At 66.3% G+C, this 46,803-nt stretch carries 47 protein-coding genes; 17 read left to right on the top strand and 30 right to left on the bottom strand.

All coding sequences use genetic code 11. From position 1 onward, the window contains the following. Positions 1-238: 238 nt before the first annotated feature. The 6 genes from ZRA01_RS11695 to moaC form a co-directional block, all read right to left on the bottom strand. On the bottom strand, positions 239-790 hold the full coding sequence (locus ZRA01_RS11695; RefSeq protein WP_141352373.1) for a GNAT family N-acetyltransferase: 552 nt from the start codon (positions 788-790) through the stop codon (positions 239-241). Further along, on the bottom strand, positions 787-1,239 hold the full coding sequence (gene sixA / locus ZRA01_RS11690; protein ID WP_141352371.1) for a phosphohistidine phosphatase SixA: 453 nt from the start codon (positions 1,237-1,239) through the stop codon (positions 787-789). Before sixA ends, ZRA01_RS11695 begins: the two co-directional genes overlap by 4 nt. 65 nt (positions 1,240-1,304) lie before the next feature. Beyond that, positions 1,305-2,810, bottom strand: a complete 1,506-nt coding sequence (locus ZRA01_RS11685) for a CYTH and CHAD domain-containing protein (RefSeq protein ID WP_141352369.1) — start codon at positions 2,808-2,810, stop codon at positions 1,305-1,307. A 119-nt stretch (positions 2,811-2,929) separates the two neighbouring features. Beyond that, a complete protein-coding gene (gene soxZ, locus ZRA01_RS11680; RefSeq protein WP_141352367.1) occupies positions 2,930-3,247 on the bottom strand; it encodes a thiosulfate oxidation carrier complex protein SoxZ in 318 nt (105 codons plus the stop codon). An 18-nt stretch (positions 3,248-3,265) separates the two neighbouring features. After that, complete coding sequence (gene soxY, locus ZRA01_RS11675) at positions 3,266-3,733, bottom strand: thiosulfate oxidation carrier protein SoxY (RefSeq protein ID WP_141352364.1); 468 nt, start codon at positions 3,731-3,733, stop codon at positions 3,266-3,268. Positions 3,734-3,742: 9 nt separating this feature from the next. Next, a complete protein-coding gene (gene moaC / locus ZRA01_RS11670; RefSeq protein WP_141352362.1) occupies positions 3,743-4,222 on the bottom strand; it encodes a cyclic pyranopterin monophosphate synthase MoaC in 480 nt (159 codons plus the stop codon). A gap of 57 nt (positions 4,223-4,279) precedes the next feature. Here moaC and ZRA01_RS11665 point away from each other — a divergent pair, with 57 nt between their 5' ends. Further along, positions 4,280-5,719: a beta-barrel assembly-enhancing protease gene (locus ZRA01_RS11665; protein WP_141352360.1), complete on the top strand. Its 1,440-nt coding sequence runs from the start codon at positions 4,280-4,282 to the stop codon at positions 5,717-5,719. A 27-nt stretch (positions 5,720-5,746) separates the two neighbouring features. Here the strand turns inward: ZRA01_RS11665 and ZRA01_RS11660 are convergent, their stop codons facing one another. The 7 genes from ZRA01_RS11660 to ZRA01_RS11630 all read right to left on the bottom strand — a co-directional run bounded on the left by ZRA01_RS11660 (position 5,747) and on the right by ZRA01_RS11630 (position 10,323). Continuing rightward, on the bottom strand, positions 5,747-6,379 hold the full coding sequence (locus tag ZRA01_RS11660; protein ID WP_141352358.1) for a hypothetical protein: 633 nt from the start codon (positions 6,377-6,379) through the stop codon (positions 5,747-5,749). After that, on the bottom strand, positions 6,372-6,932 hold the full coding sequence (locus ZRA01_RS11655) for a GTP-binding protein (RefSeq protein WP_141352356.1): 561 nt from the start codon (positions 6,930-6,932) through the stop codon (positions 6,372-6,374). The genes ZRA01_RS11660 and ZRA01_RS11655 overlap by 8 nt, the downstream gene beginning before the upstream one ends. Further along, positions 6,922-8,166, bottom strand: coding sequence for a hypothetical protein (locus tag ZRA01_RS11650; RefSeq protein WP_141352355.1), 1,245 nt, complete (start codon positions 8,164-8,166; stop codon positions 6,922-6,924). Before ZRA01_RS11650 ends, ZRA01_RS11655 begins: the two co-directional genes overlap by 11 nt. A gap of 93 nt (positions 8,167-8,259) precedes the next feature. Then, entirely contained in the window at positions 8,260-8,736 is a 477-nt protein-coding gene (locus ZRA01_RS11645) for a hypothetical protein (protein ID WP_141352353.1), read from the bottom strand. Continuing rightward, positions 8,733-9,479, bottom strand: coding sequence for a phosphate/phosphite/phosphonate ABC transporter substrate-binding protein (locus ZRA01_RS11640; RefSeq protein ID WP_141352351.1), 747 nt, complete (start codon positions 9,477-9,479; stop codon positions 8,733-8,735). The genes ZRA01_RS11645 and ZRA01_RS11640 overlap by 4 nt, the downstream gene beginning before the upstream one ends. Next, positions 9,476-9,946, bottom strand: a complete 471-nt coding sequence (locus ZRA01_RS11635; RefSeq protein WP_141352377.1) for a PAS domain-containing protein — start codon at positions 9,944-9,946, stop codon at positions 9,476-9,478. The genes ZRA01_RS11640 and ZRA01_RS11635 overlap by 4 nt, the downstream gene beginning before the upstream one ends. Before the next feature lie 23 nt (positions 9,947-9,969). Further along, positions 9,970-10,323, bottom strand: a complete 354-nt coding sequence (locus ZRA01_RS11630) for a roadblock/LC7 domain-containing protein (protein ID WP_218028706.1) — start codon at positions 10,321-10,323, stop codon at positions 9,970-9,972. A gap of 261 nt (positions 10,324-10,584) precedes the next feature. Between ZRA01_RS11630 and ZRA01_RS11625 the strand changes: the two genes are divergently transcribed. Next, the gene (locus tag ZRA01_RS11625) at positions 10,585-10,815 is read left to right on the top strand and encodes a sulfurtransferase TusA family protein (RefSeq protein WP_141352347.1); all 231 of its coding nucleotides are present in this window, start codon (positions 10,585-10,587) and stop codon (positions 10,813-10,815) included. A 67-nt stretch (positions 10,816-10,882) separates the two neighbouring features. Here the strand turns inward: ZRA01_RS11625 and ZRA01_RS11620 are convergent, their stop codons facing one another. The 4 genes from ZRA01_RS11620 to ZRA01_RS11605 all read right to left on the bottom strand — a co-directional run bounded on the left by ZRA01_RS11620 (position 10,883) and on the right by ZRA01_RS11605 (position 16,235). Beyond that, complete coding sequence (locus ZRA01_RS11620) at positions 10,883-13,729, bottom strand: valine--tRNA ligase (RefSeq protein WP_141352345.1); 2,847 nt, start codon at positions 13,727-13,729, stop codon at positions 10,883-10,885. A gap of 82 nt (positions 13,730-13,811) precedes the next feature. Then, on the bottom strand, positions 13,812-14,300 hold the full coding sequence (locus ZRA01_RS11615; protein ID WP_141352343.1) for a hypothetical protein: 489 nt from the start codon (positions 14,298-14,300) through the stop codon (positions 13,812-13,814). Beyond that, positions 14,297-14,728: a DNA polymerase III subunit chi gene (locus ZRA01_RS11610; RefSeq protein WP_141352341.1), complete on the bottom strand. Its 432-nt coding sequence runs from the start codon at positions 14,726-14,728 to the stop codon at positions 14,297-14,299. The genes ZRA01_RS11615 and ZRA01_RS11610 overlap by 4 nt, the downstream gene beginning before the upstream one ends. Before the next feature lie 19 nt (positions 14,729-14,747). Next, positions 14,748-16,235: a leucyl aminopeptidase gene (locus tag ZRA01_RS11605; protein WP_141352339.1), complete on the bottom strand. Its 1,488-nt coding sequence runs from the start codon at positions 16,233-16,235 to the stop codon at positions 14,748-14,750. Positions 16,236-16,339: 104 nt separating this feature from the next. On the opposite strand from ZRA01_RS11605, the gene lptF reads away from it, so the two are divergent. Beyond that, the gene (gene lptF / locus ZRA01_RS11600; protein WP_141352337.1) at positions 16,340-17,416 is read left to right on the top strand and encodes an LPS export ABC transporter permease LptF; all 1,077 of its coding nucleotides are present in this window, start codon (positions 16,340-16,342) and stop codon (positions 17,414-17,416) included. Further along, positions 17,416-18,495, top strand: coding sequence for an LPS export ABC transporter permease LptG (gene lptG / locus ZRA01_RS11595; RefSeq protein WP_141352335.1), 1,080 nt, complete (start codon positions 17,416-17,418; stop codon positions 18,493-18,495). Before lptF ends, lptG begins: the two co-directional genes overlap by 1 nt. Positions 18,496-18,507: 12 nt before the next feature. On the opposite strand, the gene ZRA01_RS11590 is transcribed toward lptG, so the two are convergent. Genes ZRA01_RS11590 through ZRA01_RS11575 form a run of 4 tightly spaced genes read right to left on the bottom strand, consistent with a single transcriptional unit; the run spans position 18,508 to position 20,682 of the window. Next, entirely contained in the window at positions 18,508-18,984 is a 477-nt protein-coding gene (locus ZRA01_RS11590) for an RDD family protein (protein WP_141352333.1), read from the bottom strand. Between the two features lie 8 nt (positions 18,985-18,992). After that, on the bottom strand, positions 18,993-19,718 hold the full coding sequence (locus tag ZRA01_RS11585; RefSeq protein ID WP_141352331.1) for a DUF3106 domain-containing protein: 726 nt from the start codon (positions 19,716-19,718) through the stop codon (positions 18,993-18,995). After that, on the bottom strand, positions 19,691-20,065 hold the full coding sequence (locus ZRA01_RS11580; protein ID WP_170182957.1) for a DUF3619 family protein: 375 nt from the start codon (positions 20,063-20,065) through the stop codon (positions 19,691-19,693). The genes ZRA01_RS11585 and ZRA01_RS11580 overlap by 28 nt, the downstream gene beginning before the upstream one ends. Beyond that, positions 20,062-20,682, bottom strand: coding sequence for an RNA polymerase sigma factor (locus ZRA01_RS11575; RefSeq protein ID WP_246093647.1), 621 nt, complete (start codon positions 20,680-20,682; stop codon positions 20,062-20,064). Before ZRA01_RS11575 ends, ZRA01_RS11580 begins: the two co-directional genes overlap by 4 nt. 88 nt (positions 20,683-20,770) lie before the next feature. Here ZRA01_RS11575 and ZRA01_RS11570 point away from each other — a divergent pair, with 88 nt between their 5' ends. The 5 genes from ZRA01_RS11570 to ZRA01_RS11550 all read left to right on the top strand — a co-directional run bounded on the left by ZRA01_RS11570 (position 20,771) and on the right by ZRA01_RS11550 (position 26,780). Further along, the gene (locus ZRA01_RS11570) at positions 20,771-22,507 is read left to right on the top strand and encodes an acetolactate synthase 3 catalytic subunit (protein ID WP_281279874.1); all 1,737 of its coding nucleotides are present in this window, start codon (positions 20,771-20,773) and stop codon (positions 22,505-22,507) included. Between the two features lie 105 nt (positions 22,508-22,612). Then, positions 22,613-23,104 carry an acetolactate synthase small subunit gene (gene ilvN, locus ZRA01_RS11565; RefSeq protein ID WP_141352325.1) on the top strand — a complete coding sequence of 164 codons (492 nt, stop codon included), beginning with the start codon at positions 22,613-22,615 and terminating at the stop codon, positions 23,102-23,104. Between the two features lie 74 nt (positions 23,105-23,178). After that, positions 23,179-24,195, top strand: coding sequence for a ketol-acid reductoisomerase (gene ilvC, locus ZRA01_RS11560; protein ID WP_141352323.1), 1,017 nt, complete (start codon positions 23,179-23,181; stop codon positions 24,193-24,195). Between the two features lie 115 nt (positions 24,196-24,310). After that, positions 24,311-25,099 carry a CDP-diacylglycerol--serine O-phosphatidyltransferase gene (pssA, locus tag ZRA01_RS11555; protein ID WP_141352321.1) on the top strand — a complete coding sequence of 263 codons (789 nt, stop codon included), beginning with the start codon at positions 24,311-24,313 and terminating at the stop codon, positions 25,097-25,099. A 148-nt stretch (positions 25,100-25,247) separates the two neighbouring features. Next, positions 25,248-26,780, top strand: coding sequence for a 2-isopropylmalate synthase (locus tag ZRA01_RS11550; protein ID WP_141352319.1), 1,533 nt, complete (start codon positions 25,248-25,250; stop codon positions 26,778-26,780). Between the two features lie 31 nt (positions 26,781-26,811). Here ZRA01_RS11550 and ZRA01_RS11545 read toward each other — a convergent pair whose 3' ends face one another. Together ZRA01_RS11545 and wrbA are read right to left on the bottom strand one after the other, a co-directional pair. Further along, positions 26,812-27,180 carry a DUF2069 domain-containing protein gene (locus ZRA01_RS11545; RefSeq protein ID WP_141352317.1) on the bottom strand — a complete coding sequence of 123 codons (369 nt, stop codon included), beginning with the start codon at positions 27,178-27,180 and terminating at the stop codon, positions 26,812-26,814. After that, the gene (wrbA, locus tag ZRA01_RS11540; RefSeq protein ID WP_141352315.1) at positions 27,177-27,773 is read right to left on the bottom strand and encodes an NAD(P)H:quinone oxidoreductase; all 597 of its coding nucleotides are present in this window, start codon (positions 27,771-27,773) and stop codon (positions 27,177-27,179) included. The genes ZRA01_RS11545 and wrbA overlap by 4 nt, the downstream gene beginning before the upstream one ends. Before the next feature lie 36 nt (positions 27,774-27,809). Here wrbA and ZRA01_RS11535 point away from each other — a divergent pair, with 36 nt between their 5' ends. After that, positions 27,810-29,063 (top strand): YihY family inner membrane protein, encoded by a 1,254-nt coding sequence (locus ZRA01_RS11535; RefSeq protein ID WP_141352313.1) that lies wholly within the window; start codon positions 27,810-27,812, stop codon positions 29,061-29,063. On the opposite strand, the gene ZRA01_RS11530 is transcribed toward ZRA01_RS11535, so the two are convergent. Then, the gene (locus ZRA01_RS11530; protein ID WP_141352311.1) at positions 29,058-30,551 is read right to left on the bottom strand and encodes a cyclic-di-GMP receptor FimW-related protein; all 1,494 of its coding nucleotides are present in this window, start codon (positions 30,549-30,551) and stop codon (positions 29,058-29,060) included. The genes ZRA01_RS11535 and ZRA01_RS11530 overlap by 6 nt on opposite strands. A 195-nt stretch (positions 30,552-30,746) precedes the next feature. Between ZRA01_RS11530 and rpsP the strand changes: the two genes are divergently transcribed. The 4 genes from rpsP (at position 30,747) to rplS (ending at position 32,808) form a co-directional block, all read left to right on the top strand. Then, positions 30,747-30,998, top strand: coding sequence for a 30S ribosomal protein S16 (gene rpsP, locus ZRA01_RS11525; RefSeq protein WP_141352309.1), 252 nt, complete (start codon positions 30,747-30,749; stop codon positions 30,996-30,998). Positions 30,999-31,035: 37 nt separating this feature from the next. After that, complete coding sequence (rimM, locus tag ZRA01_RS11520) at positions 31,036-31,539, top strand: ribosome maturation factor RimM (protein ID WP_141352307.1); 504 nt, start codon at positions 31,036-31,038, stop codon at positions 31,537-31,539. Further along, complete coding sequence (gene trmD, locus ZRA01_RS11515; protein WP_141352305.1) at positions 31,521-32,318, top strand: tRNA (guanosine(37)-N1)-methyltransferase TrmD; 798 nt, start codon at positions 31,521-31,523, stop codon at positions 32,316-32,318. Before rimM ends, trmD begins: the two co-directional genes overlap by 19 nt. 88 nt (positions 32,319-32,406) lie before the next feature. Then, complete coding sequence (gene rplS, locus ZRA01_RS11510; protein WP_141352303.1) at positions 32,407-32,808, top strand: 50S ribosomal protein L19; 402 nt, start codon at positions 32,407-32,409, stop codon at positions 32,806-32,808. Positions 32,809-32,920: 112 nt separating this feature from the next. Here the strand turns inward: rplS and folE2 are convergent, their stop codons facing one another. From folE2 to xseB, 4 genes are all read right to left on the bottom strand, one after another. Beyond that, entirely contained in the window at positions 32,921-33,730 is an 810-nt protein-coding gene (folE2, locus tag ZRA01_RS11505; RefSeq protein ID WP_141352301.1) for a GTP cyclohydrolase FolE2, read from the bottom strand. 89 nt (positions 33,731-33,819) lie between these two features. Continuing rightward, positions 33,820-35,718: a 1-deoxy-D-xylulose-5-phosphate synthase gene (gene dxs, locus ZRA01_RS11500; RefSeq protein ID WP_141352299.1), complete on the bottom strand. Its 1,899-nt coding sequence runs from the start codon at positions 35,716-35,718 to the stop codon at positions 33,820-33,822. 54 nt (positions 35,719-35,772) lie between these two features. After that, a complete protein-coding gene (locus ZRA01_RS11495; protein ID WP_141352297.1) occupies positions 35,773-36,663 on the bottom strand; it encodes a polyprenyl synthetase family protein in 891 nt (296 codons plus the stop codon). Then, complete coding sequence (xseB, locus tag ZRA01_RS11490) at positions 36,660-36,887, bottom strand: exodeoxyribonuclease VII small subunit (protein ID WP_141352295.1); 228 nt, start codon at positions 36,885-36,887, stop codon at positions 36,660-36,662. The genes ZRA01_RS11495 and xseB overlap by 4 nt, the downstream gene beginning before the upstream one ends. Positions 36,888-37,016: 129 nt before the next feature. Between xseB and ZRA01_RS11485 the strand changes: the two genes are divergently transcribed. Continuing rightward, the gene (locus tag ZRA01_RS11485; RefSeq protein ID WP_141352293.1) at positions 37,017-38,120 is read left to right on the top strand and encodes an aromatic ring-hydroxylating oxygenase subunit alpha; all 1,104 of its coding nucleotides are present in this window, start codon (positions 37,017-37,019) and stop codon (positions 38,118-38,120) included. An 89-nt stretch (positions 38,121-38,209) separates the two neighbouring features. On the opposite strand, the gene ZRA01_RS11480 is transcribed toward ZRA01_RS11485, so the two are convergent. Next, entirely contained in the window at positions 38,210-40,036 is a 1,827-nt protein-coding gene (locus ZRA01_RS11480) for a TolC family outer membrane protein (protein WP_141352291.1), read from the bottom strand. Between the two features lie 375 nt (positions 40,037-40,411). Here ZRA01_RS11480 and ZRA01_RS11475 point away from each other — a divergent pair, with 375 nt between their 5' ends. Both ZRA01_RS11475 and ZRA01_RS11470 read left to right on the top strand, forming a co-directional pair. Next, positions 40,412-41,056, top strand: a complete 645-nt coding sequence (locus ZRA01_RS11475; RefSeq protein ID WP_246093646.1) for a transglutaminase-like cysteine peptidase — start codon at positions 40,412-40,414, stop codon at positions 41,054-41,056. A 10-nt stretch (positions 41,057-41,066) separates the two neighbouring features. After that, positions 41,067-42,998 (top strand): bifunctional diguanylate cyclase/phosphodiesterase, encoded by a 1,932-nt coding sequence (locus ZRA01_RS11470; RefSeq protein ID WP_141352287.1) that lies wholly within the window; start codon positions 41,067-41,069, stop codon positions 42,996-42,998. 90 nt (positions 42,999-43,088) lie between these two features. Here ZRA01_RS11470 and ZRA01_RS11465 read toward each other — a convergent pair. Continuing rightward, positions 43,089-46,803: cadherin-like domain-containing protein (locus tag ZRA01_RS11465; RefSeq protein WP_141352285.1), on the bottom strand; the 3,715-nt coding region annotated here is incomplete at its 5' end.

Genomic DNA, 46,803 nt, shown 5'->3' with positions numbered 1-46,803 from the left:
CGCAGCGTAACCCGACATCCTCGAGGCGGGTCCGAGCGAGACTGTTCGAACCTTTTGTTGTCCGCTGGTCCCCATCAGCGAACCGCCAATCAACGGAAACCCCATCAGCGCACTGCAAGACATTCGAGCAGACACGCGCGGACACATCTCAGGCTGTCGGGTTACGCTGCGCTATCCCGACCTACCCACTGAAATCCGCGTGGACCTGATCCGAGCCTCGATGGAGACCCGATGGTAGTCAGCTTCGGGAGATTGGGCGGCGCATCACGATGCCGTCCTCGGCATTCGGTTCGGTGGGGCCGAAGAAGCCGGGCAGCCGCGAGATCTCCTCGAACCCGGTCGCGACATAGATCTGGCGGGCGCCCCGCCAGGATTCGTTGACCAGCAACACGATCTCTTCGAGACCGCAGAGGCTGCGGGTCACACGATCCAGGCAGGCCGCGAAGAAGGGTTGCCCAAGCTGCCGGCCGCGGAAGGCCGGGGCCAGCGTCATGGAGCTCACGTAGAGCGTCCGGCCCTGCCGGGGGCGATGGCGCGCCCGGATGTCATGCCCCAGCTGGAAGTGGCTTTCGTCCGGCACGCTGCCCGTCAGCTGCCAGACTTCGGAGAAGAAGCAGCCGGCGATGCACGCATCCCGCTCGGCGATCAGCGAGCCTTCGGGAAAGGCCTCGATCCGCCGCGCGTAAACGTCTGGTGATTCCTGGTGATGGGCGGCAAAGCCCGTGGACTCCATCGCGATGATGGCGTCGAGGTCGGCGAGGGTGGCGGAGCGGAGGGCAAGACCGCTCATGCCAGGTCGGCGGGGATCACCGCCCGCAGCACCGTCTGGGTCTCGTCGTCGCGGACGCGGTTGGTGAACCACCACAGGGCGCCCTTCTTGATCGTCCAGTCGGCCTCCTGGCCGGACAGCAGCAGCGCGGCGAGGCGGCCGAGCTCGGGCTGGTGGCCGACCACCAGCACCGAGCCGCCGGCGTCGGGCCAGCCGCAGGCGCCGAGGATGGAGGAGATGTCGTTGCCCGGGGCGAGGGCCGGGACGATCTCGAAGTTCTGGGTGAAGGCGCTCGCCGTCTGGCGGGTGCGGGTGGTGGGGCTGACCAGCACGCGCAGCTTCTTGGGGCGGCGCTTCTCCAGCCATTCGGCCACCTTGTGGGCTTGCTTGATGCCGCGCTCGGTGAGTTCGCGGGTGCTGTCCGGCAGTCCGTCCACGGCTTCGGCGTGGCGCCACAGCAGCAGGTCCATGGTCTCCTCCTTTTTTATTGAAGGCGCGGAGTCTGGGGCCGGCAGGTTACGGGGTGATGACTTGTTCATCGCCGCCAGGGGGACTTGCCCCACAGCACGGGCTCGAGGGTGGGCAGAATGTTGCGGCGCAGGCGGGCGATCCGGGGGGCGTGCCAGCCGGCCACGAAGGCGGCGCCGCTGCGCAGCTCGGGGTCCTTGCCGGCCCAGGCCTTGAGGCGGCCGCGGGCGACGGCCTCGTCGTTGATGTAGCCGAGGGTGTCCTGGATCTCGGCCAGCTCGTTGGCGTAGCGGACGGTGGCCTTCTCGGGCAGCAGCGGCAGCAGGAACTCGATGGCGTAGCGCAGCCGCTTGAGGGAGACGCGCAGCTCGTGGAGCTTGTCGGGGTGCAGGTCGGCCGCGGCGGCGTAGCGCTTGCGGGCACGCTTGCGCAGCTGGGTGAGCTGCAGGCGGGCGAAGGTGGTGAGGTTGGCCGACTTGACCAGCGCGTCGCTCTCGAGGCCATAAAGATCGGCGGCGAGGGCCAGCATCTGGCGGCCGTGGCTGGCGGCCAGGAGCTGCTCGCGGGCGGCGGTCTTCTCGCGGTCGCGGCGGTCGACGGCCATTGCGATGAGGCGCTGGGTGGCTTCGTCGGCGAGGCCGGATTCGGCCACCGGGCTGAGCACTTCGGCGAGCATCACGTCGAGGTCGCGGGCGGCGCCGAGGCCGTCGGCGGCCTCCTTGAGGCCGTCGGACCAGCGGCTCACGAAGTCGGCCGGCAGGGCCGGGCTGAACAGGCGCAGCGCCGAGCGCAGGCGGCGCAGCGCGACGCGGAGCTGGTGGATGAACTCGGGGTCGTCGCTCTCGCGGGCGCCGGACTCGTTGGCCTGCCACAGGGCCAGGCAGTCGAAGCCGATGATGCGGAAGGCGTCGACCGGCGACTGCTCGGCGGCCAGCCGCGACGGCCGGGCCTTGGCCGGGCGCAGGGCGTGGTTGGAGAACAGGCGGTAGCCGCGCTCGGCCTTGCTGACGTTCTCGGGGGTGAGGGGCAGGGTCTCGGCGAGCTGCTGGGCGAGGGCGTAGAGCTCGGCCGGGTCACCTTCGACGAGCTCGAGCTCGAGTTCGCAGAGGGGCTGGCTGCGTTCGGCGGCCTCGATGTGGCCGTTGTCGATCATGGCCAGCACCTTGACGCCCTCGCGGGGGGTGAGGATGACGGTCTCGCGGCGGAAGTGGGTGGTGAACACCGGCACCAGGCGCGGCTGGAGCTCTTCGAGGCGCTTTCTCACGTCGTCGCGGTCGATGGCCGAGAAGTCGAAGCAGGCGTTGGCGTAGGGCTGCTCCCACTCGGGGCGGGCCGACAGGCCGGCCACCGATTCGGCGGCGCACTTGACGGTCTGCAGCCAGCGGCTGCCGGCCTTGCGGGTGCGCACCGCCATGCGGCGTTCGCGCAGCTCGAGATCAATGGTGTCGAAGTAGGTGTTCTCGAGGGTGCACGCGCGGCCGTCGCGGGGGGCTTCGGCGATCAGCGGGTGGCGGCGCAGGGCGGGCAGGGACTTCTGGGGCAGGGTCAGCTTGAGTTCGATCTCGTGGCTCATGGGGGTGCCATCGCGGGTACGGGGCGCCCCCGGGATGAGGGCGCGCGCGCAATTCTAGACCCGATGGCGGCGCGCTGTCTTGCGCGCCCATGTGACAGTGCGGCTGCTTGGCAGGCCCCTCAGCCGGCGGCGAAAACCGTCTCGGCGTTGCCCCGCTGGCCCTTGTTGTCGAGCCACGCGATGGCCACCTTGTCGCCGGCCTTGACGCCGGCAAACTGGAAGCCGAACAGGGGATTGGCCGACACGGCGGTGCCGAGGCCGCCTTCGATCACCGGCCGGCCGTTGATGCTGAGGGTGACGGAGGTGATGAAGTGGGCCGGTACGGCTTGCCCGCCGGCGTCGCGACGCTGGCCGGATTCCATGGGGTGGGGCAGCAGCACGCGCACTTCGCCGTCGCTGCCCTTGACGGTGGCGCGGATCTTGATGGGGTCGGACATGGGTCTCTCCTGGGGTGCTCAGCCGCAGCCGCCGGCGGTAACCTTGACCTCGCGGAACACCGTGTAGTGCTTGCCACCGGCGCTGGCGACGATGCGCAGGCGGGAGCTTTCGCCCATCTTGAGCCTGGCCTGGAAGCGTGCCACGGCCGGGGGGGCAAAGTTGAACTGCAGGGCGAGGGGGAAGGGGTTCTTGTCGACCAGCACCGACAGGCGCGTGGTGCCGGGGATGTTGCTGATCACCTCGATCGGCACGGCGGCGCCGTTCTCGGCGATCTCGGGGGTTTTGAGGACGATGTCGGCGCTGGTCTCGGCAGCGGTGGCGCCGATGAGGCGCAGGGCGTCGGCGGCGGAGCGGGCGTCGAAGGCGGCGCGGTTGAAGTCCACGGCCAGCGCCTGGCCCGGGCGGAGCAGGCCGCCTCCGACCAGACCGGCGAGAATGCCGGCGCTACCGAAGGCCTGCAGAAAGCTGCGGCGGTGGGGAGCCATCTCCATCGCTCAGGCCTCCGCCTTCCAGTACCCCGACTTGCCGCCCTCTTTTTCGAGCAGGCGGATGCCGTCCATCGTCATGCCCTTGTCCACGGCCTTGCACATGTCGTAGATGGTGAGCAGGCCGACCTGCACCGCGGTGAGGGCTTCCATCTCGACGCCGGTGCGGCCGACGGTTTCGGCGGTGACGGTGCAGCGGATGGTGGTGTCGCCCTCGACGCTGAAGTCGGCCGCCACGCGGGTGAGGAAGATCGGGTGGCACAGGGGGATCAGGTCGGCGGTACGCTTGGCGCCCTGGATGGCGGCGATGCGGGCGATGCCGATCACGTCGCCCTTTTTGTTGTCGCCGGCCAGAATGCGCGCCAGGGTGGCTGGCTGCATCACGATGCAGCCTTCGGCGCGGGCGACGCGCCGGGTTTCCGATTTGGCGGAGACGTCCACCATGTGGGCCTGGCCCTGGGCGTCGAAGTGGGTGAGGGTGTCGGTCATGGAGCCTCGCTGGGTGGGGTCGGGGAACGTCTTGGCGGGGTCGCGTATCATAGCATCGTGAAAAATCGCCTGATCGCCGCGCTGTTGTGCGTGGCCCTTTTGCCGCAAGGCTTCGCTCAGACCCTGCCGGAGCTGGGCGATAGTGCCTCCGCCGACCTGTCACCGCTCGCCGAGCAGCGCCTCGGGGCGCAGATCATGCGCGAGATCCGCTGGCGCGACCCGGCCTACCTGCGCGACCTGGAGGTGGAGGATTATCTCAACCATCTGGGGGGCCGCCTGGTGGCGGTGAGCGACGGGGCCGGGCTGCCCTTCCAGTTCTTCGGGGTCGACGACAGCAGTCTCAACGCCTTTGCGATGCCGGGGGGCAATATCGGGGTGCATACGGGCCTGATCCTGGCGGCCCAGAGCGAATCCGAGCTGGCCGGGGTGATGGCCCACGAGGTGGCCCACGTCACGCAGCGCCACATCGCGCGCATGGTGGGGCGGCAGAGCGAGACCGGGCTGCTGATGCTGGCCTCGCTGCTGGTGGCGGTGCTGGCCGCCAAGTCGAGCCCGCAGATGAGCCAGGCGGCGATCATGGGCGGGCAGGCGGCGAGCATGAGTTCGCAGCTGGCCTACTCGCGGAGCTTCGAGCACGAGGCCGACCGCATCGGCCTGCAGAACCTCACCGCCGCCGGCTTCGATGTGCGAGGCATGTCGGCCTTCTTCGAGCGGCTGCAGAAGAACAGCCGGCTCTACGAGAACAACGCGCCCGCCTACCTGCGCACCCACCCCCTCACCGGCGAGCGTATCTCCGAGATGGAGGGCCGGGTGATGCAGCTGCCTTACCGGCAGGTGCCGGATTCCCTCGACTTCCAGCTGGTGCGGGCGAAGCTGAAGGTGGGCACGGTGGCCTCGCGGGAGGTGCTCGAGGCCTTCGAGCGGGCTGCCGCGGCTGAAGGGGCGAGCACCGCGGCGCAGTACGGCCTCGTGAGGGCCTATCTGAGCACCCAGCGCCTGGGCGATGCGGATCGGGCGATGGCGCAGTTGCGCAAGGGGCAGGCCGTCTCGCCGATGATCGACGGCCTGGCGGCCGAGCTGCGGCTGGCCCACCGCGATCCGCTGGGGGCGGCGAAGGTCTTCCGCGAGGCGCGGGCGCGTTTCCCCCAGGCCCGCCGGCTGCTGCACGGCGAACTGGAGGCGCTGCTGGAGGCGGGCCGGCCGGCCGAGGCCTTCGAGCTGGCCAAGGCCGAGACGCTCACCCGCCCGGCCAGCGCGGGGCTGTGGGAGCTCCGCGCGCGGGCCGAGTCGGCCCTCGGCAAGCGCCTGGCCCAGCACCGATCACTGGCCGAGGTGTATGCGATCCAGGGCAATTACGCGGAGTCGGCCAACCAGCTGGCGCTGGCCCGGGCCGCGGGTGATGGGGATTTCTTCGAGCAGTCGGCGGTGGACTCGCGGCTGCGGGAGGTGCGCGTGCTGCTGGAGGAGCAGCTGCGCGAGACGCGTCAGCAGCGCTGAGCCTGTGGCGCGGCCACCGGGGTTTATCTAGAGACGCCCGTAGCGCACGCAGAGCGCCCACACCAGATCGGCGAAGGCTTGCTGGTTGAAGCGCGGGCGGCCGCTCACGGTGAGGGCCAGCCGGGTGCGGCCGACGTGCATGGGCCAGAAGCTGAGGCCGCTGATGCCGGCGGCGTCGACGTTGCCCCAGCCATCGAGAAGGTGGTCGCCCAGCTTGGCCAGGGCAGCCGACTGGCGCTCGGCCACCGACAGCATGTCGGCGCCGAGGGCGGCCAGGGCTTCGCCGGTCTCGTGGTCGTAGCCGGTCATCGCCAGGCAGAAGCCCATGCTGTCGGCCAGCACCGCCTGCCCGGCGTCGCTGAGCTGGGCCAGGAACTGCGGCAGCGTGGCCTCGAGGGTGCCCAGCGGGGCAGCCCGGGCGCTGGGCCAGGCCTGCAGGCTGGCGTCCTCCTGCAGCCGGAGGAGGGGCGTGAGGGCGGCCTCGGCGTCGCTCTCGCCGGTCCAGAAGCTGGCGGCGGCGAGGGTGAGTTCGGGGCTGGTGGCTTCCCGCAGGATGGCCATCAGGATGCGCCGTTCGGGGCTGTCGTCGGCGCGGGCCACGGCGCGCCAGGCCCCGTAGGGTGTGACCGTAAGGTAGTTGCCGGGAATAATCTCAAGCATCGATCAGTCCGGGATTGAGGGTGTAGAGGAGTGCCTTTACCAGCATCGCCACGTCGTCACGGCTGCGGGCGTCGACCCGGAAGACGGCCGGCGGCGGTTGATGGCCGAGGCTGGCGAGGCGGGTGCGGTAGGCGTCGAGGTCGGGGGCTTCGGCCCGGTCCATGTGCGTCACGCCGATCGTGACGGCTGTTTTGGAGATGAAGTCCTTGAAGGCGTGCAGATAGCCTTGCAGGTCAGCCAGCGGGTCGGGGTTGGCGTTGTTGATCAGCAGCACGAGGCCGATGCCGCCCTCGGAGAGGATCTCCCACATGAAGTTGAAGCGCTCCTGCCCGGGCGTGCCGTAGAGCATGACCTTCTCGCCACCGGGGAGGTTGAGGACGCCGTAGTCCATGGCCACGGTGGTGGTCTTCTTGATCAGGCCGGTCTCGTCGCTGGCGACGGCTTCGGTGGCCACCGGGGGAATGTCGCTGAGGGCGGCGATGGCGGTGCTTTTACCGGCACCGACCGTCCCGGAGAAGATGATCTTGTTATGTCGGGCGCGTTCAGACCGCATTGAGGAGCTTCCTGAGAATTCTGGACAAAATCGACGGACGTTGTTGTGTTTGCTTGGCTTCCGGGGCGGGGGGAGGTGCCTTGTCGGTAGCTGGGGCGGTGGTGACTATCTGAAGGGTGGGGTCTTCGGGGGCGCTGAACTGCCTGGCCGGGGCGGCAGGCACGATCGGCTTGGGAGGAGCGGCGAAGTCGATCAGGCCGGCGAAGCGTGCCGAGGAATACACCGAGAACACGTAGCGCTGGGCGATGCCCAGGCGGGCGGCGATGTCGACGGGGCTGGCCCAGGTGCGCGTCCATAGCGCCGCGATGCGCATGGCGTGGGGCGACATGAAGACCTTGGTGCAGTTGGGCCAGGCGCGCAGGCGCACCGGGCGGTAGGGGTCGGCGCCGGCCGGCAGGCGCCCGCGGGCCGCCCAGGCGGCGACGTTCCAGAGCAGGTCTTCGGAGCTGTGCACGATCTCGTTGCCGGATGTCTGCGGCAGCGTGGAGGCGCTGACGATGCGGGCGGTGGTGAGCGGGAGCTGCGTCATCGACAGCGGGCGCAGCTGGTTGTCGCGGAAATCGGTGATGCAGGCCGGCACCGGAGTCGCACGCACGCCGATCAGGCGCGGCAGGCCGGCCACCAGGTGGGGGCGCCCGGTGTTGGCCGCCTGCTCCACGGCCCGGTGGATGTGGCCGATGATGTATTCGTCAGGGTTGAAGAAGAGCCTGTCGGGGAGCGGCTGGCCGGGCGTGGCGGGGATGTCGTCCATGGCGCCGCAGAGGTCGCGCTCGTCCTCGGTCTGCAGGCCATGCCCGAGGGAGGCCGGGGTTTTTTCTTCCGGGGCGGCGGGCGGCGGCGGGGGCGGGGCAACGAAGCGGGGCGGCGGGGTGGCGATCATGCGGGCCGCGTCGGCGGCGGCCTTGGCGAGAATGGCCGGCAGGGCCTCGAGGTTGAGTGGCTTGCCGAGGATCAGACGGTTGGGGAAGCGCTGAGCGTGATCCTTGGGGTGAAAGGCGTAGTACACGACACCGGTGCGGGGCCGCGATGCGAGCTGTTCGACAGCGGCCTCGATGCCGGGCCGGTCACAGTCGACGAGGACCACCTCTGCCTCGTTCAGTGCGCTCGCCAGCTTCACCTGATGCTTCCAGTGGCGCTCGGTGGAGAGCCCGATCAGGCGCGCGTCCATGCTGCCCACATGGAGCAGGTAGAGGGCCGTGAGGGGCTGGCCCGGAGGATTGGAGTGGCGGATCATGAAAAAATGAGTGGGCGAAGGTCTGCGCAGGAAAGTACCGACTCGGGGGGGGGGCGGGCGAGGTGAAGGCATGGGGCGCTGGGCGGCGACGGGTCAGGGCGCCGTCGCCGACGGCAGGGGGACGGTACGCAGGAAGGCCCGGGCGCCGGCAACCGGCCGGCTGAGGACGGAGCCGGGCAGGGCGATGAGCGGGTCGTGGCGATCGAGGCCCGGCTCCAGGCGCTCGCTCAGGTAGAGGCCGAGATCGAGCTTGTCGAGGGCCGCGTAATGCTGGCGGAGCATGCGCGTGCGGAGTTCTTGCCCCAGGGCGCCGAGGATGATCCACAGGTCGATCACCGCCGCAGCGGTGGCGTCGTCGTCGCCCAGCCCGTGCCAGAGGGAGATGCGCTGGATGTGCAGGTGCAGATTGGCAGGCTTGCGGCCGATCTCGCCGGCAAGCAAGGCGCCGGTCGCGGGCGAACACCAGCGGGAGGCGATGCTGAGCGTGCGCACCGGCAGCCCGAAGACCGCCGGTGGTGCAGGTGTCCGGATGCGTTCCGGGCAGGTCTTGTCGGTGAGGAAGGGCTTCACTGGTCAAGGGTCGAGATGATGTCGATCATGAATTCGACGTCTTCGTGCTGGACCGGCAGCAAGCGCCGGGCCCCCAGGGCTTCGAGGATGCCGCGCCCCTTGTCGCTTTCGTGCATCGACAGCAGCAGCGCCGTGAGCTCGTCGGTGCGCTCGGCCAGGGCCGGCCCCACCAGGAAGACATGGCGGATCACATGGAGCTCACTGGTGACGAGGGCCCGCAGGTCACGCCGGACCAGCGGGGAGAAGCCCTCGAAGGCTTCCACCGGCAGGAAGCCGATGTCGGCCTCGCCGCGCAGCAGCTCCCGCGCGACCTGGATGTAGGTTTCGCGCCGGTGCTCGACGGTGTTGCTGTCGTCGAGGTTGGCGGGCTCGAGGAGGATGCGACCGACGGTGTTCACGCAGGGGTCGTCGCTGCAGGCCAGCCGCGTGCCGGGCTGCAGGTCGCGGATCTCCCGGGCCGGGCTGTCGGTGCCGGTGATGACGACCATCTCGTCGGGCGGGCCCTCGGGGCGGGCGATGGCGCGGAAGCCTTTTTCACGCACCAGCAGCGAGGCGTCGAAGGGGTTGGCGTAGATGAGGTCGACCTTGCCCTCGGCGATGGCGGCCCGCTGGGCACCGAAGCTGTTGTAGAGCTCGAGGTGGATCGGCACGGACAGGGCGCGCTGCAGCCAGGTGTTGAAGATGTACCAGTCGGAAATGCGCTCGTTGGGAAAGCTCGGGCTTACCGTGAAGTTGATGGTCATGATCCGCGCATCTCCTGGTACTGCGCCTCGGCGGCGGCGACCTTCTCGCGGGAGGGTTCGCGCCGGACGGAGGTGAAACCGACGATCTTGCCGTCACGGACGTTGGGGACGACCGTGGCGTACACCCAGTAGTGGCCGCCGTCCTTGCGCAGGTTCTTGACGTAGCCGTGCCATTGGCGGCCGGCCTGGACGGTCTCCCAGAGGTCGCGGAAGGCGGCGGCGGGCATGTCGGGGTGACGCAGGAGGCAGTGGGGCTGGCCGATGAGTTCTGCCTCGCCGTAGCCGGACATGTCTACAAAAGACGGGTTGCACTGGGTCATGATGCCCCGGGTGTCGGTGCGCGAGACGATCAGCTTCCCGTGGGGGTAAGGGGTTTCGATGGGTGTGACATACACCCGGCGGGTGTTTCCGCCGGTGTAGGTGAGCACATGTTCGACTGCTTCGCCGACGATGTCGGCGGGATCCATGTCCTTCAAGATGATGGCTCCTTTCAGCCGAGGATCCTGCCGATGGCGTCGGCGGCGCGACGGACGTCGAGGAACACGAGGCCGAGCTTGGCGTTAGGCTTGGCCATCACGGTGAGCACGGCGTCGGCGCCGGCCTGGACCATCAGGACGTAACCCTTCTCGCCCTTGATCAGGACCTGGTCGAGACTGCCGCGGGCGAGTTCGCGGGCGGTGCGGTCGCCCAGGGACAGCATGGCGGCACTCATGGCGCCGACGCGGTCTTCGTCGACGGTGTTGGGCAGCAGGGCGGCCATCATCAGGCCGTCGGACGAAATGATGGCCGAAGCCTCGATGTCTGCGGAGGTTCCGTTCAAGTCGTTGAGAACCGTTTGGAGCATGTTTGAGCGCATCGTGCAGTACCTCGAAATGTGGGTCAGGGTTGTTTGAAGGCCGTTTTTGACCTCTACCTTGGGGCAAAATGGCCCCCGCAGCAAAGGGTGTCGAACCGTTTATAACATGATTTTCGAGTTGTCATTATTTCACAAAGCCCTGAGCATTTTTTCTTGGAGTGTGTCCCGGCCGTGATCTATGTCGGGTTTTGGGGCTTGACGGAGTAAAATTGCGCCTCGACGGCCCTCATCCCGAACTGGAGCAAAGCAATGGAATTCGACAAGGAAGTGGATGCCCGCGGACTCAACTGTCCGCTGCCCATTTTACGTGCCAAGAAAGCGCTCGCCGAAATGCAGGCGGGCCAGGTCCTGCGGGTGGTCGCGACCGACCCGGGCTCGGTGAAGGATTTCGCCGCCTTTGCCCGGCAGACCGGCAACGAGCTGGCAGCCCAGAACGCGCTGCCCGACGAGTCCCACGAGTTCTTCCTGCGCCGCAAATAAGCGGCGCCCGGCAAAAAAAGAGGCCACGCAGATGCGTGGCCTCCTTGCTCTTGGAGCGTCGCCGTGATCAGGCGGCGGGCAGGCGAGCCAGCTGGGGCTTGAGCTTGTCCAGGGTGGCGCTGAAGCCGGCCAGGCGGTCTTTCTCCTGGGCGACGACGGCGGCCGGGGCGCGGGCCACGAAGCTCTCGTTGGCCAGCTTGGCGTTGGCCTTGACGATCTCGCCCTCGATGCGGGCGATCTCCTTGGTGAGGCGCTCGCGCTCGGCGGCGATGTCGATCTCGACCTTCAGCATCAGGCGCTGTTCGCCGACGATGGCGATCGGGGCGAGCTCTTCGCTGCCGATTTCGTCGACCACCTGCACCTCGGAGAGCTTGGCCAGGCCGGCGATGTAGGGCGCGAACTTGCGCAGCTGCTCCGCGTTGCCGCTGGCGACGAGGGGCATGCGCTGGGCCGGCGAGATGCCCATCTCGCCCCGCAGGTTGCGGCAGGCGTAGATGAGGCCCTTGAGCTCGGCCACCGCGGCTTCGCTCTTCTCGTCGATGCGCGCCATGTCGGCCTGGGGGTAGCGGGCCAGGCACAGGCTGTCGACGTCCTTGCGGCCGGCGAGCGGGGCCACCGTCTGCCACAGCTCTTCGGTGACGAAGGGGATCAGCGGGTGGGCGAGGCGCAGGATGGTCTCGAGGACACGGATCAGCGTGCGGCGGGTGCCCTTCTGCTGGGCTTCGTTGCCGGTGTTGATCTGGACCTTGGCGAGCTCGAGGTACCAGTCGCAGTACTCGTCCCAGATGAACTCGTAGATGGTTTTGGAGACGAGGTCGAAGCGGTACTCGGCAAAGTGCTGCTCGACTTCCTTTTCGACGCGCTGCAGGCGGCTGACGATCCAGCGGTCGGCGAAGGAGAACTCCAGCGGGCCGCTGCCGCCGCAGGCCGGGCCGCCTTGCTGGTGCTCGAGGCCCAGGTCGTGGCCCTGGACGTTCATCAGCACGAAGCGGGTGGCGTTCCACAGCTTGTTGCAGAAGTTGCGATAGCCCTCGCAGCGGCTCATGTCGAACTTGATGTCGCGGCCCGGGCTGGCGAGGCTGGCGAAGGTGAAGCGCAGGGCGTCGGTGCCGAAGGCGGGGATGCCGTCCGGGAACTCCTTGCGGGTCTTCTTCTCGATGCTGGCGGCCTGCTTGGGGTTCATCAGGCCGGTGGTGCGCTTGGCCACCAGGGCGTCGACGCCGATGCCGTCGATGAGGTCGATGGGGTCGAGCACGTTGCCCTTCGACTTGGACATCTTGGCGCCTTCGGCGTCGCGGATGAGGCCGTGCACATAAACGTGCTTGAAGGGGATCTTGCCGGTGATGTGCTTGGTCATCATGACCATGCGCGCCACCCAGAAGAAGATGATGTCGAAGCCGGTGACGAGCACCGTGGACGGCAGGTAAAGATCCAGCGCGTCATTGGACTGGGCCGGGTACTCGGGTGTCCAGTCGAGGGTCGAGAACGGCCACAGGGCGGACGAATACCAGGTGTCGAGGACGTCCGGGTCGCGGGTGAGGGGGCCGGGGTAGCCGGCCTTGTCGGCCAGCGCACGGGCTTCTTCCTCGGAATGGGCGACGAAGCACTCGCCGTCGATGCCATACCAGGCCGGGATCTGGTGGCCCCACCACAGCTGGCGCGAGATGCACCAGTCCTGGATGTTGTTGAGCCACTGGTTATAGGTGTTCACCCAGTTGCCGGGGACGAACTGGATCTCGCCGGAGCTGACGACATCGAGCGCCTTCTGGGTGATGGACTTGCCGTCTTCGCCCGGCTTGGACATGGCGACGAACCATTGGTCGGTGAGCATCGGCTCGATGACCACGCCGGTGCGGTCGCCGCGGGGCACCTGCAGCTTGTGGGGCTTGGTGTCGACCAGCACGCCGGCGGCTTCGAGGTCGGCCACGATGGCCTTGCGGGCGTCGAAGCGGTCGAGGCCCTGGTATTTGGCAGGGGCGTGTTCGTTGATCTTCGCATCCAGCGTGAGGATGCTGATCTGCGCGAGGCCGTGGCGCTGGCCGACGGCGTAGTCGTTGAAGTCGTGGGCCGGGGTGACCTTGACGACGCCGGTGCCGAACTCGCGGTCGACGTAGTCGTCGACGATGATCGGGATGTCGCGCTCGCACAGGGGCAGGCGCACCGTCTTGTCGCTGAGGTGGGCGTAGCGCTCGTCCTCGGGGTGCACCATCACGGCCACGTCGCCGAGCATCGTCTCGGGGCGGGTGGTGGCGACGGTGAGGCCCTGCAGGTCACCGATCGGGCCTTCGCTGAAGGGGTAGAGGATGTGCCACATGAAGCCGTCTTCTTCTTCCTGGACGACTTCGAGGTCGGAGACGGCGGTGTGGAGCTTCGGGTCCCAGTTGACGAGGCGCTTGCCGCGGTAGATCAGGCCTTCGTTGTAGAGGCGCACGAAGGTTTCGGTGACCACCTTGTTGAGCCCGGCGTCCATCGTGAAGCGCTCGCGGCTCCAGTCGGGGCTGGTGCCCATGCGGCGCATCTGGCGGGTGATGGTGCCGCCGGAGTATTCCTTCCACTCCCACACTTTCTCGAGGAACTTCTCGCGGCCGAGGTCGTGGCGGGAGACGCCCTGGGCGTCGAGCTGGCGTTCGACGACGATCTGGGTGGCGATGCCGGCGTGGTCGGTGCCGGGCTGCCACAGGGTGTTCCAGCCGCGCATGCGGTGATAGCGCGTGAGCGCGTCCATGATCGTCTGGTTGAAGCCGTGCCCCATGTGCAGGGTGCCGGTGACGTTGGGCGGCGGCAGCAGGATGCAGAAGGATTGATCAGCGGGCTTGCTGCGGTCGAGGCCGGCGGCGAAGTAGCCGCTCGACTCCCAGTGCTCATACCAGCGGCGTTCGATCTCCGCCGGCTCGAAACTCTTGGCCAGTTCCATGGGGTCTGTCTTTGTTGGCAAAACGCGGATTATAGCGGATGCGCCGGGCCTGCCCGTGGGGCAGGGCCCGGCAACGTGTGTCTCAGGCCTCGGGGCCCTTGTCGAGGGTGTCGGCGATCTCGGTGGAGATGAGCGGCAGCAGGGTGGCGCGCAGGTGCGAGGCGGCGGTGGCCTGCAGGCGCTCGGCGAGGTCGTCGAGCTCAAGGGAGACGAGCTGGGGGAGCTCGGTGGCGACCCACTCCTGGATGTGCCGGCTGATCGCGCTGTCGAGCAGGACGAGGCGCTCGGCGAGCCGGTCGGCTTCGGCCCGGGTGGCGGCGGCCGTGGCTGCAGCGAGATCGGGCAGCGGGGCGTCCGGCTCGGTGGGTTCGGCAGGTTCGGTCGTGGGGGCCGCGTCGAGAGCTGGCGGTGGTGTCTCGACCACGTCGGTGAGGACGGGCAGGTCGTCGAGTTCGGGTTCGATGGCGAAGCTGGCGTGGCGCTGGATGAGGGCGTCGGCCTTTTCGAAGAGCGGGTCGGCGTCTTCGTCTTCGAGGGGGATTTCGAGTTCGGCTTTCGGGGCTTGGGTCATTCGCCACTCCGTTGGGCGAGGTCATGGGCGCGCAGGGCGCAGCCCCGGCCCTGGTAGGCGCGGTAGCGCCCGCGGGCGGCCTGGCGCTCGGGGTCGCTGCGGCCGACGATCTCGATCACCAGGCGGTAACGCTCGAAGCCCGCCGGGAGGTCGTCGCCCAGGTTGATGAGCACGTCGTCGTGGGGCAGGCCTTCGAACTGAGTGCCGATCACGACGGGGGTTTCGGCGGCCAGGGGTGAGGTGGCCGCCACATGGGGGACGAAGGCCAGCGGTGTGAAGGTCCACAGCATCTGGTCGAACTGCCGCGCCATGCCGCCGTCGGGGGCGAACACCACGATCCGCCGCCCGTTGCCGTGGGCCTTGCCGGCGAGCACGCAAGCGACCCGCAGACGGTCGGGGGCGTTGTGGTAGAAGCAGACTTCGGTCATGGGGCGCAGTGGGCCGGGCTCAATGGCCGGCGCGGCCGATCAGGAACTCGGTTAGCAGCGGCACCGGCCGGCCGGTGGCACCCTTTTCGGCGCCGGACTTCCAGGCGGTGCCGGCGATGTCGAGGTGGGCCCACTTGTAGGCTTTGGTGAAGCGGGCCAGGAAGCAGGCGGCGGTGATGGTGCCCGCGCCCTTGCTGCCGATGTTGGGGATGTCGGCGAAGTTGCTCTTCAGCATGTCCTGGTATTCGTCCCACAGGGGCAGCTGCCAGGCCTTGTCGCCGGCCGCCTGGCCGCTGGCGAGGAGTTCGGCGGCGAGGGCGTCGTCGTTGGCGAGGAGGCCGCTGGTGAGGTTGCCCAGGGCGATGATGCAGGCGCCGGTGAGGGTGGCGATGTCGATCACCGCCGCCGGCTCGAAACGCTCGGCGTAGGTGAGGGCGTCACACAGGATGAGGCGGCCTTCGGCGTCGGTGTTGAGGACTTCGATGGTCTGCCCCGACATGGAGGTGACGATGTCGCCGGGCTTGGTGGCCGAGCCGCCGGGCATGTTCTCGGTGGCGGGGATCAGGCCCACCACGTTGATCGGCAACTCCATCCGGGCGATCGCCTTGAAGGTGCCGAGCACGCTGGCCGCGCCGCACATGTCGTACTTCATCTCGTCCATGCCCTCGCCGGGCTTGAGGGAGATGCCGCCGGTGTCGAAGGTGACGCCCTTGCCGACCAGCACGACGGGCTTGTCCTTGGCCTTGCCGCCCTTGTACTGGAGGATGATGAACTTGGGCGGCTCGTGGGAGCCACGGGCGACCGAAAGCAGGGAGCCCATGCCGAGCTTTTCCATGTCGTCCCGGTCGAGCACCTCGACCTTGACCTTGTGGTCCTTGGCCAGCTTGCGTGCCGTGGTGGCGAGATAGCCCGGGGTGCACACGTTGGCGGGCAGGTTGCCGAGGGTCTTGGCGAGGGCCATGCCTTCGGCGACGGCTTCGCCGCGGCGGACGGCATGCTCGAGCTGCTCACCGGCCTTGTTCTTGACGACGAAGACGAGCTTGCGCACGCCCTTTTTGGATTCTTCCTTCTTCGACTTGAGTTCGTCGCAGCGGTAGGTGCTGTCCTTCAGAATCTGGGCGGCCTGGGCGAGGCGCCAGGCCAGGTCGCGCTTGGGGAGCTCGATCTCGGCAAGGCAGAAGGCGGCGTCGGATGCCACCGAGCCGGCGAGCTGCCTGGCGGCGGCGGTGACGGCGTCGCGGTAGGCCTTGTCGGAGAGTTCGTCGCGCTTGCCGAGGCTTACCAGCAGCACGCGGGGCGTGGCAAGGCCGGGCAGGGCGTGGAGCATCAGGGTGGCACCGGCCTTGTCGTCGAGCTCGCCCCGGCCGAGGATGGTGGAGATCGCACCGTCGCAGGCTTCGTCGAGGGCGAGCGCGGCAGCGCTGAGTTCGCCACCGGCCAGCACACCGGCCACCACGCAGCCATTTTTGAGTTTTTCCGGTGATCCGGCCTTTATGGTAAATTCCACCCGCTTCTCCTTCGAAACACGCGTCAATAGGACATCGCGCCATTATGGCCGGCGCCCTGGCCAACGTCAAAAAGCCCTCCTGCTGACGCCAAGACCGTTTCCCCATGATTTTTCTTCGAGCTGCCCAGCGCGAATTCACGCAGAACGCCGTGGCGGTCTTCGTGGCGCTGTTTGCCATCCTCATTTCCACTGTGCTGATCCGCCTGCTTGGCCAGGCGGCGGGCGGGCGCGTGCCGGCGGACGCGGTGCTGGCGCTGATCGGCTTTGGTGCGATCGCCCAGATGCCGGTGGTGCTGTCGCTCACGCTGTTCATCGCGATCCTGATGTCCCTGTCGCGCAGCTACCGGGACTCGGAGATGGTGGTGTGGTTCTCCAGCGGCCTGCCCCTTACGGCCTGGGTGCGTCCGGTGCTGCGCTTTGCGCTGCCGGTGGCGGTGCTGATCGCCGCGCTGTCGCTCTTCGGCGCGCCCTGGGCGCAGAAGAAGAGCGTCGAGTACAAGGAGCAGCTCAGCAACCGCGACGACGTCTCGCGTGTCGCGCCGGGCTTGTTTCGGGAGTCTTCGGGCGGTGAGCGGGTGTTTTTTGTCGAGGCGCTGTCCGGCGAGGAAGGCCGGGTGCGCAATGTGTTTGCCAGCAGCATGCAGAACGGCCGGCTTGGCGTGATGGTCGCTGCCGAAGGGCGGACTGAGGTCGACGCTTCCGGAAACCGCTTCGTGATCCTCGAAAACGGGCGGCGCTACGAAGGCACGCCCGGTACGCCCAGCTACCGCGTGATGGAGTTCGAGCGCTACCAGATCCGGATGGAGTCCAAGGAGGCCGCCAGCGGCCCCCGCCAGCCCAGAACCCTGGCGCTGCCGGCGCTCATCAAGAACCCGGATGACCGCAACCGGGGCGAACTGATGGGGCGCATCAGCACGCCCCTGCTGGCGCTGATGCTGGCGCTGCTGGCGATCCCGCTGTCCTTCGTCAATCCGCGGGCGGGGCGCACCAACAACCTCATCCTGGCGGTGCTGGTTTACCTGATTTACAGCAACGCGGTCAGTGTCTGCCAGTCGTGGATCGGGCAGGGGCGCATGCGTTTCGATGTAGGCCTGCTGGCGCCCCATGTGGTGATGCTGGGTGTCCTGGCGATCTTGTTTTACAGGCGGATCAGCGTGTTTGCGCGCTGGCGGAGACGTTGATGATTCCGGTTTATGTCCGCTACCTGAGCCGCGAGATCTACGCCGCGGTACTGCTGGTGCTGCTGGCCTTTTTGGGGCTGTTCGCGTTCTTCGACCTCGTAAATGAGCTCGATGAGGTCGGCAAGAACGGTTACATGCTTTACCACGCCGCGGTATACGTGGCGATGATCATGCCGGGCCGGGTGTATGAGCTCATGCCGATCGCGGTCCTGATCGGCACCTTGTACGCCCTGACCACCTTTGCCCGGCATTCCGAAATCACCGTGCTGCGGGCTTCGGGCCTGTCAACCACGCGTTTTCTGCTTGCGCTGCTCGGTATCGGCAGCGTCTTTGTCGCGTTGACCTTCATTTTTGGCGAATACCTGGCGCCGCCGGCTGAGCGTGCGGCCCAGCAATGGCGGCTGGCGGCAACCCGTTCGATGGTGTCCCAGGAGCTGCGTACCGGCTTGTGGGTGCGCGACGGCAGGCGGTTTGTGAACGTGCGCAGTGTGTTGCCGGATACGTCGCTCGAGGGCGTTCGCATCTACGAGTTCGACGAGCGGGCTGCGCTGGTTTCGATCAGCGAGGCGAAGACCGGCGTCCATGAGGGCGCGTCGGAAGGCTGGCGCCTGCGCAACGTCGAGCAGACCCGCTTTCTGGGTGACCACACCGATACGCGGGTGCTGCCCGACCTGGTCTGGAAGTCCGAGCTGACGCCCGAGGTGCTGTCGGTGCTGATGGTGGTGCCGGAGCGCATGTCGGTGTCGACCTTGTACTCATACATCCGCCACCTCGAAGAGAACAACCAGCGTACCACCCGCTACGAGATCGCCCTCTGGAAGAAGCTCGCCTATCCGTTTGCGGCGCTGGTCATGATGGGCCTGGCGCTCCCGTTTGGCTACATGCAGACGCGCATGGGCGGGGTGAGCCTGAAGGTTTTCTCCGGGATCATGATCGGGGTGGGTTTCCACCTGCTCAATGGCCTGTTCTCGAACCTCGGGGTGATCAACGGCTGGGTTCCGGCGGTTGCGGCTCTCACGCCGAGCATCGTGTTCCTGATCGCCGCGATGACGATGATGTGGTGGGTCGAGCGCCGCTGACGCCGGGGCTGGTCAGGCCTTGGGGAGACCGGGCAGCAGGATGATCCGCGTGCCCGCCAGGCGATCGTGAAGAAATTGCCTGTCCCGGTCGACGAGTGCCCACAACAGACCGACCCCCCCACAAAGCACCGACGGCCACGCAAGGGCATAACGCAGCCAGCCCTGTTGCAGCGATACCGGATTGCCGTCGGCGGTCACGATGCGCAGTTTCCAGGTCTGCATCGCCAGGGTCTGGCCGCCCCTGCGCCAGTACCACAGAAAGTACGCTCCCAGCACCAGAAACACATGAAGCCAGAGCACGCCGCCGGGCGGGGTGTAGTTCGTTCCAGCTCCCAGGATGAGCAGCGGAACCATGAATGTCAGTGCGAGGACGCCCAGCAGGAGCAGGCATTCGTAAAGCATGCTGGCCAGGCGCCGGCGCAGGCCCGCGAGCTCGACGGCCTGCCTCCCGGGGCCTGCAGGCCCAGGTCGGGTGGATTCTTTGGGCATGGTTGCGGTCAGGGTTTTGCCGGCGTGACGGCAGCCGGCGTTGTCGGGTCGGATGAAGGCTGGCTCGGAGCGGGGGAGGAGAGCGCTGCTGCGGCGGGAGCGGGTGCTGCCACCGGGCTGGCGACTCCGGAGGGCAGCGCGGGCGCGGAGCCAGGGTTGGCCGCCGCGGCGGTGCCTGGTGCAGGCTCAATGACTGCCGGGGCCGGTGGCGGCTTCTGGACGACGATCTTTGGCAGCGCCGGGCGCGGCGGCGGCGGTGCCGTAAGCGGCTTGATCGGCTTGGCGCCTGCCTTGGGTGCGACGGGCTTGACCGGCGGCTTCTTGGCGGCCTCGGTGAAGCGCTCCTTTTCTTCGCTGGGGAGCTCCTTGTAGGCGTTCCACTTCTGCCGCAGCGCCTCGCGTTTCTCTGGCGGAATGCGCTGGAGATTGCGATATTGCTCGCGGGCACGGCTGCGCTCTTCCGGCGTCAGGCTCATCCAGGTCTGCATGCGGCCCTGCAGGCGGTCCTGCTCTTCAGGCGTGTAGGCGGGAAAGCGGTCGGCGATGCCGGCCCACTTGCGCTTGCGCTCGTCGGGAAGATCCTGCCATTCCTTGGCGAGGGGCGCGAGGGTGCGCTGCTGGGCGGGCGTGAGGTCGCGCCAGGCCGGGGCTGTGATGGGCGGCGTGGCCAGCGCCAGGGTCGAGCAGGCGAGGGCAACTCCCCCGATCAATCGGGCGAATTGTTTTGAACCCATGCGTCGAAACCCTGGTCGAGGTAGGCGTCAATCGGAAGATCGTCGGAGAGGAGGGCGCTATCGACCTCCTCGAGTTCAGCCATGCGCTGCATTTCGCCCAGCAGCCCACTGCCGACGACGAGGAGAAGGATCAGCACCATCGCGACCGCCGTCCGCCCCTGGGGCAGGGCGCGCTCGGTGAACGCATGGCTGATCCCGGCCAGGCTGAAGCGGCGCACCGTGACTTTCTGGCGGCCGAGCGCCTTCTGGCGGGCCTCATGGAGGCGGCTCGCCACCGCCGGGGAGACCTGGCGCGCGGAGGTGTTGAGATGCTGCCGCACGCGAAACTGAAAATCGTGCTCATTCATAGTGTTATGCCCTTTGCTGCAAGTGCTGCGGCAAGCGTGTGCGTAGCCCGGGAGCAGTGTGTCTTGACACTGCCTTCCGAGCATCCCATTGCCACAGCCGTTTCGGCGATATCCATTTCTTCCCAGTAACGCATGAGGAAGGCTTCGCGTTGACGGGGAGGCAGTTTTTCGATTTCTTTCTCGATGGCAGTCAGGGTTTGTTGCTGCTCGAACTGGGCGTGCGGCGACTCGCTCTTGTAGTCGCTGTCAGCCGATTCGATAACTTCGAGGGGGTCGTGTTCGTCGTCTTCCGGGCCGGAGAAGGCGGACAGCAGGGTCGTCCACATGCTGCGCACCTTCTGGCGGCGGTAAAAGTCGCGAATCACGTTCTGCAGGATGCGTTGGAAGAGCATCGGGAGCTCTTCCAGTGGCTTGTCGCCGTATTTTTCGGCGAGCTTCATCATCGCGTCCTGCACGATGTCCAGGGCTGACTCTTCGTTGCGGACCGCGAACAAGGCCTGTTTGAAGGCTCGTTTTTCGACGCTGGCGAGGAAATCCGATAGTTCGAGGCGGGAGGGCAGGGGGTGATCCTCAGATGTCTGGCACGCACCGGCGCACGGGCTGGATGACAGTTTCAAAGAATGGGGCAGCCACCCCGGGAGATGGGTGCCTCGTGCGGGGCGCCTTGACCAATTGCCGGCTCGGCGGTAAGGTTCCGCGTTTTACATAGCCGAGACAGCTTCGGGTGCAGCGATGGTATTGACCGGTGCGGAAATTGTAATCAGGTGTCTCCAGGAAGAAAAGGTTGATTATCTTTTCGGCTATCCCGGCGGCTCTGTGCTGTACATCTACGACGAATTGTTCAAGCAGGACAAGGTTCGTCACGTGCTGGTGCGTCATGAGCAGGCGGCGGTGCACGCGGCCGACGGCTATGCGCGGTCCACCGACAAGGTCGGCGTCGCGCTGGTGACCTCCGGCCCGGGGGCGACCAATGCCGTCACTGGCATCGCCACGGCCTACTGCGACTCCATTCCGCTGGTGGTGATCTCCGGCCAGGTGCCGTCCGCGGTGATCGGCCAGGACGCCTTCCAGGAGGTCGACACGGTGGGCATCACCCGCCCGTGCGTGAAGCACAACTTCCTGGTGCGCGACGTGCGTGACATCGCCGACACCATCAAGAAGGCTTTCTACCTGGCCAAGACCGGGCGTCCGGGCCCGGTGCTGGTGGATATCCCCAAGGACATCACCGCCCAGAAGTGCGAGTTCGAGTACCCGCAAACCGTCTCGATGCGCTCCTACAACCCGGTGGTCAAGGGGCATCACGGGCAGATCAAGAAGGCGTTGCAGCTTCTCCTCGGCGCCCGTCGCCCGATGGTCTATATCGGCGGTGGTGTGGTGCTCGGCGATGCGGCCGACAAGCTGACGGCGCTGGTGCGCAAGCTCGGCTTCCCTTGCACCAACACGCTGATGGGCCTCGGCGGCTTTCCGGCCACCGATCGCCAGAACGTGGGCATGCTCGGCATGCACGGCACCTACGAAGCCAACATGGCGATGCATTACAGCGACGTGCTGCTCGCCGTTGGTGCGCGTTTCGACGATCGCGTGATCGGCAGCCCGGCGCACTTTGCATCCGAGCCGCGCAAGATCATCCACATCGACATCGACCCGTCGTCGATCTCCAAGCGCGTCAAGGTGGATGTGCCCATCGTCGGCCACGTCGACGAGGTTCTGGGTGAGCTGCTGTCGCTTCTCGACGCCACCTCCGAGCGCCCCGACCAAGAGTCGCTGGGGGTTTGGTGGAAGCAGATCGAGGAATGGCGTCGCCGCGACTGCCTCAAGTTCAACCAGGGCGAAGAGCTCATCAAGCCGCAGTTCGTCATCCAGAAGCTGTGGGAAGTCACTGGCGGCGACGCCTTCGTGACCTCCGACGTGGGCCAGCACCAGATGTGGGCGGCCCAGTACTACAAGTTCGACAAGCCGCGCCGCTGGATCAACTCCGGCGGCCTGGGTACCATGGGTTTCGGCCTGCCCTCCGCGATGGGCGTCCAGCTCGCCCACCCGGGTTCGCCGGTGGCCTGCGTGACCGGCGAGGCGTCGATCCAGATGAACATCCAGGAGCTCGCCACCTGCCGCCAGTTCCGCCTGCCGATCAAGGTCGTGATGCTCAACAACCGCTACCTGGGCATGGTGCGCCAGTGGCAGGAGATCTTCCACGGCAACCGCTACTCCGAGTCCTACATGGATTCGCTGCCCGATTTTGCCCGTCTGGCCGAGGCTTATGGCCACGTCGGCATCCGCGTGGACAAGCCGGGCGACGTGGAAGGCGCGCTGCGCGAGGCCTTCTCGCGCAAGAGCGATCTGGTCTTCCTCGACTTCCAGGTGGATCAGACCGAGAACGTCTATCCGATGGTCCAGGGCGGCAAGGGGCTCACCGACATGATCCTGTCGGCCGAAGATCTTTGATTGGCCGGAGGGCAGGCCGCGCGCAGCCTGCGGCAGCCCTCTTATCCACCGGCTTGGTCAGCTGCCTTCCAGCGCTGCCCGCCGGTCATCCAGCACGAAACGAACATGAGACACGTCATCTCCCTTGTCCTCGAGAATGAAGCCGGCGCGCTGTCCCGCGTGTCCGGCCTGTTTTCTGCGCGGGGCTACAATATCGAGAGCCTGACGGTTGCGCCCACTGAGGACGCTTCCCTGTCGCGCATGACCATCGTCACCTCCGGCTCCGACGACATCGTCGAGCAGATCACCAAGCAGCTCAACAAGCTGGTGGAGGTCGTGAAGGTGGTGGATCTGTCCGAATCGGCGCACATCGAGCGCGAGCTGATGCTCATCAAGGTGCGCGCCGCCGGCAAGGACCGTGAAGAGATCAAGCGCATGGCGGACATCTTCCGCGGGCGCATCATCGATGTGACCGACACGACCTATGTTATCGAGCTGACCGGCACCCAGGCCAAGCTCGATTCCTTTGTCAGCGCCCTCGACGCCGGCCTGATTCTCGAAACCGTGCGTTCCGGTATTTGCGGCGTCGCTCGCGGCGACCGCGTTTTGAAGGTTTGATGTGGGATGTGGCGTGGGCTGTCCCGGCCCGCGCTTTCCCTTGATTTGCTCCTCTTGTGTCAGAAAGGCATGAAATGAAGGTTTTTTACGATAAAGATGCAGACCTCTCCCTGATCAAGGGCAAGCAGGTCACCATCGTTGGTTACGGTTCCCAGGGCCACGCCCACGCGCAGAACCTCAAGGAATCCGGCGTCAACGTGACCGTCGGCCTGCGCAAGGATGGCGCCTCCTGGAACAAGGCCGTCGCTGCCGGCCACAACGTCCAGGAAGTCGCCGAGGCCGTCAAGGCCGCCGACGTCGTCATGATCCTGCTGCCGGACGAGTCCCAGCCGGATGTCTACAAGAACGATATCGCCCCGAACATCAAGCAAGGCGCCACCCTGGCCTTCGCCCACGGCTTTAACGTGCATTACAACCAGATCGTCCCGCGTGCCGACCTGGACGTGATCATGATCGCCCCGAAGGGCCCCGGCCACACCGTGCGCTCCGAGTACCTGAAGGGCGGCGGCGTGCCGACCCTGATCGCCGTGTACCAGGACAAGTCCGGCAAGGCCCGTGACATCGCCCTGTCCTACGCTGCTGCCAACGGCGGCACCAAGGGTGGCGTGATCGAGACCAACTTCCGCGAAGAAACCGAGACCGACCTCTTCGGCGAGCAGGCCGTGCTGTGCGGCGGCGCCGTCGAGCTGGTCAAGATGGGCTTCGAGACCCTGACCGAAGCCGGCTACGCTCCCGAGATGGCCTACTTCGAGTGCCTGCACGAGCTCAAGCTGATCGTCGACCTGATGTACGAAGGTGGCATCGCCAACATGAACTACTCCATCTCCAACAACGCGGAGTATGGCGAGTACGTGACCGGCCCGGAAGTCATCAACGAAGAGTCCCGCTACGCCATGCGCGAAGCCCTCAAGCGCATCCAGACCGGCGAATACGCCAAGATGTTCATCCTGGAAGGCAAGACCAACTACCCGTCCATGACCGCCCGTCGTCGCCTGAACGCCGCCCACCCGATCGAAGTGGTCGGTGAGCAGCTCCGCGACATGATGCCGTGGATCAAGGCCAACAAGCTGGTCGACCAGTCCAAGAACTGATCGAGTCTGGCTTGATGCAATGCGCGCGGGGGACGAAAGTCCCCCGTGTCGTTTTCAGGGCCCGAAGGCATCTCCTGCGTTACAATCCGGTTCGACTTCACCCATCGTCCCGCCCATGGCCGATCTGCAATCCCGCAAACCCCTGCTGAATCCGGAACGCCGGCGCAAGGGTATTTATATTCTCCCCAACCTGTTCACCACGGCAGCCCTCTTTGCCGGTTTCTACGCCATCGTCCAGGCGATGAACGGGCTTTTCGAGCAGGCCGCGGTGGCGATCTTCATCGCCATGGTGCTTGACGGCCTCGACGGCCGGGTCGCGCGGCTCACGCGCACCCAGAGCGCCTTCGGTGCCGAATACGATTCGCTCTCCGACATGGTGTCGTTTGGCGCGGCGCCCGCGCTCATCGTGTACGAATGGGCCCTGAAGGGCATGGGCAAGCTGGGCTGGATGGCAGCTTTCATCTATTGTGCTGGCGCGGCGCTGCGTCTCGCCCGCTTCAACACCAACATCGACGTGGTGGACAAGCGCTACTTCCAGGGGCTGCCTAGCCCGGCAGCCGCCGCGCTGGTCGCAGGGCTGGTGTGGGTGATGATGGACAACGGCATCGCCGGGCCCGACGTGCGCTGGTATGCCTGCGCGCTGACGATCTTTGCCGGCGTCTCGATGGTCAGCAACGTGCTGTTCTATAGCGGCAAGGAGATCAACCTGCGCCGCAGCGTGCCCTTCATCGTCATCATCGCCTTCGTGCTCGGCTTCCTGCTGGTGTCCAGCTACCCGCCGGGCGTGCTTTTCGGGCTGTTCCTGTGCTACGCCGTGTCCGGCTACGTGCTGGGCCTGTGGAACTGGCTGAAGGGGCGCAAGCGCGTCCCCGCGCCGGCTGGCCCGCCCGAGGGTGACGCCTAGCTTAGCCCGCCGATTGCCCCGATCGTCTCCGTCGGCCTGCTGCCAGCCGGTTGTGGCGGCAGCCATGCGATGCCCCGATGTGTTCCCGCTTTGTTGAACGTCGCGGGCGCTGCCTCATCAAATACTCAGAATCCTGCAGGAGCTCATCATGAACGACCAGTTGATCATCTTCGACACCACCTTGCGCGACGGCGAGCAGAGCCCCGGCGCTTCGATGACCCGTGATGAGAAGCTGCGTATTGCCCGCCAGCTGGAGCGCATGCGCGTCGACGTGATCGAGGCCGGCTTTGCGGCGGCGTCCAACGGCGACTTCGAGGCCGTCAAGGCCGTCGCCGAGGCCATCAAGGACTCCACCGTCTGCTCGCTGGCGCGGGCCAACGAGGCCGACATCCGCCGTGCCGGCGAGGCGGTGCGCCCGGCGGCCTCCAGCCGTATCCACACCTTCATCGCGACCAGCCCGATCCACATGGAGAAGAAGCTGCGCATGAGTCCGGATGAGGTGGTTTCGCAGGCCGTCAAGGCCATCGGCTGGGCGCGCCAATACACCGATCAGGTGGAGTTCTCGGCCGAGGACGCGGGCCGCTCCGAGATCGACTTCCTGTGCCGGATCTTCGAAGAGGTGATCAAGGCCGGCGCGACCACCATCAACGTGCCGGACACCGTCGGCTACAACGTGCCCGAACAGTTCGCGGCCACCATCCGTAGCTTGATCGAACGTGTGCCCAATTCTGACAAGGTGGTCTGGTCGGTGCATTGCCACAACGACCTGGGCCTCGCGGTGGCCAACTCGCTGGCGGCGGTGCGGGCTGGTGCACGCCAGGTCGAGTGCACAATCAACGGCCTCGGTGAGCGGGCCGGCAATGCCTCCCTCGAGGAGATCGTGATGGCCGTTCGGACGCGCCGGGATGTTTACCAGTGCGACACGCGCATCGATACCACCCACATCGTGCCGGCCTCCAAGCTGGTGTCGGGCATCACGGGTTTTGCGGTGCAGCCGAACAAGGCCATCGTCGGTGCGAATGCCTTCGCCCACGAGTCGGGTATTCACCAGGATGGCGTGCTCAAGCACCGCGAAACCTACGAGATCATGCGTGCCGAAGACGTGGGCTGGACGGCCAACAAGCTGGTGATGGGCAAGCACTCCGGCCGCAACGCCTTCCGCTCGCGCCTGCAGGAGCTCGGGGTGGTCATCGAGTCCGAGGAGCAGCTCAATAGCGCCTTCGCCCGTTTCAAGGCGCTGGCCGACAAGAAGCACGAGATCTTCGACGAGGACCTGCAGGCCCTGATGAACGACGACAGCTCGGAGCCGAAGGAGCATTATCGCCTGCTTTCGTCCTCCTTCCACTCCGAAACCGGTGAGCAGCCCAGCGCGCGAGTGACGCTGGCCGTGGATGGTCGCGAGCAGAACGTCGAGTCGTCCGGCTCCGGCCCGGTGGATGCGGCCTTCAAGGCCATCGAGAGCATCGCCGACAGCCGTGCCGAGCTGCTGCTTTACTCGGTGAACGCCATCACCACCGGGACCGACGCCCAGGGCGAGGTTACCGTGCGGCTGGCGCGGGACGGCAAGGTCGTGAATGGCCAGGGTGCCGATACCGACATCATCGTCGCATCGGCCAAGGCCTATCTGAACGCCCTCAACAAGCTCGAGGCGGGCACGGAAAGGTTGAATCCCCAGGTCTGACCTGTCGGGCTGCAGGCCCGGGGGAGGGGGCTCAGGCCTCGTCCCGCGAGGCCTGGGCCAGGCGGGAAGGGGCGGTGTTGCGGGCGTAGAGCACCGTCGCCACGAAGAAGATCACGCTCAAGATGGCCTCCGCCAACGCCAGTGCGTTGCCGGGGGCCGCGTCGTTGGTGCGGACCACGCCTTCGGTGAGGTAGAGCAGGATCATCATGCAGCTCCACTGGTAGGTGTAGCGTGTGCCGCGCAGGATGCCGAAGAGGGCGAACATCAGCGGGATCACCTTCAGGGTCATCCACGAGCCGCCGGGGCGCAGGGGGGCGAGGAAAGCCTCCCAGGCGAGGCACAGGGCGATAAGTGCGATCAGACTGATGCTGGCAATCAGGGACAGGGTCTTGGGTTTCATCGGGCTGCAAGTTTGAGGGACATTTCGGCGAGGCGCTTGCCGAGGGCGATGGCGAGGCGTTTTTCCTCGTCGGTGATCCGGGTGTCGTCGTCGTTGCCGGCAACGTGGGTGGCGCCGTAGGGCGAGCCGCCGCTGCGGCTGCGGGTGAGATCAGGCTCGGAAAACGGCAGGCCGACGATGAGCATGCCGTGGTGGAGCAGGGGTGTCATCATCGACAGCAGGGTGCTCTCCTGGCCGCCGTGCTGGCTGGCCGACGAGGTGAACACGCAGGCTGGCTTGCCAGCCAAGGCGCCCGACAGCCAGGGGCCGGCGGTGCCGTCGATAAAGTATTTCATCGGGGCGGCCATGTTGCCGAAGCGCGTCGGGCTGCCGAGGGCGAGCCCGATGCATTCTTCGAGGTCGCGGGCCTCGGCATAGGGGGCGCCGTGGTCTGGAATGTCCGGCTCGGTGCTTTCGCAGACCGTGGATACCCGGGGTACGGTGCGCAGCCGGGCGCTGGCGCCGGGGACTGCATCGATGCCGCGGGCGATGAGTTCGGCCAGCGCGCGCACGGAGCCGCGGTGGCTGTAATAGAGAACAAGAACTTCCTGCATGGTGGAGCCCGTGAAACGGAAAGGCATTATACGTAAATGAAGTCGCCTCTCACCTCCCTGCGCCCAGCGGCATTGTTGCCGGAGAGCACCCGACAGCTGCTGCGGGCGGTGGGGCGCAGGTTTCACGACGGGCGCTGCGCCCAGGTGGCGGCGAGCCTCGCCTTCACGACCCTGCTGTCGCTGGTGCCCTTCGTCACCCTGGTGGCGGTGGTGTTCAGCCGGCTGCCCCAGTCGGCGCGGCTGGATGCGGCGTTGCGGGGGTTTCTGCTCGACAACCTGTTGCCCGAGAAGGCCGGCAAGGTGATCGCGACCTACGCACTGCAGTTCAGTCAGAAGGCGACCAATCTGACGATCGCCGGTGCGGTGGCGCTGATCCTGACGACGGTGCTCTTGATGCGGACCATCGATCAGGTCATCAACGAGATCTGGATGGTGCGCAGCCGGCGGCCGTGGGCGACCCGACTGGCAGCCTACTGGGTCGCGCTCTCCTTCGGGCCCTTGCTGCTGGCCGGGGGCGTCGTGCTGGCGAGCGCCATGCTCAGTGTATCCCTCAGTGTGGTGAGTGAGCCGGCGTGGCTGGAGGCGGTGGGTTTGCGGTTGATCTCGTTGCTCATCATGACCGCTCTCTTCGGTTTGCTGTACTACGTGGTGCCCCATTGCCGCGTGAAGGCAAGCCATGCGCTGGTGTCGGGATTGCTGGCGGCGGTGGGGCTGTTGCTCATGCAGCGCCTGCTTGGCGCCTATCTGGTTCATTTTCCGAGTTACACCCTTGTCTATGGCGCCTTTGCTGCGGTGCCGATCCTGCTGGTGTGGCTCTATGTGTCGTGGATCGTGGTGTTGCTCGGTGCGGTGGTGGCGGCAGTGCTGCCGGAGCGGAAGCTCTTTGCCGGCCGCTTGCCGGCCTTCCCGGGGCGGCCCTTGTATGTGGCGCTGCTGATGCTCTCGGAACTGGTCGAGGCGCAGCGGGAGGGGCGGAGTCGCGACTTCGATGCCCTTGCCCGGGTGGCGCGAACCGCGCCGGAGGAGCTTGGGGAAGTGTTGGCCGTGCTGGTCGCTGAACGGATCGTGATCTGTGCCGAGGATGGTGGCTGGCTGCTCGCGCGTGCTGCCGAGGGAGTCAGGCTGGTGGAGGTGGCGCGGCTGTTTGGATGGCGCCGGCCCCCGGCAGGCGTCGATCTGCCAGGTTCCGCCGGGTGCCGGGTTGATCTGCGCTATGCGGCACTTCTGGCCGCGATGGAGCGGGCGGCCGATCTTCCCCTGGCGTCCTTGCGGGGCGGCCCTGGCTTATAGGGGGTAGGGGTCGATCTCGTACTGGAAAAGCTCGACCGCCGGGGTTTGCATGTCGAGGCTGAGCAGGCGCCCCTGGGCGATGTAGAGCCGGTGGATGTCGGAGACCAGCATGAAGCGGCGGGCCGAGTAGGTGCCGGCGGGCGCGAGGATGGACTGCTGGCGGCCCAGGGCAGCGATGGGCGGCATCACCAGCGCCGGGCGCATGGGCCGGGGTTTCGAGCCGCCGCGGAAGCCCACGGTGACAGGTTTTGCGGTGTTGGCGATGACCTGCAGGCCAAGTTCGATCTGTTCGGGGGTTTCGCTGCGGATCCAGCGTACGACGCAGAGGGTCCAGGGTTCGTCCGGGCTGCGCCGAAGAGCGATCGCGATGCCGGGCGTCAGGGCGCTCGCGGTGCCGGTGACCTGCATGATGGCGTAGCCGGTGGGGCTCTCGTTCACCACCATCCACTGGGTGGCGAGGCGTGTCTGGGCGGTGGTGGTTGGCTCCCGCAGCATCTTCCAGATGTTCTCGAGCCCGCAGCACACACTCACGGCATATTGATTGCGCCGGCGGGGGTGTTCCCGGTGTGGTGGGGAGGTCCAGTATTCGCGCACGCGTCGCAGCAGGGTCGCCGTCTCGGCGCGGCCCAGGCTGGTGGGCAGGTTGCCGGGCGGCTCGCCCTCGCCTTCGAGTTGCTCGATCAGGGCGGTGGCGCGTCGGGCCAGTTCTTCGGCGGTGAAGTAGATCAGGCCGTCGACCTCCGGGGGTTCCCGGCGGCTGATGGAAACCGGCGGTGTATCCTGGTCCGGGTCGATCCACAGCCAGCCGAAACCCCCTTCGCCGGGCAGCGAGGCGCGGATGATGAGGTTCTTGGCGGCATTGGCGAGATACTCCGAGAGCCAGTTGATCTCGGTGCCGGTGAGGCCTTCGGGCTGGGCCGCTGAGAAGGCGAGGATGTACTTGTAGGCGCGCAGTGCGCCCTCGGCGGCCTGACCGGCCGCGACATCGGGGGAGTTGTCTACCTTGCTGGTGCGAAAGAATGAGTGAGCGCGCAGCCAGAACTCGAAGGGCGCGCTGTTGCCTGCGAGGTGCGCGACGGTGAGCTGCTCGCCGAGGATCTCGAGCGCCTTGGCGCTGATGGCTTCCGGGTTGCGCCGGACGGTGCGAACCAGCCGGTGGCGGACTTCGGCGAGCACTTCTTCGTAGCCCGCCGCGATCTTGCCGAGCGCCGAGACCAGCCGGGTTGCCGAACGGTGCAGGCTGACGGTGAGCGGAAGCGTTGCGGTGGCGAAGCGGTCGCGAAAGAGCCCGCTGATCGCGAGGGAGCGCACATGCAGCAGATCAAGGCAGCGATGAAACTGGTTGCGGCTGATCTCGGGGCGCCCAAGCTCGTCGAGGTGACGAACGAGGGCGGCAAGCTCGAGGTCTGCGTCGGCGGACAGTTCGGTAGCCAGCCAGTCGAGAACTGGGGCCGTGCGGTCGGATTGGGAGGTATCGGCAGCGCTCATCGCCTACGGGATCTCTTGGCTAAGCGGCCATTGTAATTAAGTTCCCCGAAAACGGGTGTGCGGAATGGGTATGGCATTCCGGGCTTGTTCACACGCGGCCCTGGCAATGTGACGGGTGTTCAGGTTTTCTTGCTGTTTTTCGCATACTAATTTAAGATCACGCGTTTTTCCAATTCCATCGGATCAGGAACAGTCATGGTTGTCATTCGTCTCGCCCGCAGTGGTTCCAAGAAGCGCCCGTTCTACAACATCGTTGCCGCTGATTCCCGCAATCGCCGCGACGGCCGTTTCATCGAGCGTGTCGGTTACTACAACCCGGTTGCCTCCGGCAACGAAAAGGGTCTCGTGATCAACGCCGAGCGCCTGGCTTACTGGCAAGGTACCGGCGCCCAGCTGTCCGACACCGTCGCTCGCCTGGCCAAGCAGGCTGCCAAGGCCGTTGCCTGAGCAGGGTGATCGTCCTGACGCCCAGCGTGGTTCGCCGATGATCGTTCTTGGGCGCATTGTCGCGCCCTTTGGTGTCCAGGGCTGGGTCAGGGTACATCCCTTCGGGGATGACCCGTTGTCGTGGAAGAAAATGCCGCAATGGTGGTTGGGCACCGATCCGGACGGTAAGGTCTGGGTACCTTACACCCTTACGGGGTGCAAGGAACATGGCAAGGGTGGCATCGTTGCATCCTTCGCCGAGGTCCCCGACCGTAACGGTGCCGAAGCGGTTGGCGGTTACTACATTGCCGCACCGCGGGAGGCGCTCCCCAAGCCTGATGCAGATGAATACTACTGGGGCGACCTCGTCGGCCTGGAGGTTCGCAATGCGTCTGGGGTCGTGCTGGGCAAGGTCACTGGCCTGCTGTCCACCGGTGCCCATGATGTCCTGCAGATCCAGGACGGCGATGCTGAACGCCTCATTCCGTTTGTCGCGAGCTATGTCACCGCAGTCGATATCGACAGCGGTCGTATCAGCGTCGAATGGGAAGCGGACTGGTGATCGAGCCCGGGGGCCGCAAGGCCTACGATGTCGTCACGCTGTTCCCTGAAATGTTCTCGGCCCTCACGGGCTCCGGCATCACGGGAAGGGCCCGGGAGCGCGGTCTCTATGAGCTGAGCTGCTGGAATCCGCGGGACTTTACCGAAGATCGTCATCGCACCGTCGATGATCGCCCTTACGGTGGAGGCCCGGGGATGGTGATGCTGCCGGGGCCGCTGGAGAAGTCCATTGCTTCGGCAAAGGCTCGACAGGCTGTTTCGACAGGCGCCGCCGGGCGGGTGATTTACCTCTCGCCGCAGGGGCGTCAGCTTGATCATGGCCGGGTTCTGGAGCTCGCTTCCGAGCCGGCGTTGGTGCTCCTGTGCGGGCGCTACGAAGGCGTCGATCAACGGCTGATCGAGCGTTGTGTCGATGAAGAGATCTCGCTGGGCGATTTCGTCCTCTCCGGGGGCGAGTTGCCGGCGATGGTTCTGCTTGACGCGATGATCCGGCAGCTGCCGGGTGCATTGAACGACGGGGATTCCGCAGTCGAGGATTCCTTCGTGGATGGTTTGCTGGATTGCCCTCACTACACCCGGCCGGTGGTGTACGAGGATATGGCGGTGCCCGATGTCTTGCTGTCGGGCAATCATGCCGAGATCCGTCGCTGGCGTCTGCAGCAGTCCCTGGGGCGCACTGAGTTGCGTCGGCCGGACCTGCTGGCGGAGCGGAAGTTGAGCAAGGAAGAGTTGCGTCTGCTGGAAGCATTCCGGCAGACAAACAGGAAATCGGCGCCGTAACTTTGCCGGTTTCATAATAATGGCGTGTATCAGGTGGCGACCTGCTCTGCACGAACGGCCCAAGGCCATATTTTCTCAGGAGCTACGCATGAACCTCATTCAGCAGCTGGAACAAGAAGAAATCGCCCGCCTGACCCAAGGCAAGAGCATCCCGGAATTCGCCCCCGGCGACACCGTGGTCGTTCAGGTGAAGGTCAAGGAAGGTACCCGTGAGCGTCTGCAGGCCTACGAAGGCGTCGTGATTGCCAAGCGCAACCGCGGCCTCAACTCTGGCTTCATCGTTCGCAAGATCTCTTCCGGTGAAGGTGTGGAGCGTACTTTCCAGACCTACTCCCCGCTGGTCGCCAGCATCGAAGTGAAGCGTCGCGGTGATGTTCGTCGCGCCAAGCTCTACTACCTGCGCAGCCGCTCCGGCAAGTCCGCGCGGATCAAGGAAAAGCTGGATTACAAGTCCTTCGCTGCGAAGGCCGCTGCTGCCAAGGCCCAGTAAGCTTTTACGACAGCACGAAAAACGGAACCCCTTGGGGTTCCGTTTTTTTTGAGCCTCATTTTTGCGCCATGTTTTCCGCGGCGCCGAGGGTGTCGGCGCTTCGGGCTGCTCCTCAGGCGCTACGCTTGTCGTGCTCGATCAGGGCGTAGGCGGAGTGGTTGTGGATGGACTCGAAGTTTTCGGATTCGACCACATAGGCGTCGATGCGAGCCTCGCGGTTCATCACGCCTGCCACGTCGCGAACCATGTCTTCGACGAACTTGGGGTTGTCGTAGGCGCGTTCGGTGACGTACTTCTCGTCGGGGCGCTTGAGCAGGCCGTAGAGCTCGCAGGAGCCCTGTTCCTCGATCATCTGGACAAGCTCTTCGATCCACAGGTAGCTGTTGGTCACGGTGGTGACGGTGACGTGGGAGCGCTGGTTGTGGGCGCCGTAGGCGGAGATTTTCTTGGAGCAGGGGCACAGGCTGGTAACGGGGACGACGACCTTCATTGTGAACTCGTACTTGCCGCCGGCGCTGATCGTGCCGATAAAGGTGACTTCGTAGTCCAGCAGGCTCTGCACACCCGAGACCGGCGCCGCCTTGTTGATGAAGTAGGGGAAGCTCATCTCGATGTGGCCGGTTTCGGCCTCGAGCTTCCTGACCATCTCGCGCAGCATCGGCTCGAAGGACTCCACCGAGATCTCACGATCGTGGCTGTTGAGGATTTCGACGAAACGCGACATGTGGGTGCCCTTGAAATTGTGGGGCAGCCCGACGTACATGTTGAACAGCGCGATGGTGTGCTGCACGCCTGCCTGCTTGTCCCGCACCTTGATGGGGTGGCGGATGGACTTGATGCCGACCTTGTTGATGGCGATCTGGCGGGAGTCCTCGGAATTCTGGACGTCCGGAATTACGGTGGTGGCGGCGCAGGTGGTCATGAGTGTTCTCAAAAGGTCTTGTTGGGCTTAAGGGAATCGGGGTCTGGTGCCCCTCGATATTTAAATCGTATCATTCCCGACAAAAGCGCTCAACTATTTACCTGATAGGCCTTTTTAATTCTGTCTAGGACAGAAGCTGAGTCCAGGCCGGATTCCGCGAGCAGCTGGGCCTGGTCGCCGTGGTCGACGAAGCGGTCGGGCAACCCCAGCTGGAGCACGCGGACGCGGCTGCCTGCCTCGTTGAGCACACGGCTTACTTCCGAGCCGGCGCCGCCTATGGTGGCGTTTTCCTCGAGGGTGACCAGCAGGTCGTGTCCGGCGGCGAGCTGCAGGATGAGGTCGCGGTCGATGGGCTTGACGAAGCGCATGTTGGCCACCGTCGCGTCAAGCTCTTCGCCCACCTGCAGGGCCGTGCCGAGCATGCTGCCGAAGGCGAGCAGCGCGCAGCCCTTGCCCTGGCGACGGATCTCTCCCTTGCCGATCGGCAGCTCGCTCATCGCCTGCCGGGGCACGCTGCCCAGACCGCTGCCGCGGGGATAGCGTACGGCGGTGGGGCCATCGTGGCGGTAGGCGGTGTAGAGCATCTGCCGGCATTCGTCCTCGTCGGCCGGACAGAAGATGACGAGGTTGGGAATGCAGGCCAGGAAGGACAGGTCGAAGGCGCCGTGGTGGGTGGCACCGTCGGCGCCGACCAGGCCAGCCCGGTCGATGGCCATCATCACCGGCAGGTTCTGCAGGGCGATGTCGTGGATCAGCTGGTCGTAGGCCCGCTGCAGGAAGGTTGAATAGATCGCCACCACCGGCTTCAGGCCTTCGCAGGCGAGGCCGGCGGCGAAGGTGAGGGCGTGCTGCTCGGCGATCCCCACGTCGTAGTAACGATCGGGGTATTCGTGGGCGAAGCGGACCATGCCGGAGCCTTCGCGCATCGCGGGGGTGATCGCAACGAGACGTTTATCCAGGGCGGCCATGTCACACAGCCAGTCACCGAAGACCTGGGTGTAGGTGAGCTTGCCGCCGCCCTTGGCGTCCTTGCCGGTGGCGATGCCGGCGGCGTGGTCGAACTTGGAGACGCCGTGGTAGAGGATGGGGTCGGCTTCGGCGAGCTTGTAGCCCTGGCCCTTGCGGGTGATCACGTGCAGGAACTGGGGGCCCTTGAGGGTGCGCAGGTTCTGCAGGGTGGGGAGCAGGGATTCGAGGTCGTGGCCGTCGATGGGGCCGATGTAGTTGAAGCCGAACTCCTCGAACATCGTGCCGGGCATCACCATGCCCTTGACGTGCTCCTCGGTGCGGCGGGCGAGCTCGATGACCGGCGGCGGCAGGTTCCCGAGGACGCGCTTGCCGATCTGGCGGGCGCCGTTGTAGAGGCGGCCGGAGAGCAACCGGGAGAGGTGCTTGTTGAGGGCGCCCACCGGCGGCGAGATGGACATCTCGTTGTCGTTGAGGATGACCAGCAGGTTGGTGTCGTGGATGTCGCCGGCGTTGTTGAGGGCCTCGAAGGCCATGCCGGCGGTCATCGCGCCGTCACCGATCACCGCGATCGCCCGACGGTCCTCGCCGCGCAGGCGGGCGGCCTCGGCCATGCCCAGCGCGGCGGAGATCGAGGTGGACGAGTGGGCGGTGCCGAAGGTGTCGTAGGTGCTCTCGGAGCGCTTGGGGAAGCCCGAGAGGCCGTGGTACTGGCGCAGGCTGGACATCGCCTCGCGGCGGCCGGTGAGCACCTTGTGGGCGTAAGTCTGGTGGCCCACGTCCCAGACGATGCGGTCTTCGGGCGTGTTGAAGACGTAGTGCAGGGCGATGGTCAGCTCTACCGTGCCAAGATTGGACGAGAGGTGGCCGCCCGTTCGGGAGACGGAGTCGATCAGGAAATCACGCAGCGCGTCGGCGAGGGCGGGGAGTTCGCCGGGTTCGAGCTTGCGCAGGTCTGCCGGCGAGCCGATGCTTTCCAGCAGGTGGGCGCGGGATCTGGCGGGCGGCTTTGAAGAAGGCATTCCGGTTCCGGGTCGTTGGTGGAGGGTGTTGCGTTATCGGCGAAGGGGCGATGCTCAGAACTGACGACGCACGATGAAGCGTGTGAGTTCGGCAAGGCGCTGGCCCGCGTCGCCAAAGGGCGCGAGGCGGTCGAGGGCGTCCTGGCACATCTCTTCGGCCAGCTGGCGGGCTCGCGTGACACCGAGCAGGCTCACGTAGGTGGGCTTGTCGTTGGCGGCGTCCTTGCCGGCGGTCTTGCCCAGGGTTGCGGTGTCGGCCTCGGCGTCGAGGATGTCGTCCACCACCTGGAACAGCAGGCCGATGACCTTGCCCACGTGATCGAGGGTGGCCATCTGCTCATCCGTCAGGGTGCGCCCGCATTGTACGCCAAGGTTGATGGACGCCCGGATCAGCGCGCCCGTTTTGTGGATGTGCATGAACTCGAGCTCGGCCAGGCTGAGCTGCTGGCCGATGGCGGCGAGGTCGATGGCCTGGCCGCCGGCCATGCCGCGGGAGCCCGTGGCCTGGGCCAGCTGGCGGATCATGGCGATCTGGCGCCGGGGGTCGTCGGCGATCGGGGCGTCGGCGACATGCTGGAAGGCCTGGGTCTGAAGGGCGTCACCGACCAGCAGCGCGGTGGCCTCGTCGAACTGGACGTGCACGGTGGGCTTGCCGCGGCGCAACACGTCGTCGTCCATGCAGGGCATGTCGTCATGGACGAGGGAGTAGGCGTGGATCATCTCGAGGGCGCAGGAGACGCGATCGAGGCGTTCCGGCTCGGCGCCGCTCAGCTGGCCGCCGGCATGTACGAGGAGCGGACGCACCCGCTTGCCGCCGCCCAGCACCGCATAGCGCATGGCTTCGTGGAGGCGGGCAGGGGCGATGTCGGCTGCGGGCAAGGCCCGGTCGAGGGCGGATTCGGTGCGTTGCTGGATGTCGGCCATCCATTGGCTGAAGGCGGTCATGGCTGGGTGTCTTCCGGGGGGGCTTCGGCTTCGAGAACGCGGATCGTCTGCTCGGCCTTGGTGAGCAGGCCCTGGCAATGGCGCAGCAGGCCGGTGCCGCGCTGGTAGGCGCTGAGGGCTTGATCGAGGGGCAATTGGCCGTTTTCCATGTCCTGGACAATGGTCTCCAGTTCGGCGACGGCGGATTCGAAGGTGGCAGACTTGGTGGCAGGTGTTTTGACCATGCGGGGGCCGGAGCTGGCGTGAGGCAAACCGTAAAAATAGCCTATCGCCGGGCTTTAGGTCAAACAGCTAATCCTATATACTGCCGCGTTTTACGTTTCGGGCTTTCGCCTTCGATAAGGGGGTTCGGGATGTCTGATATCGCTTCTCAGGCAAATCTTTCGCCGGCTGTCTCCCAGTTGCCGGTCTCGTGGTACTTCGACGAAAAAATCTTCGAGCTGGAGAAGCGTCTTCTGTTTGATGCCGGGCCCGGTTACGTGGGCCACGAGCTCATGGTGCCGGAACCCAACCAGTTCCGCTCCCTTGAGTGGCTGGATCACTCGAAGCTGCTGATCAATCGGGATGACGGTTTTTACCGCATGTCCAACATCTGCCGCCATCGTCAGGCGGTGATGATGCAGGGGGCGGGCGTCGCCGATCGCAACATCGTGTGCCCGGTTCACCGCTGGACTTACAACCCCGACGGCCTGCTGATCGGGGCGCCCCATTTCCCCGACAACCCCTGCCTCAATCTGCAGCGGGAGAAGCTCGAGCGCTGGCAGGGCCTGCTGTTCAAGGGGCCCCGTTCGCCCAACGCCGACCTTGCCGGGATGCAGGTGGCGGGTGAGCTCGACTTCAGCGGCTACAAGCTCGACAAGGTCGAGATCCACGAGTGCAATTACAACTGGAAGACCTTCATTGAGGTGTACCTCGAGGACTACCACGTGGAGCCTTTCCATCCGGGGCTGGGCAAGTTCGTCACCTGTGACGACCTGGCGTGGCAGTTTGGCGAGTGGTATTCGGTGCAGCGGGTGGGGATCACCTCACTGCAAAAACCGGGTTCGCCGGCCTACAAGCGCTGGCATGAGGCGGTGCTCAATTACAACGGCGGCGAGATGCCGAAGCACGGCGCGATCTGGCTCACCTATTTCCCCAACATCATGGTCGAGTGGTACCCCCATGTGCTGGTGGTGAGCACCTTGATCCCCACGGACGTAAACAAGACCACCAACGTGGTCGAGTTCTACTACCCCGAGGACATCCTCGAGTTCGAGCGCGAGTTCGTCGAGGCCGAGCAGGCTGCCTACATGGAAACGGCCATCGAGGACGACGACATCGGCGAGCGGATGGACCGCGGCCGGCTGGCGCTGATGAAGGAAGGGCGCAACGAGGTAGGCCCCTACCAGTCGCCCTACGAGGACGGCATGCAGCATTTCCATGAGTTCTACCGCCGGGTCATGGCACCTCATATTTGACGAGGGCGACGCGTCGAACCAAGCAAAAGGGAGCCATGGGCTCCCTTTTGTTTTGCACTGGCCCGCGGGTGCGGGCCGATTGGTTGAGCTCAGCGATTGCTTTCGCGAACGATCTTCCATTGACCGTTTTCCAGTTCGTACTGGAGGGTCTTGTTCATGACGTCGCGGGTGCGCTTCGAGCCGTAGCGCTGGATGAACTGGGCCTCGGCGGCGCTAGGGGAGAGGCTCCGCACGCTGAGCTTGTCCACCTCGACGGTGATGTTGCTCGCCTTCTCGATGCGCTGCGTACGCTGCTTGGTCCAGGTGCTGAGGTTGCCTTGTTCGGGCTTGAAGCGGGGCGAATAGAAGCTGAGATAGGTCTTAACGTCCTTTGCTGACCACGCGGCAGCCCAGGCCTTGACGAGGGGCTCGATGGCAGGCGTGGCGGCAGCTGGCGGTGTGCCCGAAGCCTGGCTCGCCAGCGGCATGGGAGCGGGGAGCGGCAACTCCGTGGGCTGGGGGCGGCCACGCATGGCGCCGACCGTGTCGAGGGGCTGGGCCGCCGGGAGCTCGGTGCTGCATTGCAGGGTTTCGTCTTCGGCGGGCTCTGTGGCCCCGGCTTCCTCGGGGCCCTGCTTGGCCACCGACGCAAGCTGCATGCTGGGCAGGATGCTGTGGGTCTGGGTGAGGACGCGCAGCTCGGCCTGGGTCAGGTCGTAGCGGGCACGGGCGCTGGCGCGTTTGGCTTCGAACAGTTCGTTCTCGGTGTTGAGCACGTCGAGCAGGCTGCGCTGGCCGATGTCGAACTGCTGGCGGTAGGCGTCGCGGGCTTTCTCGGTGGACAGCTGATGCTGCTCGAGGTACCCCAGCTGTTCCTTGAGTTTCTTGATGTCGTTCCAGGCGATGGCGGTTTGCTGGCGGATGTCGCGGCAGGCCTTGTCGCGCAGGTCGGTGGCGTTGTAGAGCTGCTCGTGGCTCTGGCGGATGCGCGCCTCGTCGGCCCCCCCCTTGAAGAGGTTCCAGTTGAGCAGCACCTGCATGGCGCTGGAGTTGGTTTCGCCGGTGACGCCGAGGAGGTTTCTGTCCATGCCGGTGTTGGCGCGGAACTCGACCGTCGGCGTGTAGTTGGCGCGCTGCACGTCGATGTTGGCCCGGGACGAGCGGATGTTGGACACTGCCGCCCGGAAGCCGGGGTTGGACGTCACGGCCTGGCGCAGGACGTCCTTGTCGGACGGCAGCTTGTCGGCGAACTTCGGTGGCGCCTGCAGGCTGTCGAGGGGGGCCTCGCCGACGATACGCTGATAGCGCTGGCTGACGTCGTGGAGGTTGGAGCTTTCGGTGAGCCAGTTCGATTGTGCGAGGGCGAGACGGCCGAAAGCCTGCTCGAGGTCAACCCGACGGCCCACGCCGGCTTTGACGCGGCGCTCGATCTGGTCGACGGTTTCCTTGTGGATGGCCCAGTTTTCCTGGGCGAGCCTGGCAAGCTCGCGGTAACGGAGCACGTCGAGGTAGGCGCGGGAGGCTTCGTAGGCGATCTCGTCGGTGGTGCCGAGGAGCTCGAAATAGCGCACGGCGCGGGCGTAGCCCAGACGCTTGATGTCGCTCTGGGTGGCGAAGCCGTCGAAGATCAGCTGGCGCAACTGGAGCTGGTAGCCGGGGCGATTGTAGGTGCTGACCGGGCTGATTGGGGTGTCGCGACGCTCACGGCCGGTGTAGCCCTGGAGGTCAACCCGCGGGAAGAGGCCGCCGCGGGCGACGTCCCGCTCGGCATCGGCGGCCTGGTAGTCGTGCAGCCGGGCCATGACTTCGGGGTTGCGCAGGATCGCCTTTTCGACCGCGTCGGGCAGGGTGCCGGGCGTTGCGGCCTGAACTGTCGGCAGGGCAAGGATGGACAGCGTCAGGCTGATGGCAAGCGGGGATGCGTTGAATTTTTTCATCACTATTCGGGTCGGCTGCCTGCGCCAGGGTGCTGATTCAGGTTCCGGGGCTCGGCGTCGGTTGAGGGAGCTGCCTGGGATTTTAATTGCCCAACATGTGCAGGAGTGCGACAGAGTTGGATCTTCTCTTGAGAAATAAATGCAGGGGGTGTTTGTGCTTCAATTTTTTACAAATATTCGTCATTAGGCCAGGATACTCAATTTTTACAGGGCTGCGCCGTAAAGCCAAGCATTGAGCGTTCCCCCCGGACGAGTAACCTTTCGTCATCCGGTTTTCTGCTGCCTGTTCACCCCGGTCTCGTCATTCCAGCCCAGATGCTTTGCCCCCGTTTTCAGCGTTTGTCAGGCTCGCTGCTGCGTTACGGTCGCCGCCGGGTGACGTCGCTGTTGCTCGGGGTGGTGCTGGCGGGTGCTGCGGGGGCGGCGTTCGAGCTCGAGCGGATGCGTCAGACGGCCCTGCAACGCTACGGTGCCGCCGCTGCCGAGGCTGTCGATGGCTGGCGGGCGGCGATGGCCGGCTGGCGCGAGCTTCCCGAGGCGGAGCAACTGCAGCGGGTCAATGAGTTCTTCAACCGGCGGATTCGTTTCGCCGACGACCCGGTGGTCTGGGGGCAGCCGGATTACTGGGCCACGCCCCTCGAAACCCTGGCCCGGGGGAGCGGCGACTGCGAGGACTTCGTCTTTGCGAAGTACTTCAGCCTGCGCGAGCTGGGTGTTGCCGACAGCCGGCTGCGCATGACCTATGTGCGGGCGCGCGTCGGCGGGCCGGCCAGCTCGGTGAGCCAGGCCCACATGGTGCTTGGCTACTACGCGGAGCCGGGCGGGATGCCGCTGGTGCTGGATAATCTCGTGTCGAGCATCAAGCCCGCCAGTGCACGGCCCGATCTGGCGCCGGTGTTCAGCTTCAATATGCAGGGCGTTTTCGTGGGGAGCTCGGAGCAGGCTTCGAGCCCGGTTGACCGGGTGTCGCGCTGGCGTGAGCTGCTGCTTCGGATGCGATTGGAAGGCTACGTGCCTTGAGGGAGCCAAGATGTCGCTGGTGAGACGATTGTGGATCAGTGTGGTGGTGGCGATGGCGGTGGTGCTGGCGGGCGCGTTTGCGGTCAGCCTGATCACCGCGCGCAGCTATTTCGAACAGCAGCTGCAGGCCCAGTCGGGCGACGGTGCGGTGTCGCTGGCCCTGTCCATGTCCCAGCAGAGCAAGGACGTGGCGACCTCCGAGCTGCTGGTGGCGGCGCTCTTCGACGGTGGGCATTACCGGCTGATCCGTTTCACGGATGCGGCCGGGCGGGTGCTCGTCGAACGCACGCAGCCCGACATGGCCGACGGTGTGCCGGGCTGGCTGCCTGAATTGTTGCCCATGAGCGTGCGCCCCGGGCAGGCCATGGTGAGTGACGGCTGGCGCCAGGTCGGCAAGGTGACGGTGGAGGCGGCCCGCGGCTATGCCTATCGCTCCCTGTGGCGCGGGGTGCTCCAGTTGGGCAGCCTGATGCTGGCGATCGGCATGTTCTGGGCGCTGGCGGTGTCGGCCTTGCTGCGCTGGGTGCGAGGCCCGCTCGAAGACATGGCCGAGCAGGCGGAGGCCATCGGCGCCGGGCAGTTCCGCGTGCTCGACGAGCCGAAGGTGCTGGAGTTGCGGAGCATGGCGCGGGCCCTGAACCACATGTCGGATCGCGTGCGCAGCCTGTTCGCCGAGCAGGCGGGGCGCATCGCTGCACTGCGGGACGAAGGGAGCCGCGACGCAGGCACCGGCCTTCTCAACCGCGCCTATTTCAGCGGCGAGCTGCGGCGGGCCTTGTCCGAGGCCGATGCGCCGGCCGAGGGGTGTGTCGGGGTGCTGCGGGTGGCCGATCTGACGGCGCTCAACCAAGCCCAGGGCCGGGCCCGCACCGACGCGTGGCTGGTGGCGGTGGCCGAGGCCCTGCAGGGCTGTGTTGCCGGGGTGGAGGAAGCCACGCTGGCTAGGCTGGGCGGTGCCGAGTTCGGCATCCTGCTGCCGGGGCTGCGGATTGCCGACGGTCAGGCCTGCTTCGAGCGCGCGTGCAGTGCGGTGGCGGCGCTCGACTTGCAGGGTGATACGGGCCGCGGCTTGCGGCTGCATGCGGCGGTGGTGACCTACCGACGGGACGAGGTGCCGGGAGCGCTGCTGGCGCGGGTCGATTCTGCGTTGATGAGGGCGGAGTCGGCAGGCACCCTGGTGGCCGAGGCGGAGCATCTGCCCGATGCGCCCCTCGTGCCCGGCGAGGAGGCCTGGCGGGCGCTGCTGGAGGCTGCGCTGGCGGATCACGAATTTGTGTTGACCGACTATCCGGTGCTGGCCGAGGACGGCCGCCGCCTGGTGCACCGGGAGTGCATGCTCCGCCTGCCCCGGGGCGATGGGGCCGCGGTGCTGACTGCCGGGCAGTTCATGCCGGCAGCGGTGCGGGTGGGGCTGGCGTCGGCCTGCGACCTCGAGGCCGTGCGCCTGGGCATTGCCCGGCTGGCTGAGACGGGCGACCCGATTGCGATCAATGTGGCACCTCGGTCGCTGATCGAGCCGGGCTTCCTGGAGCGTCTGGATGTGCTGCTGGCGGGGGCCGGGGCTGCGGCGAGGCGGATCTCGGTGGAGGTCAGCGAGCGCGGGCTGGACCCCCAGCTCGCCGGTCTGGAGGGCTTGGCCGAAGTCCTGGCGCGGCATGGCGCGCAGCTGGGAATCGAACATTTCGGCCGCCAGCTGGCGGCGCTGCCACGCCTGTACGCGCTGCGTCTGGCGTACCTGAAGCTGGATGGGAGTTTTGTCGCCGGGCTCGACGACAACGCGGGCCACCAACGCCTGGTGAAGGCCATCGTGGATGTGGCCCGTGGGCTTGGGGTGGTGGTGTACGCCGAGCAGGTGCACAGCGCTGCCGAGTGGGCCACCGCGGTGAGCCTGGGGGTGGGCGGGATGACCGGGCCCGAGGCTTCCCGTCGCATGGCGGCTTAGGCAGCGCGCCAGCCGCCCCGCCTTGGAGACGCTGAAACAGATAAAAAAGGCCCCGTGACGGGGCCTCTGCCGGGGTTGCCGGGGGCTGGCTCAGTCGGTGTTGAGCTTGCCGTTGACGAGCAGGTTCTGAATGATCTGCGTGTCGGTGCCAAGGGTGGTGAGATCCACCCCCTGGAGGATCAGCTTCTGGTCGGTGGCGCTGTAGTTTCCGCCGCTGAAGCCGCCGTTGGAGCTGACATTGACGACCGTGTCGGCGCCGATCTTCTCGAAGTGCAGATAGCTCCCAAGGTTGCCGGCCAAGTTGCCGGTGTGGCTCTCACCCTGGAGAAGGTCACGCAGGTCGAGGACGTCGCCACCGCTACTGGCTGCGGCAGTGTTGAAGTCGGTGATCGCGTCGACCGCTGGGGCCGCAGCGGTGCCCGCATCGCCGAGGCTCCACTTGAAGGTGTCTGCACCTGCGCCGCCGGTGAGCGTGTCATGGCCTGCTCCCCCGGCGATCAGGTCGACGCCGTCACCGCCCTTGATGATGTCGTTGCCGGCGCCACCGGAGATGCTGTCGTTGCCGCTGCTGCCCGTGATGCTGTCATTGCCGCTGGTACCGCTGACCTGCTGCGGTGAGCTCAGGGTGATGGTGTTCTCATTCATCCGGCTGGCCGTGAAGAGCACGCGCGAGCTGGCGCTGTCGCCGTCATTGTCGGTCAGAACGTAGGTGAATCCGTCGTTGATGACGCTCGTGCTGACCGAGGGGGGCGGGGTGTAGGTGTAGCTGCCCGTGTCGAAGTCGAGCGCCAGCATGCCGCTGGTTGCGGTTAGCACACGGATCGAATTCGTTGTGGCGTCATAGGTGGCGGTGCTGGTTCCGCCGCTTGCGGTGAGGGTGCCGAGGCTGGTGTCGGGGGTGTAGGTGACCCCGTCGACGGTGATCGAGCTGACATGGCCGCCGTCGCCGCCAAAGCCGGTGCCGTGGAGCGAGCCGGAGAGGATCTCGCCGCTGGCCGTCGGCGGGATGGTCGTCTGCAGGGCGCTGGCCAGCTTGTTGAAGTCGGTGATCACCTGGCTATCGAGGTCGGTGTTGGTGATCCCGTCGTAGGCAATCGGGTCCAGCGGTCCCTGGTCTGCGTTGGAGCCCATTCCCAGGGCGAAGCTGGTGATCTGGTTGGTGGTGAGGAAGCTCTTCCAGGAAGCTTCCTCACTTGGGCTGACGTGCCACAAGTCGATGCTGGGAATGCCGTCCGACAGGAAGTAGGTGATGTTCTGCCCGGATGCCAGCTTGCCGGGCGCCGTAAAGGCGCTCTGGGCTGCCGTGAGCGCCGCGTCGTAATTGGTGGCGCCGCCGGTATCTATGGCACTCAGCAGGTTCTTGGCCTCGGCAACCGAGGTCCATTCGGTACCCTGGATGGCAGACCTGCTACTGAAGGTGACCAGTCTGACTCGCACTTCACCGAGATTGTCATAGCTGTCGAGCAACTGGTTGAGTGCGCTGATGGCGGCCTCTAGGCGGGTGGCGCCGTTGATGCCGTCGTTGATTTGCATGCTGCTGGAGACGTCGAGGGTCAGCAGCAGGTTGGTGTCGATCGGGGCGACCTCAATGGTCTGGTTGATCTGGGCAGCCTGAGGGGCATCGTCTTCGACGGTGATGGTGAGCGTGCTCTGGACGGTGGTGGTGCCGTCGCTGACGTTCACGCCGAAGTCCAGGCTGCGAGCGTCTTCACCGGTGGTGGCCGGGTGGTCGATGGCGCCGGAGAGGGTGACCGTGTAGCGGCCATCGTTGCTGACCGTGGCCCGCATGATTTCCACGCCGCCCGCCGAGCCGATGAGGGTTTGGGTGCCGCTGCCGGTCCAGGTGATCGGCACGCCGGCTGAGCTGATGCTGTCTGCGGGCGCAGACAGGCTGACGCTGAGGGTGTCTCCGTCGATGTCGGAGAGATTGATCATCCCGCTATGGCTCGCTGCGTCGGTGGTGTCGATCGTGCCGAAGGTGTCGGCCTCGCCGCCCGCAAGGCCTTCCTCCGAGACGTTCGCGGTGGTGGCGAGGACGATCGGGGCGTCGTTGGTGCCGGTGACGGTAACCGTGAGGGTGGTGGTGCTGGTGCCGCCCTGTCCGTCGGAGATGGTGTAGGTGAAGGTGTCGGTGGTGGTGGCGCCGGTGGCGAGGCTGTCGTCGGTGGCGGTGTAGGTGTAGCTGCCGTCGGCCTTGAGGGTGAGGTTGCCGTGGAGGCCGGCGATCACGGTGCCGTTGGGGGTGACGTCGGTGTCGGGCGTGCTGCCGGTGCCGACGCGGGTGACGACGAGTGCGTCGGCGTCGGGGTCGATGTCGGCCTTGTCGCCGCCGATGCCGGAGCCGGTGAGGACGTTGCCGCCCTGGGTGTCGTTCTCGGTGACGGTGAGGGTGTCGGGGTTGGCCGAGGGGGCCGGGTTGCCGACGCTGAGGGTGAAGGTCTGGGTGGTCTGAGCGCCGGCGCCATCGGTGACGGTGACGGTGATCGGGTAGGCGCCGCGCACCGAGGCGTCGCTGGCGAGGGTGCCGGTGATGAGGCCGGTGACCGGGTCGATGCCGAGGCCGGGGGGCAGGCCGGTGGCGCTGAAGGTGAGGGTGTCACCGGTGTCGGGGTCGGCGAAGGCGGCGGCGGTCGGGATGGTGACGGGCTGGGCGTCGGTGCCGTTGACGCCGGGCAGCGCGCCGACCTGGACCGGGGCGTCGTTGGTGCCGGTGATGGTGATGACGAGCTCGGCGGTGTCGGTGCCGCCCTTGCCGTCGGAGATGGTGTAGGTGAAGGTGTCGGTGGCGGTTTTGCCGGCGGCCAGCGCGGTGGCGCGGTCGGCGACGTAGGTGTAGCTGCCCTGCGGGTAGACGGTGAGGCTGCCGTAGGTGCCCAAGAGGGGGCTGCCGACCGTGCCGCTGGTGCCGCTGCCGGCTTCGGTGCCGGTGCGAAGGGCGGTGACGGTGAGGGGGTCGCCCTCGATGTCGGTGTCCTTGCCGCTCGGGTCGAGGGCGCTGGCGATCAGGCCGTTGCTGGGGATGGCGTTGAGTGTGCCGTCCTCACGCACCGCCCCCCGGTTGTCGGCGGCGATGGGATTGTCATTGACTGTCGTGACCTCGATCGTCACGGTGGCCAGGGGTGAGCTTGCCCCTTCGCCATCGGTGGCGATGAACTGGAAGCTGGTGTTGCCGTACCAGTTGGCGTTCGGTTTGAAGTACAGGCTGGCGGCGCCGCTCGTGGCAGGCAAGAGGGTGCCGGGGAGCACCGGCTTGGTTATCGCTGCATCGAGGTAAAGGGCTCCGTTGGTGGGCAGGTTGGCCAGGCTGAAGCTCACCACCGTGCCGTCCACGTCGCCACCACCGAGAGTGACGGGGATCGAGGCCGCGTCCTCGGCGCCGGTGGCGCTGGCATCGACGGCGGTGGGGGCTTCATTGGCACCGTTGACGTTGATGGTGACGATGTGGGTGCTTCCGTCGTTGGTGTTGACGGTGAACTGCTCGATGCGCACGTCGTTTGTACCGAGTGCCTGGACGGCCGGGTCGCTGTTGTTGAGCGTGTAGGTCCAGTTGCCGGCGGCGTCGATGCTGAAATTGCCGTAGGCGCCCGGAGCGATGGCTGCGGTGAACTGGGCGGGGCTGTCCACGTCGGTGGCGAGCAACTGGCCACTGGCGCTGAGGGTGGCGTCTTCGGTGACGGTGCCTAAATCAGGGCCCGTGATCACGGCGCCATCGTTGGTGCCGGTGACGGTAACCGTGAGGGTGGTGGTGCTGGTGCCGCCCTGGGCGTCGGAGATGGTGTAGGTGAAGGTGTCGGTGGTGGTGGCG

The organism is Zoogloea ramigera, from assembly GCF_006539865.1.
Classification (GTDB): Bacteria; Pseudomonadota; Gammaproteobacteria; order Burkholderiales; family Rhodocyclaceae; genus Zoogloea; species Zoogloea ramigera.
This window is presented reverse-complemented; position numbering and strand designations above follow the sequence as displayed.

Bases quoted from the DNA above. Each gene is read 5' to 3' on its own strand.
- ZRA01_RS11695 (WP_141352373.1), bottom strand. From the start codon at position 790: ATGAGCGGTCTTGCCCTCCGCTCCGCCACCCTCGCCGACCTCGACGCC.
- sixA (WP_141352371.1), bottom strand. From the start codon at position 1,239: ATGGACCTGCTGCTGTGGCGCCACGCCGAAGCCGTGGACGGACTGCCG.
- ZRA01_RS11685 (WP_141352369.1), bottom strand. From the start codon at position 2,810: ATGAGCCACGAGATCGAACTCAAGCTGACCCTGCCCCAGAAGTCCCTG.
- soxZ (WP_141352367.1), bottom strand. From the start codon at position 3,247: ATGTCCGACCCCATCAAGATCCGCGCCACCGTCAAGGGCAGCGACGGC.
- soxY (WP_141352364.1), bottom strand. From the start codon at position 3,733: ATGGCTCCCCACCGCCGCAGCTTTCTGCAGGCCTTCGGTAGCGCCGGC.
- moaC (WP_141352362.1), bottom strand. From the start codon at position 4,222: ATGACCGACACCCTCACCCACTTCGACGCCCAGGGCCAGGCCCACATG.
- ZRA01_RS11660 (WP_141352358.1), bottom strand. From the start codon at position 6,379: ATGCTTGAGATTATTCCCGGCAACTACCTTACGGTCACACCCTACGGG.
- ZRA01_RS11655 (WP_141352356.1), bottom strand. From the start codon at position 6,932: ATGCGGTCTGAACGCGCCCGACATAACAAGATCATCTTCTCCGGGACG.
- ZRA01_RS11650 (WP_141352355.1), bottom strand. From the start codon at position 8,166: ATGATCCGCCACTCCAATCCTCCGGGCCAGCCCCTCACGGCCCTCTAC.
- ZRA01_RS11640 (WP_141352351.1), bottom strand. From the start codon at position 9,479: ATGACCATCAACTTCACGGTAAGCCCGAGCTTTCCCAACGAGCGCATT.
- ZRA01_RS11635 (WP_141352377.1), bottom strand. From the start codon at position 9,946: ATGGATCCCGCCGACATCGTCGGCGAAGCAGTCGAACATGTGCTCACC.
- ZRA01_RS11630 (WP_218028706.1), bottom strand. From the start codon at position 10,323: ATGCTCCAAACGGTTCTCAACGACTTGAACGGAACCTCCGCAGACATC.
- ZRA01_RS11625 (WP_141352347.1), top strand. From the start codon at position 10,585: ATGGAATTCGACAAGGAAGTGGATGCCCGCGGACTCAACTGTCCGCTG.
- ZRA01_RS11620 (WP_141352345.1), bottom strand. From the start codon at position 13,729: ATGGAACTGGCCAAGAGTTTCGAGCCGGCGGAGATCGAACGCCGCTGG.
- ZRA01_RS11615 (WP_141352343.1), bottom strand. From the start codon at position 14,300: ATGACCCAAGCCCCGAAAGCCGAACTCGAAATCCCCCTCGAAGACGAA.
- ZRA01_RS11610 (WP_141352341.1), bottom strand. From the start codon at position 14,728: ATGACCGAAGTCTGCTTCTACCACAACGCCCCCGACCGTCTGCGGGTC.
- lptF (WP_141352337.1), top strand. From the start codon at position 16,340: ATGATTTTTCTTCGAGCTGCCCAGCGCGAATTCACGCAGAACGCCGTG.
- lptG (WP_141352335.1), top strand. From the start codon at position 17,416: ATGATTCCGGTTTATGTCCGCTACCTGAGCCGCGAGATCTACGCCGCG.
- ZRA01_RS11590 (WP_141352333.1), bottom strand. From the start codon at position 18,984: ATGCCCAAAGAATCCACCCGACCTGGGCCTGCAGGCCCCGGGAGGCAG.
- ZRA01_RS11585 (WP_141352331.1), bottom strand. From the start codon at position 19,718: ATGGGTTCAAAACAATTCGCCCGATTGATCGGGGGAGTTGCCCTCGCC.
- ZRA01_RS11580 (WP_170182957.1), bottom strand. From the start codon at position 20,065: ATGAATGAGCACGATTTTCAGTTTCGCGTGCGGCAGCATCTCAACACC.
- ilvN (WP_141352325.1), top strand. From the start codon at position 22,613: ATGAGACACGTCATCTCCCTTGTCCTCGAGAATGAAGCCGGCGCGCTG.
- ilvC (WP_141352323.1), top strand. From the start codon at position 23,179: ATGAAGGTTTTTTACGATAAAGATGCAGACCTCTCCCTGATCAAGGGC.
- pssA (WP_141352321.1), top strand. From the start codon at position 24,311: ATGGCCGATCTGCAATCCCGCAAACCCCTGCTGAATCCGGAACGCCGG.
- ZRA01_RS11550 (WP_141352319.1), top strand. From the start codon at position 25,248: ATGAACGACCAGTTGATCATCTTCGACACCACCTTGCGCGACGGCGAG.
- ZRA01_RS11545 (WP_141352317.1), bottom strand. From the start codon at position 27,180: ATGAAACCCAAGACCCTGTCCCTGATTGCCAGCATCAGTCTGATCGCA.
- wrbA (WP_141352315.1), bottom strand. From the start codon at position 27,773: ATGCAGGAAGTTCTTGTTCTCTATTACAGCCACCGCGGCTCCGTGCGC.
- ZRA01_RS11535 (WP_141352313.1), top strand. From the start codon at position 27,810: ATGAAGTCGCCTCTCACCTCCCTGCGCCCAGCGGCATTGTTGCCGGAG.
- ZRA01_RS11530 (WP_141352311.1), bottom strand. From the start codon at position 30,551: ATGAGCGCTGCCGATACCTCCCAATCCGACCGCACGGCCCCAGTTCTC.
- rpsP (WP_141352309.1), top strand. From the start codon at position 30,747: ATGGTTGTCATTCGTCTCGCCCGCAGTGGTTCCAAGAAGCGCCCGTTC.
- rimM (WP_141352307.1), top strand. From the start codon at position 31,036: ATGATCGTTCTTGGGCGCATTGTCGCGCCCTTTGGTGTCCAGGGCTGG.
- trmD (WP_141352305.1), top strand. From the start codon at position 31,521: ATGGGAAGCGGACTGGTGATCGAGCCCGGGGGCCGCAAGGCCTACGAT.
- rplS (WP_141352303.1), top strand. From the start codon at position 32,407: ATGAACCTCATTCAGCAGCTGGAACAAGAAGAAATCGCCCGCCTGACC.
- folE2 (WP_141352301.1), bottom strand. From the start codon at position 33,730: ATGACCACCTGCGCCGCCACCACCGTAATTCCGGACGTCCAGAATTCC.
- dxs (WP_141352299.1), bottom strand. From the start codon at position 35,718: ATGCCTTCTTCAAAGCCGCCCGCCAGATCCCGCGCCCACCTGCTGGAA.
- ZRA01_RS11495 (WP_141352297.1), bottom strand. From the start codon at position 36,663: ATGACCGCCTTCAGCCAATGGATGGCCGACATCCAGCAACGCACCGAA.
- xseB (WP_141352295.1), bottom strand. From the start codon at position 36,887: ATGGTCAAAACACCTGCCACCAAGTCTGCCACCTTCGAATCCGCCGTC.
- ZRA01_RS11485 (WP_141352293.1), top strand. From the start codon at position 37,017: ATGTCTGATATCGCTTCTCAGGCAAATCTTTCGCCGGCTGTCTCCCAG.
- ZRA01_RS11480 (WP_141352291.1), bottom strand. From the start codon at position 40,036: ATGAAAAAATTCAACGCATCCCCGCTTGCCATCAGCCTGACGCTGTCC.
- ZRA01_RS11470 (WP_141352287.1), top strand. From the start codon at position 41,067: ATGTCGCTGGTGAGACGATTGTGGATCAGTGTGGTGGTGGCGATGGCG.